The organism is Streptomyces durhamensis, from assembly GCF_000725475.1.
Lineage (GTDB): Bacteria > Actinomycetota > Actinomycetes > Streptomycetales > Streptomycetaceae > Streptomyces > Streptomyces filipinensis.
The window spans coordinates 1-55,276 of sequence record NZ_JNXR01000007.1 but is presented as its reverse complement, the minus strand read 5'-3'; the positions used below and the strand labels follow the sequence as shown (position 1 = coordinate 55,276).

Genomic DNA, 55,276 nt, shown 5'->3' with positions numbered 1-55,276 from the left:
CACACCAGCAGGTCGAACTCGGTGGGCGTGAGGTGGACGTCCTCGGACTTCACCCGCACCCGGCGCTGCGCGTGGTCGATCTCCAGCTCGCCGAGGCGCAGGATGCCGCTGCGGGGCGTCGCGGCGGCCAGCGCCGCCCGCTCCACCCGCCGCAGCAGCACGTGCACCCGCGCGGCCAGCTCCCGCATCGAGAACGGCTTGGTCATGTAGTCGTCCGCGCCGACCCCGAGACCGACCAGCATGTCCGTCTCGTCGTCCCGCGCGGTCAGCATCAGCACCGGCACCGGCCGCTGCGCCTGCACCCGCCGGCAGACCTCGAGGCCGTCGAAGCCCGGCAGCATGATGTCGAGGATCAGCAGATCGGGCTGCCAGGCCTCGGCCGTGTCGACGGCGGCCGGGCCGTCCGACGCGGTTTGCACGAGAAATCCCTCGGCGCGGAGCCGGGCCGCGATGGCGTCGACGATCGTGGGGTCGTCCTCGACGACCAGGACCCGGCGCTGTGCGCCCGGGGTGGTCGTCGCCGCGCCGCTCTGGGAGGTGTGTGTCTGCTCCATCGCCCGCCCCTGCTTGTTGCTTTCCGGAACCCGTGGGGTGATCCCATGTCTGCGCTTGACGCTTGAATGATCCGCGTCAGGGCAGCACATTACGGGGATCCACCATGCTGTCGCTATCCAGGTCGGACGCCGAGGTGCACGGCGTCCGGAACGCCCCGGGCAACGGGCACCTCTTCGGTACGCACCTGCCGGAACCCGGCATTCCGCATGGTTCCTTCAAATTCCGGAGAGGGCTCGGCGGACCACACGGCGAGCACCCCGCCGGGATTCAACACCCTTGTGCAGGCGGCGAGTCCGGCCGGCGCGTAGAGACCGTGGTTGTCGTCCGTGACGGTCCAGCCGGGTCCGTTGTCGATGTCCAGACAGAGCGCGTCAAACGTGTCGGAAGTCTCATTGACGAACGCCACGAGGTCGTCCCGCACGATCTCGGTGCGCGGATCGCCGAGCGCACTGGCGGAGATCTCCGCCAGCGGCCCGCCCCGGTGCCAGTCGATGACGGCGGGTTCCCGCTCCACGACGGTGATCCGCCCCCACCGGGAGTCCGCCGCCGCATGTGCGAGTGAGAAGCCCACGCCCAGCCCGCCGATCAGCACCTTCGGCTCCGGCCGCCCGTCCAGCGCGTCGTACGCGGCGTCCACCAGCAGCCGCTCCGAACGGCCGTCCGAGGTGTCCATCAGGAAACAGCCGTTGGCGATGATCTGCAGCAGCGTCCCGTGCCGGCGCAGCGCCACCTCGCCGTACGGGCCGTCGCGCCGGTCGAGGACCACGGGGGAGTCGTGCACGGCAGCAGTCATGCCCCCCATCCTGCTCGAACGCGGCTTGTCGTTCACGGGAATTGCGGATGACGCGCGCGCTGTCGACACCGGGCCGGGGCGGACGCATCCGGTACGTGAGAGGTTGCTGTGAATCCGCTCTTGCGTGGCGTCGGTCATAGACAGCGGCCCGCGCAACACGAAAGGTGGGGCGCGACGGAAGGAGCGCCACACCGTGGAACCCATCGCGACGGGCCCTGCGTCGGCCGCGGCCGCGGCCCTGCCGGGCGCGCCCCTTCCCGACGGCGCCGCCGTCGCGACGCCCGCCCTCGCGGACCTGCTGGACGGCATGCCCCGCCAGCGGCACGCCACGGTCCCCGCCTGCGACCCCGCCCCCGTGCCTGTGCCCGCCGCGGTCGGCGCCCCGACGCGCCCGGCCGTGCGGTTCCCACGGGTGTGGCGCCTGCTGCCCACGCCCGCCGGCACCCCGTTCACCTTCGCCTACGGCGCCCTCCTGGCCCTCACCTCGGTGATCGCGGCGCTGGCCGACCCGGGCCTGGTGCACGCCCTCTACCAGGACTCCAGCACGGACGTCGCCCACCTGGTGCGCACCCCTGTCCTGGTGCTGCTGGGGAGCGCGCTGTGGATCGCGGGCGGCGTCCTGTCGCCGTACGCGCTGGCGTTCGTGCTGGTGCTCACCGCGCTCGAACGGCGCATAGGCGGCGCGCGGGCGGCCTGTGTCTTCCTGGCCGGTCATGTCCTGGCCACCCTCGCCACCGAGGTCCCCGTGGGCCTGGCCGTCCTGGTCGGCCACCTCCCCGCCACCTCGCTGCACCGGCTCGACTACGGCATCAGCTTCGGTGTCGCCGCCAGCACCGGCGCCCTCGCCGGCCTGCTGCGCCCCTGGCTGCGCTGGCCGCTTCTGGCGCTCGCGACCACCGTCCTCGTCGACGACCTGATCGCCTTCCAGGACCCGATGACGAACTGGGGCCATCTGATCGCCCTGTCGATCGGTGTGGCGAGCTGGCCCCTGTTGCGCCGCTGGAACCAGCCGGCCTGAGGACGCCGAGCGCGCCCGGGCGGGTGATCGCTCACAGCGAACACACACGGGGAACACCCGTCTCCTCCCCGCAGTTGAGTCGGCATAGCTCAACTTGACTGCCGAAGGGGAGATCATGGCTACTGAGTCCACGGCGTTCACGCTCGTCCTGCCCGTGCTGCCGCTCGATGACGAGGTCGTGCTGCCCGGCATGGTGGTCCCGCTGGACCTGAGCGACTCCGAGGTGCGGGCCGCGGTGGAGGCCGCCCAGGCCGCCGCCCGGTCCACGCCCGGAAAGCCCAAGGTGCTGCTGGTCCCGCGCGTCGACGGCACGTACGCGAAGACCGGTGTGCTGGGCACGGTCGAGCAGGTCGGCCGGCTGGCCGACGGTGACCCGGGGGCTCTGATCCGCGGCCGTAGCCGGGTGCGGATCGGCGCCGGCACCACCGGTCCCGGCGCCGCCCTGTGGGTCGAGGGCGCCCGCATCGACGAGACCGTCCCCGACCCGCTGCCCGGTCAGGTCGCGGACCTGGTCAAGGAATACAAGGCACTGGCCACCACCTGGCTGAAGAAGCGCGGTGCCTGGCAGGTCGTGGACCGCGTCCAGGCCATCGACGACGTCTCCGCGCTCGCCGACAACTCCGGCTACTCGCCGTTCCTCACCACAGACCAGAAGGTCGAACTGCTGGAGACCGCCGACCCGGTGGCCCGGCTCAGGCTCGCCGCACAGCAGCTCCGCGACCATCTCGCCGAGCAGGAAGTGGCCGAGACCATCGCCAAGGACGTCCAGGAGGGCGTCGACAAGCAGCAGCGCGAGTTCCTGCTGCGCCGTCAGCTGGAGGCCGTCCGCAAGGAACTGCGCGAGCTGAACGGCGGGGACTCCAAGGACTCGGCCGAGGAGTCCGACGACTACCGCGCCCGCGTCGAGGCCGCCGACCTGCCGGAGAAGGTCCGCGAGGCCGCGCTCAAGGAGGTCGACAAGCTGGAGCGGTCCAGCGACCAGTCCCCCGAGGGCTCCTGGATCCGCACCTGGCTGGACACCGTCCTGGAGCTGCCCTGGAACGAGCGGACCGAGGACGCCTACGACATCCAGGGCGCCAAGGCGGTCCTCGACGCCGAGCACGCCGGCCTGGAGGACGTGAAGGAGCGCATCACCGAGTACCTGGCCGTGCGCAAGCGGCGCGGCGAGCGCGGCCTGGGCGTCATCGGCGGGCGGCGCGGCGGTGCCGTGCTGGCCCTGGTAGGCCCGCCCGGCGTCGGAAAGACCAGCTTGGGGCAGAGTGTCGCGCATGCGATGGGCCGCGAGTTCGTCCGCGTCGCCCTCGGCGGCGTCCGCGACGAGGCCGAGATCCGCGGTCACCGCCGTACGTACGTCGGCGCGCTGCCCGGCCGGATCGTGCGTGCGATCAAGGAGGCCGGGTCCATGAACCCGGTGGTCCTGCTGGACGAGATCGACAAGGTGGGCTCCGACTTCCGCGGCGACCCGGCCGCGGCCCTGCTCGAAGTCCTGGACCCGGCGCAGAACCACACCTTCCGCGACCACTACCTGGAGGTCGAACTCGACCTGTCGGACGTGGTCTTCCTGGCCACCGCCAACGTCCTGGAGGCCATCCCGGAGGCGCTCGCCGACCGTATGGAGATCGTCCGCCTGGACGGCTACACCGAGGACGAGAAGGTCGTCATCGCCCGCGACCACCTGCTCCCGCGCCAGCTGGAGCGGGCGGGACTGAGCGAGGACGAGGTCGCCCTGGAGGAGAGCGCCCTGCGCAAGCTGGCCGGCGAGTACACCCGCGAGGCGGGCGTCCGCACCTTGGAGCGGTCCATCGCACGGCTGCTCCGCAAGATCGCGGCCCAGCACGAACTCGGCCGGCGGGAGCTGCCGTTCACCGTGACGGACGGCGACCTGCGCGCACTGATCGGACGCCCGCACCACGTGCCCGAGTCCGCCCAGGACCCGGCCGAGCGCCGTACGTCCGTGCCCGGCGTGGCGACCGGTCTCGCGGTCACCGGGGCCGGCGGTGACGTCCTCTTCGTGGAGGCGTCCCTGGCCGACCCGGAGACGGGAGCCGCGGGCCTGACCCTGACCGGTCAGCTCGGTGACGTGATGAAGGAGTCGGCGCAGATCGCGCTGAGCTTCCTGCGCAGCCACGGTGCCGAACTGGGGCTCGCGGTGGGCGACCTGAAGGACCGGGGGGTGCACATCCACTTCCCGGCGGGCGCGGTCCCGAAGGACGGCCCGAGCGCGGGCATCACGATGACCACGGCCCTCGCCTCGCTGCTCTCCGGCCGGCTGGTCCGCACGGACGTGGCGATGACCGGCGAGGTCTCGCTGACCGGGCGTGTGCTGCCCATCGGGGGCGTGAAGCAGAAGCTGCTCGCCGCACAGCGTGCCGGGGTGACCACCGTGATCATCCCCAAGCGCAACGAACCCGACCTGGACGACGTCCCGGCCGAGGTGCTGGACAAGCTCGACGTCCACACCGTGACCGACGTCCGCCAAGTCCTTCAGCTGGCGCTCGCGCCCGCCACGGACGGCGCGGTGCCCACGGTTCCGGTAGCGGCGTGACGGACGCTGCCGGATGAGCGAGGGCCCGGGTCCCGTGAGGGAGGCCCGGGCCTTCGCATGCGCTCACACGGGGGTCTGTCGGTAGAATTCAGGCGTGAGTTGGCCGCCCAGAAGCCCCTCCGGGCTGATCGGGGCCGAGATCGCGGGATACCGCGTGGAACGCGAGCTCGGCCGCGGCGGCATGGCCGTCGTCTACCGCGCCAAGGACCTGCGCCTCGGCCGGACGGTCGCCCTCAAACTGCTCGCCCCGGAGTACACGCGCAACGACGCCTTCCGCCGCCGGTTCGCCCAGGAGTCCCGGGTCGCCGCCGCCATCGACCACCCCAACATCGTCCCCGTCTTCGAAGCCGGCGAGACCGACGGGATCCTCTACATCGCCATGTGCTTCGTCGCCGGCCAGGACCTGCGTGCCCTGCTCGACCGGGAGGGCCCGCTGCCGGCCGCGACCGCGCTGCGCATCGCCGCCCAGCTGGCGTCCGCGCTCGACGCCGCCCACGCGCGCGACCTGGTGCACCGGGACGTCAAACCCGGCAACGTCCTGGTCGCCAAGGGTGTCGACAGTGACCACCCCGAGCACGTCTACCTCACCGACTTCGGGCTGGCGAAGAAGTCGCTGTCGCTCACCGGGTTCACCACCGCCGGCGAGTTCGTCGGCACCCTCGACTACGTGGCACCCGAGCGCGTCGCCGGGCGCCCGGTGGACGGCAGGTCCGACCTGTACAGCCTGGCCTGCGTGGTCCACGAGATGCTCGCCGGCACCCCGCCCTTCCGGCGGGACGACCACCTCGAACTGTTGTGGGCCCACCAGTACGACCCGCCGCCGGCGCTCAGCAAGGAGCGGCCGGACATCCCGGCGGCCGCCGACGAGGTCCTGCGGTGCGCCCTGGCCAAGGCCCCGGGCGACCGCCACGGCTCCTGCCTGGAGTTCGTGGCGGCCCTGCGCACCGCCGCCGGCGACCCGGACGCGGCACCGCGCCGCCGTACGCCGACCCAGGTGGACCGCGTTCCGCCACCGGCACCGCCGCCCTGGGCCGGGCCGGTCCTCTCCTGACGCCCGCCCGACGCCGCCGCCGCTTACGCGGGCTCTACCCAACGCCTGTGTCCCCGTCAAGTCCCGAGTCCTCGGAACATGACCCGTATTTCCCGTTCCGGCCTACTGGAAGTGCGCCGGAAAACACCCGGCCAATCCACTCGGGAAATACACACAGCAAGGGGAGAAAGCTCATGACTCGCAAGGTTCACACCCACGACGAAATCCGCCCGAAGCGCCGGGGCCTCCGTCTCGCGACCCTCGCCGCCTCGGCCGCGCTGGTCACCGGAGGGGTCCTGCTGCCCGTGTCCGGCGCGATGGCGGCCCCGATGCCCACCTCGACCGCGGCCTTCGTCCAGGGCGGAGGCGCCGGTGGTGCCGGGGGTGACGGCGGCTCCGGGCTGGTCGGCGGCGGTGGCGGCGCCGGTGGCTCCGGCGGCGGCAGCGTCCTCGGTACCGGCGGTGACGGTGGCGCCGGCGGCAAGGGCGGCGACGGCGTCCTCTCCGGTGGCGGCGGCGGTGGCGGCGGTGGCGGCGGCGGGAAGGGCGGCAACAGCGTCTTCCAGGGCGGCAACGGAGGCAAGGGCGGCAAGGGCGGCGTCGGCGGGCTCTTCGGCGGCGCCGGCGGGTCCGGCGGGGCCGGCGGGATCAGCCTCTTCTGACCGTCACTTCCGCTGACCGTCCACGGGGTGGAGGCCGCGAGTGCCTCCACCCCTCCCCGAACCCCCCTTCCGCGATCCCTCACCGGCACTCCTGACCCCGAAACGGAGCCCCCCATGTCCAGCAGCACCTGGCGGCGTCCCTTCGTCCTCGCGGCGGCCTCCGTGGCGCTCGTCACCACCACCGCGTGCGCCGCCCAAGCAGCCACCCACATCGCCCCGGCCACCGGCAGCCACGCGGCCGCCCCGGCCGACCGGTCCGCGCACTGCGGAGAGGGCGGCGAAGGCGGCAAGGGCGGTGCGCCCGGGCAGCCGGGTGAGCCCGGAGAGCCCGGCAAGCCCGGCTGTGCGCCGTTCCACGGCCTGAGCGACCTGCCCGGCAAACCGAAGTCGAAGCTCTCCCGGGTGGAGAAGGCACGCATCGCGCTGGCGGTGCTGACCGGCCGGGTGACCGAGGCCGACGCGGCCAAGAAGTACAAGGTCCCGGAGAAGGAAATCAGCAAGTGGGAGCGGAATCTCCTGGACGGCGAGTGGCTCGAATTCCTCCGAGTGGATTCCTGAGGAAAGCCATGCGCAAGCACTCCTGGAAATTCGGTCTCGGTCTCGCCGTCTCCACCTTCGTGATCGCCGGAGGTGCGATGGCACCGGCCGCGACGGCCGCCACCGGCCCCGTCGGCGGCGGAGCGGGCAGCGGCCGTCCCGGCCTCGGCAGCGTCCATGTCGGCAACGGCAGCGTCCGCATCGGCGACTCGATCTGCGCGGGCAACTGCAACGGCACGGTCAACGGCGGCAGCGGCTCGGGCGGCGGCATCTGCGCCGGGCTCTGCAACGGCAGCGCCAACGGCGGCAGCGGCACCCCCGGCGTGCCGGGCCGCAGCGGCGGCAACGGGGGGAACGGCGGCATCTGCGTCGGCGTCTGCGCCGGCAGCGCCAACGGCGGCAGCGGCGGGAACGGCGGCGACGCGGCGGGCACGGGCGACGGCGGCGACGGCGGCCGGGGCGGCGACGGCGGGATCTGCCTCGGCGTGGGCTGCGAGACCAGCGGTCAGGGCGGCCGCGGGGGCAACGGTGGCAGTGGCTGACTCAGCCGGTGGTCCCGGCCACCGACTGCTCCGCCCACACCGTCTTGCCGACCCGGTCGTGCCGGGTGCCCCAGCGGTCGGCCAGCTGGGCGACCAGCAGCAGACCCCGGCCACCCTCGTCGAAGATACGGGCGCGCCGCATGTGCGGGGTGGTGCCGCTGGAGTCGTACACCTCGCAGATCAGGGTCGAGTCCTGGTGGATCAGCCGGAGCTGGACGGGCGGCCGGCCGTACCGCATGGCGTTGGTGACCAGCTCGCTGACCATCAGCTCGGTGGGGAAGGCCGCCTCGTCCAGGCCCCACGCGGACAGCTGGTCGCAGGCCAGGTGGCGGGCCCGGGAGACGTCCGTGAGGTCGTTCGCCAGCTCCCAGGCGGCGACCCGGTCCCCGTGCAGGACCCGGGTGCGGGCGACGAGCAGGGCGATGTCGTCGTCGGGACGGTGGCTCAGCAGCTCGGTGAGCACGTGGTCGCAGACGGAGTCCAGCGTGGCCGCGGGCCGGCCGAGCGCGGCGAACATCTTGTCCAGCGCCTCGTCGATGTCGTGCTCGCGGGCCTCGAAGAGCCCGTTGGTGTAGAGCGCGAGGAGACTGCCCTCGGGCAGTTCGGTCTCGACGGCCTCGAAGGGCAGCCCGCCGAGCCCGAGCGGGGGCCCCGCGGGCACGTCGAGGAAGCGCACGGCGCCGTCCGGCATGACCACGGCGGGCGGCGGATGGCCCGCCCGGGCCAGGGTGCACCGGCGCGAGACCGGGTCGTACACCGCGTACAGACAGGTGGTGCCGATGCCGCCGGCGGTCTCGGCGGCCGGGTCCGCGCTGCCCTCGTCGGCGGCGAGCCGCAGGACCAGGTCGTCGAGGTGGGTGAGGAGTTCGTCGGCCGGCAGATCGACGTCGGCCAGGGTGCGTACGGCGGTACGCAGCCGGCCCATGGTGGCCGAGGCGCGGATGCCGTGGCCGACCACGTCCCCCACGACGAGTGCCACCCGCGCCCCGGACAGCGGGATCACGTCGAACCAGTCGCCGCCCACGCCGGCCCGGGTCGCGGCGGGCAGATAGCGGGTGGCGATCTCCAGGGCCGCCTGCGCGGGCAGTGTGTGCGGGAGCAGGCTCTGCTGCAGGGCCATGGTGGTGGTGCGGGCCCGGGAACAGGCGCGGGCCTGCCGGATGCCGGCGGACGCCCGGGCCGTGAACTCCTGGGCCAGCCGCAGCTCCTCCGGGCCGAACGCGCCGCGGCCGGGGCGCCGGGCGAAGAGCGCCACGCCGAGCATGCTGCCCTGGGCGAGCAGCGGTACCACCAGCAGTGAACGTGCTCCGGACGCGCGCAGCCACGCCGCACCCGGGTCCGCCGCCGCCCACTCGGCGACGACCGGGTCGGTCGTGTCGTACAGCAGCGGCCGGCTCGCCGCGAGGCACTGGGCGGGAGGGGAGTCCACCGGGCAGACGACCGCCTCGCCGACGCCGGCGCCGTACGCGGGTCCGTAGCCGTCCGGGACGGCGCGCAGTGCGGCGCGGCGCAGCATCACCGGGCCGGGCCGGCCGGGCTCCTCGTCCACCTCCCGGGGCGTGTCGAACAGGTCGACCGCCATGACGTCCGCGAGCCGGGGAACCGTGACCTCGCCGAGTTCCTGGGCGGCACGGGCCTGGTCCGCCCCCGGGCCGACGGGCGAGCCGCTCTCGGCCGAGGGGCGCGCCGCGGCGGCGGTGTCCTGGCCGGGTGCCTGCGTGGACAGGCAGACGGCGCGCACCCGGCCGCCGGCGTCCTTCAGCGGAGTGAGCACGGCGGCCGCGCCCAGCTCCGTGCCGAGCCCGGTCCTGGCCTCCTGCGGCCGACCCGACTCCAGCGCCAGCCGCATCGCCCCGTCGGCCTCCTCGCTCGCGGCGCCCGGCACGATGTGCGGCAGGCTCAGGCCGCGCATCGCCGCCTCGGGCAGGGCGAGGGCGTGTTCCATCCGGCGGTTGGCGCGTACGAGCCGCAGGTCGGCGTCGAAGATCGCCAGCGGGAAGGGGGACTGCAGGAACGTCCACTCCTCCAGCGGTTCGCCCCGGGGCGGCTGGCTGCGCACCGTGACGGCGCTGACCACGAGCCAGTCGGTGACCCCGGTGTCCGAGGTCCGGCGGTGCGCGAGCACGCGCAGCTCCAGCAGCCGGCCGTCGCGGTGGCGCAGCGGGACGGTGCCGTTCCAGCGTTCGCGGCCGGCCAGAACGCGGCGCGCCGCCGAGCCGTCGGCGGCGAGCAGTGCGATGGCGGGCCGTCCGACGACGGCCGGGGCGTCGTAGCCGAGCAGCCGCCGTGCGCCTTCGCTCCAGCTCGTGAGGATGCCCAGCTCATCGATGGTGGCCGTGGCCGTGTACGTCGACTGTCGCTCCATCGCCGCTCATCTCGCCTAGCTCGGCAGGCTCTCCCTGACCAGCATGATCCCGGCCGGCGGAGAGCACCAACGCAGGGAAAGCGACCCCTGTCCGGTCGGACAGGGGTGCCCGGCACAGGTCGACCGCCGGCCGTCGGCCAGGGCCTGCACACGGTGGGTGGAGCTAGCCGTTGGCCAGGGCCTGTATGCGGTCCAGCGCGCCGTTGAACTTGTCGTGGTCGCCGACGGTCGGGCCGGAGGAGGTGTACTGCCACATCGTGTAGTACGACCAGCCGGCCGGCAGCGTCCCCGGGTCCGAGGCGTAGCGGGCGATCCACAGCGGGTTGTTCGCGGCGAAGCCGCCGTAGTCGCCGGTGCACTGGGTCCACCAGCTGGTGGCCGTGTAGATCACGGGGTAGCGGCTGGTGAGCGAGTGGTAGGTGGTGACGAAGTCGGCGATCCAGCTGACCATCTGGCTCGCGGTCTTGCCGTAGCAGGCGGCGCCGTAGGGGTTCCATTCGATGTCGAGCGCGCCCGGCAGGGTCTTGCCGTCCCGGGACCAGCCGCCGCCGTGGCCGACGAAGTAGTTCGCCTGGGTGGCGCCGCTGGTGGTGTCCGGGGTGGCGAAGTGGTAGGAGCCGCGGATCATGCCCACGTTGTACGAGCCGTTGTACTGCTGGGCGAAGTACGGGTTGGTGTAGTACGTGCCCTCCGTCGCCTTGGTGTACGCCCAGCGCACCCCGCTGCCCCACAGCGTCGACCAGGCGACGTTGCCCTGGTGGGCGGAGACGTCGACGCCCTCGGTCTGGGTGACGTCAGCCGAGGTGGGGGTGCCGTCGCGGCCGTCGTGGGCGAGGACGCCCATACCCATGTGGGCGGAGCCGCGGCTGGGGGTGGTCGCGGCGTGGGCGGAGGTGAGGGGGAGGGTGAGGGAGAGCGCCGCGAGCAGGGCCGTGACGAGGACGGCGAGCGGGCGCGGGCGGATCGAGCGGGCGGGGCGGTCGGAGCCGGGTCTGCGCACGGGCATGACGTGCCTCCGGGAGGTGGGGTGGGGGGAACGTGGGGGTGACCGTGAACCGGGTGCGGCACTGGCGTGGGCATGCCATTGATTGCCTGATAAAGAAGCTACGCACGTAGATGTCGGCGTGGGAAGGGGGTCCGGGGGCCGCCGTTGGTCTACGCCTGCGAAATACTTACGGAGCTGCGGCAATGACGACTTTTGGCAGAAACTTTCAGGACCGGGAAACCGAGCAGGGGTGCTGACGTGCACGAGGACGGAAACGGCGACGCTCATCGCGGCGCCCACGACATGACGCCCAGTGGCGCAGACCAGGAATTCCTGGCGTTGGAGCGGGAGTTGACCGTGCTGCTGCGGCGGGCGCGGGCCAACCAGGGCGAGATGGCCCGCGAGGTCCATCCCGATCTGGAGTCCTCCGCGTACGGCCTGCTCATCCGCCTGGACGAGTGCGGCGGCCAGCGGGCCACGGAGCTCGCCGCCTACATCGGCGTCGGCAAGGCCACCATGTCCCGCCAGCTGCGCGCCCTGGAGGAGCTGGGCCTGATCGTCCGCGAGCCCGACCCCGCCGACGGCCGCGCCTGGCTCGTCACCCTCACCGACGAGGGGCGCGGCCGGGTCGGCAAGGTCCGCGAGGCGCGCCGCGCCCGGTACGTCCGCCAGCTCGCCCACTGGGACCGGCGAGAGGTCTCGGAACTGGCCCGGCTGCTGCACCAGCTGAACGGCGTCATGGAGAAGTAGGGGCGTCCGGCGCGGGCCTCACAGTTCCACGTACACCACCGTCGCGTCGTCGTGCGTCTTGCTCCGCCCCAGGAAGGCCCGCTCCTCCCGGTCCGCCGTCTCCAGCTCCCGCACCCGGTCCACCAGCGACCGGGCGCCCTCCTTCGCGACCACGTCGAACAGCGCCGGCCAGTCGCCCTCGCGGAACTTCTCCGTCCAACGGGTCGCGCCGTCCGTGAGCGCGGCCAGGGCCCGGACCTCGCGGCGGGGCAGCGTGCCGGTAACCGCGCGCACCGCCACCGACGGGTCGGCGGCGGCCGTGAAGAAGCCGCCCTCCTTGTTGCGCAGGGTGGCGTCCACCAGGGCGTCGTCGGCGAGCCGGGAGCGCGGGATCCGGGCCAGCCGGTCGTCCAGGACCGGGGTGACCGTCCCGTCGGGACCGTGCAGCAGCAGTGCCGAGTCCGACAGCACCAGGTACTCGACCGTGTCGGCGGACCAGCGGGCCAGGGCGACGGTCGCCTGCGGGGTTCGCGGGTGAGAAAGCTCACAGGTGTCCGCGTGGGCCTCGGCGGTGCGGCCGATCGCCCGCGAGAGAACCTCCGGCAGCGTCAGATCTCTGCCCGAAAGGGAAAGTTCGGTCAGCGCGCCGCCGAGTCGCGCGGTGAACCAGGGAACGGAATGCAGACACCCCGCCGGCCCTCTCGGTGGAGTCACCCCGTCCAGGACGATCACGCAACCTCCCTGTCCGGAGGCGGGTAGTCCGACACCGGCGAAGTCCTCGTTGGGGCGGTTCGCGTCGCCGGGTTCCGAAACGAGATCAGTTCGCATCCAGCCAGTCTGCACGAGCCCTTCACAGCGTCCGCCAAAGGCTGGCAAGCGGCGCCGAATTGGCACGACCCCGCAGGTCAGGCGCCTGTTTTGGGCGGGAATGAGTGGCTCCGGGAAGGCGTGGCGGCGAATACTGCCAAAGCCTGCGGCGCGCGTCCAACCGGCGTGCCGCAGGAGGGTCCCGCACGCGCCACAGGAACTTGCCCGTCAACTCCCCTCCGATGTTCACTCCTTCGGGTGGCGGGTCAGGTGATGCGCGGCCACTGCCCACCGGCGCTGGGAGGGTCGGGAACCGTACGAACCGGGTGTACGCACCACCTGGCACCGAGATGACGGGGCGCCACCCGGTGCCCTGGCTGGACGAGTTCAGGATTGCGAGCACCGGTGCAGATGAAGCGGCCTCGGCGCACAGGCAGGCAGACGGCCCCCACGGGGACCGCCGAGCAGACCCCCGTGGGCACCGGCCGACCCACCCATGTGCGCACCCGGCTCATCGTCGCCGTCGCCGTGGTGGCCGCCGCCGTCGCGGGAGCCGGCGCGCCCTCCCTGCTCACCGCCTCCGAGGACGTCAACGACTCCCAGGACCTGGTGACGCTGGCCGCCCGTACCCAGGACGCCCTCGCCCTGGCGAACTCCCTCGCCGACGAGCGCGACGAGGTCACCTCCTACATCGCGGCGGGCCGCGCCAAGTCCAAGGCCCCGTCCGAGGACCGCAGCACGCGTGTCGACCGGCAGGTCGAGGACCTGCGCGCCGACCCGGACCTCCCGCCCGGCCTGCGCACCGACCTCTACGGCATCTCCGTCACCCGGCGCGCCGCCCTCACGGGGAAGACCACCGCGCTCCAGACCCACCAGGCCTACTCGGCCACCATCACCGCGCTGCACCGGCTCGCCGAGCAGCTGGCCGAGCAGTCACCCCCGCGGGCCGGCTCCGGCGCCCACGCGCTCGCCGAACTGGACACCGCGGTCCAGCAGTCCGCCGCCGCCCGCGGCCTGCTGCTGGCCGCGCTGAACGTGCCGTCCACCACGCGCACGGTGATCAATCCCGTCACCGGCCTGCCCACCACGGCCTCCACCACCTCCGCGGCCGACCGGAAGCAGCGCGACCAACTGACCGCCGCCGCCCAGCAGGCCCGCCTGCGCGCCGACGCGGCCCTCGCCGACTTCCGCGCGACCGCCCCCAAGGCGGCCGTCGACTCCTACGACTCCACCGTCACCGGCTCCGAGGTCAACTCGGCGGAGAAGTACCTGAGCACGCTCACCGACCAGCCGACGCTGGCCGACAGCGAGCTGACCACCAGCACCAAGAAGCTGGACGCGGCCCTGTCCGCCCGCGCCGACCTCATGCGCGGCGTGGAATCGGCCCTCTACGACCACCGCACCAAGGACCTGGCGCACCTGCGGGACGACGACGTCACGGCCCTGGAGATCCGTGTCGCCGTCCTCGGCGCGCTGCTGCTGGTCGCGATCGGCATCGCCACGGCCATGGCCCGCACCCTGACCCGCCCCCTGTCGGTGCTGCGCCGGGGCTCGGCCCGCCTCGCGGAATCCGACGACCCGGCCAGCCAGGAACCGATCGCCTTCACCGGCCGCAACGACGAGTTCGCCCAGGTCGTCCGCGCTGTCAACGCCCTGCACGCGCACGCCGCCGCGCTGCACGAGCGGGTGGCCACGCTTGAGACCGACCGCAAGCACCTGGTCGGCCAGCGCCAGAAGATGGCCGACGCCCGTGAGGAACTGCGCGCCGAACTCGCCGAGGCCGCGGCCGGGCTCCAGCGGCTGCGCACCAGCATCGGCGGCACGTTCGTGAACCTCTCGCTGCGGACCCTGGGCCTGGTCGAACGCCAGCTCGCGGTCATCGAGGGCCTGGAGGACCGCGAACAGGACCCGGAGCGGCTGGCCACCCTCTTCAAGCTCGACCACTTCGCCACGGTCATGCGCCGCCACAGCGAGAACCTCCTGGTCCTCGCCGGCGCCGAGCACGTCCAGCAGCACCACGGCCCGGTTCCGCTGGTCGACGTGGTCCGGGCGGGCGTCAGCGAGATCGAGCGCTACGAACGCGTCCGCATCGCGGCCCTCCCGCCGCACGCCCACGTGGCGGGCTTCGCCGCCGACGACCTCTCCCACCTCCTGGCCGAGCTGATGGAGAACGCCACGTCGTCCTCGCCGCCGGAGCTGCCGGTGGAGACCTCCGGCTGGCTGCTGGAGAGCGGCGAGGTGATGCTCTCCGTCCAGGACGAGGGCATCGGCATGGCGGCGGACCGCCTGAGCCGGCTCAACGCCCGCCTGGCCGAATTCGACCCCGAGTCGCCGTACGACCAGGAGGGCGAGGACGGTCTCGGCCTCGGCCTGTACGTCGTCGCCCGCCTCGCCCAGCGCCACGGGGTGCGCGTACGGCTGCGCGAGCAGAAGCAGGGCGGCATCGCGGCGGTCGTGGTCCTGCCCGCCACGCTCCTCGTCGAGGCCCCGCCGACGGCCCCGTCCACGCACCCGGACGGCACCGGCACCTTCTCCCTGCCCGGCGCCGCCGCCGAGGCCAACTCCAACGTTCTCCCCGGCCGCCCGAAGGACCAGGACCCCCTGGTCGCCCTGGCCGAACAAACCCTCCGCACCACACCCGCCCCCGTCACTCCGGCAGAGGGCACCGGGCCTGCCTCGGACGGGTCCGAGGGCACGGAGTCGGTCTCAGACGGTTCGGCCGAGGGGCGCGTCCCTGCCTCCGGCGGACCGTCGGAGGGGGCCGCCCTTGCGTCCGGCGGGTTGTCGGAGGGGGGCGGCTCTGTCTCCGGCGGTTCGGCCGGGGACGCTGGGTCTGTCTCGGGTGGTTCGGCCGAGGGGGCCGCCCTTGCGTCCGGCGGGTTGTCGGAGGGGGCTGGCCTTGCGTCCGGCGGGTTGTCGGATGGGGGCGGTCCTGTCTCCGGCGGTTCGGCCGGGGACGCTGGGTCTGTCTCGGGTGGTTCGGCCGAGGGTGCTGGTTCTGCCGGCGGTGGTTTCGCCGAGGGCGCCGGGTCTGCCTCCGTCGGATCGGCGCAGGACGGTGCTCCTGCCTCCGGCGGGGCGCCGGAGGGGGATGCCCCTGCCTTCGGGGAGTCCGCGGAAGCGGGTCCCGCCTCTTTCCGCGGGGACGCGGAGCAGGCGGTTCACGAGCAGGCCGACCCGGGCGCACAGAGCACGGAGACCCGCCCGAAGGCCCCGGCGGAGACGTACGCCGAGACGACGATGGAACTGCTGCTCCCGGACCTCACGGCGGAGCCGACGGCCGGCCGGGCGGACGCGCCGCAGGCCCTGCCCGCGGATCCGTCGGCCGCCGACGGCGGACGCGCCCCGCAGGGGCCACCCGCGGCCGACGACGAGAGCCGCACGGGTGGTGCGGGTGGGAACGGGAATCCCGCCGAAGGCGAAGCCGAGGCGGTCACCGCCAAGGGCCTCCCCAAACGCACCCCCAAGATCACCGTACCGACCCAGGCCCCGCGCCACCGCACCGGCAGCGTCGACGCCGAAGCCCTCCGCAGGAGGCTCGGCGGCTTCCGCAGCGGCGCCCAGGCCGGCTACCAAGCCGTAGAAGCAGAAATCGCACACGCCGAAGAAGCCACGGGGGGCACAGCCGAGGAGGCAAGCAGTTGACCGCGCCCAGTACGTACGGACTGAGCAGTGAAGCCCGCAACCTGCACTGGCTGCTGACCAACCTGGTCGAGGAGGTCCCCGGCATCCAGTCGGTCGCCGTGGTCTCGTCCGACGGCCTGCTGCTCCTCTCGTCCGATCCCGGGCACGCCGAGCAGTCCCGTCAGGCCCGCCCGGCGAAGGGCCCCCGCGGCTCCTCCGCCGACCTCGCCACCATCGTCTCCGGCATCGGCAGCCTCACCGTCGGCGCCGCGAAGCTGATGGCGTTCGGCGGGGTCAGGCACACCATGGTCGCGATGGACGAGGGCAGCCTGTTCGTGATGTCGATCAGCGACGGCTCACTGCTCGGCGTGCACGGCAGCGCCGAGTGCGACATGAGCGTGGTGGCGTACCACATGGCGCTGTTCGTCGGCCGTGCCGGCCACGTCCTCACCCCGGAACTCCGTTCGGAGCTGCGGCAGTCACTGGAGTCCCCGTCGACCGGGAGCGCCCGATGAGCGGCACAGCGAAACTCCCCGTGCGCGGCGCCGACCGCAAACCCGCCCGCGTCCGTCCCTACTCGCTCACCGGCGGCCGTACCCGCTTCGGCCACGTCCTCCTCGTGGAGACGTTCGTGGCGGCGCTGGAGGCCCCCGAGGAGCGCAGGGAACTGACCGGGAACGCCGCCCGCGCCATCGGCGGCGGGGAAGGCGCGCTCGCCACCCGGGTCATGCCGGAGATGCGGGCCATCGTCGAACTGTGCCGCCGTATGCGCACGGTGGCCGAGATCGCCGCGCTGCTGAGCATGCCGCTCGGCGTGGTCCGCGTGCTCCTGAGCGACCTCGCGGACCAGGGAAAGATCCGTGTGTACGGCACCGGAACCGGTCATGGCACCGGCCGCCCGGACCGCGCTCTGCTGGAAAGGGTGCTGAGTGGACTCCGCCGTCTCTGACGCCATCGGCGTCACCCCCCTCGTCACCGAGCCCGACGAGGACCTGAAGTCCTGGCAGACGGACCGCACCCGGGCCCCCATCGCCACGAAGATCGTGGTGGCCGGGGGCTTCGGCGTCGGCAAGACGACGCTGGTCACCTCCGTCTCAGAGATCACGCCGCTGCAGACCGAGGCGCTGATGACCGAGGCCAGCGAGGAGACCGACGACCTCGCCGCCACGCCCGGCAAGCTGACCACCACCGTGGCCATGGACTTCGGCCGCATCACGCTCGACGACGACCTGGTGCTCTACCTGTTCGGCACGCCGGGCCAGCAGCGGTTCTGGTTCATGTGGGACGACCTGGTGCGTGGCGCGATCGGCGCGGTCGTCCTGGCCGACACCCGACGGCTGAAGGACTGTTTCCCGGCGCTCGACTACTTCGAGAGCTGCGGCCTGCCGTACGTCGTCGCGGTCAACCACTTCGACGGCAGCGAGCTGTTCGAACCGGAGGACGTCCGGGAGGCGCTGACGATCCCCCCGCACATCCCTGTCATGATCATGGATGCGCGGCGTCGAATTTCGGCCATCGAGACACTCTTGGTCCTGGTCGGCCACGCGCTGGACGAAACCCCCGAGTAGTCCCTGTTAGGAGCCCTCACCCGATGCGGAAGATACTCGTCGTCGGAGCCGGTCAGTCCGGTCTCCAGCTCGCCCTCGGCCTTCAGTCGCACGGCTACGAGGTCACCCTGATGTCGAACCGGACCGCGGACGAGATCCGCACCGGCCGGGTCATGTCGACGCAGTGCATGTTCCACACGGCACTGCAGCACGAGCGCGATCTCCAGCTGAACTTCTGGGAGTCCCAGGCCCCGAAGATCGAGGGGCTCGGCGTCTCGGTCGCGGCCCCCGGCTCGCACGACCCGGGCCCCACGCAGCGGGCCGTCGACTGGGTGGGCACGCTGGACGGGTACGCGCAGTCGGTCGACCAGCGGGTGAAGATGGCCGGCTGGATGGAGACCTTCGCACAGCGCGGCGGCCAGCTGGTCATCCACGGCGCGGCGGTCGGCGACCTCGACTACTTCTCCCGCACCTACGACCTCGTCCTGGTCTCGGCCGGCAAGGGCGAGCTGGTGTCGATGTTCGCCCGCGACCCGGAGCGCTCCCCGTACAGCGAGCCACAGCGGGCGCTCGCGGTGGCCTACGTCCACGGACTCGGCCCGCGCCCCGAACACCCCGACTTCCACGCCGTCCGCTGCAACCTCGTCCCCGGCGTCGGCGAGCTGTTCGTCATGCCGACGCTCACCACCTCCGGACCGGCCGACATCCTGTTCTGGGAGGGCATACCCGGCGGCCCGCTCGACGTCTTCAACGGCGTCAAGGACCCCGCGGAGCACCTCTCCCTGACCCTGGAACTCATGGAGAAGTTCACGCCCTGGGAGTACGCGCGGGCCACGAAGGCCGAACTGACCGACGCCGGCGGAACGCTGGCCGGCCGCTACGCCCCGACCGTCCGCAACCCCGTCGGCCGGCTGCCCGGCGGCGGGCTCGTGCTGGGCGTGGCCGACGTGGTCGTCGCCAACGACCCGATCACCGGGCAGGGCTCCAACTCCGCCGCCAAGTGTGCGGCCGCGTACCTCGCCTCGATCCTGGAGCACGGTGACAAGCCGTTCGACGAGGAGTGGATGCGGGCCACGTTCGACCGGTACTGGGCCACGGCGCAGCACGTCACCAAGTGGACCAACGCGATGCTGGCGCCGCCGCCGGAGCACATCCTGAACCTCATCGGCGCCGCCGGCCAGCTGCAGCCGGCCGCCGACCGCTTCGCCAACGCCTTCAACGACCCGGCCGACTTCGAGAACTTCTTCTACGACCCCGAGAAGACGTCCGCCTACCTGGCCTCGCTGGGCTGAGGGGCGTCCGGGCGTACGGCTCCGAGCACCGGATAGGACGCCATCGGGGCGACCTCGATGCGCTCTCCCGGGCGCGGAGCCTGTACGACGCGACCGTCGCCCACGTACATCGCCACGTGGGTCGCCTCGGGGAAGTACACGACCAGGTCCCCGGGGCGCAGGTCGCGCAGCGGGACCCGGGTGAGCCGGCGCCACTGTTCCTGGCTGGTGCGGGGGATCGGGGTGCCCGCGTGGGACCAGGCCTGTGAGGTCAGGCCCGAGCAGTCGTAGGCCGAAGGCCCCTGCGCGCCCCACCGGTACGGCTTGCCGAGCTGGGCCATGGCGTAGCGGACCGCGCGGTCGCCCTCGGGGGAGGCGGGGCGGTCCTCGGGCAGGGCGCCGCCGGTGCTGAGCCGCTGCTGGGCCTCGCTGACGCCCTGCTGCTCCAGGCCGGCGATCGCGGCCAGCTGGGCCGGGGTGAGGGCGGCCAGCAGGCGTTCCACTTCGCCCAGCCTGGCCCGGACGTCGTCGTGCTGCCGCTGCTGCCGCCCGGCGAGGGCGAGCTGGGTGTCGAGGGCCTTGCGGGCCGCCCGGGCCAGGACGTCCTTGCGGTGTTCCGCAGCGGTCAGCCGGGTCACCGTGCGGGCCCGCTCGCGCGCCAGCTCGCCGATGACATGGCCCTCGTCCAGCGCGTGCTGCGGATCGCGGGCGAGGAGCAGGCGCACATACGGGCCGAGGCCGCCGGTGCTCTGGTACTGCTGCCGGGCCAGCCGGCCGGCGTCGGCCCGGCTGTCCTGCAGGGCGAGCCGGGCGCGGGACAGTTCGCCGTCGAGCCGGGACACCTCGGCGCGCTGCCGTCTCAGCTTCTCCGTGGTCGCGTCGTAGGTCTCGGTGGCCTGCTCGGCCTGCCGGTACAGCTGCTGAAGGTCGGTCAACAGAGCGGAGACGGACCGCTGTTGCGGATCCGGCGCGGCCAGGGCGGGTGCGGGCGTGAGGACGGCCTGGGCCGCCATCGTCGCCGTACAGGCCAGGCGCAGCAGCCTTCCTGACACGTCTTCACCTCCGGTGCCGGTGAGGGCGGGCTCTCCGCCGCTCGTCGCACCGGGATCATCACGTGATAATCAGACGTGTCCGCGCGGGCCGCGCCCCGAACGTGCGCGGTTCGGCGCAAGCCTGTCACCCGTTCGCGTCGTCCGGCTTGCCGGGCGGCGCGCCCTGTGGCCTGGACCAGGGCCACCGGAGCCGGCCGCCGGAGGTGTCGCCCGGGGCGAACTCGTACTTCCACCCCTGGATCAGCCCCAGCCGCCTGCTGTGGCCGCGCGGCACGCGGTGGTAGACGAGCACCGTGGGCGGGCCGCCGTCGGGGTCCGGGACGGGGATGCGGTACGTCTTCGGGGGGTGCCCGGTGGCGCCGACCAGGACCGGCAGTACCCGCCCGTCCATGGGGCCGCCCTCGAAGGGGGTGTCCTGACTCTTCACCGCTTCAGTCTCGGTCATTCCCGGCGAGCGTGCCGACGACGGCGGCCGTCTGCGGGTCCCGGCCCGCGGTGACCGTGAGCATGGCCACGAACTGCTCCACCAGCCAGTCGCGCAGCTCCGCGACCGGGGGCTGCTTGTCCTCGTCCAGCCAGATCAGGGAGGCCGCCTCCACCGCCGTGATCCACGTCCGGACGGTCATGCGCAGCCGGGGGCCGGGGTCGGCGACGCCGAGGTGGCCGTGGATGTGCTCGGCGGCGGCCCGGCGCACCCCGTCGACGGTCGCCGTGGTCCGCGAGGTCTCCACCACGCTGCCGCCCTGGAGCAGCGCGCTGAAGCCGGTGTCGTGCTCGTCGACGAAGGCCAGATAGCGGTCCAGGGCGCGGGACAGGCGGGGGAGCAGCGGGCCCTCGTGGGGCTCGTCGAAGCACAGCTGCAGCTCCTCGGCGGCGGAGCGCAGCGCGGCCTCGTACAGCTGCTGCTTGCCGCCGGGGAAGTACCGGTAGACGAGCGGGCGGGAGACTTTGGCCGCCTCGGCCACGTCGTCCAGGGACACGTCCTCCGGTGCCCGGTGGGCGAACAGCGACAGCGCGGCGGTGAGCAGCTGGCTGCGGCGCTCCTCGACGCTCAGGCGGCGGTAGGCGGGGGTGGCGGCCGGGGTCATGAACCGCAGCCTAATCGCCGCGGGCGCGCGGGGCGTGGGCGGCCGCGGGTGGTCGTGGGTCACTCGCGCGGCGCCGCGCGCCCCTGGCCGGCGTCCTCGGCCTACGCCAGGAGGCCCGACGACCTCCACAGCCGCCGTCCGACTCCCCTGAGCACCCCGATGTCGTCCAGGAAGTCCGTCAGCCGCTTCGCTCCCGTCTGCATGACCTCCCGCCGGTGACCGCTCGCCTTCACCTGTGCCATCGCCTCGCGCCTGTCGAGCCCGACGTTCGTGTACACCCCGGGATTCACGAACGCGACCGAGAACACCCGCGCGAACTCACCGGACGTGACGCGCGTGAACTCCTGCGACCACTTCGGCGCCGTCACCATCTGGCGGCGCAGCTCCTCGCGGGCGTAGCGCACATGCCGTGCCTCCTCGACCACGTGGATGCGCGTGACGCCCCGGATCAGCGGCTGCACCCGCTCGTCCGGGAACGTCAGGCGCTGCATCCAGTCCAGGACCTCCTCGCCGAGCAGTGTCGCCGTGAAGGAACCGGGGGTCGTCGAGATGGTCTTGAACAGCCGGCCGAGGCTCTGGTGGGCCCGGCTGACCGGGTACCACGGTGTCCCGCCGTGCGCGATCAGCCGGGCGAACATCTTCGAGTGCCGGCACTCGTCCTCGATCTCGGTGAGCGCGTAGCGCACGTGCGCGCTCGTCGCCGCCTTGTCGTAGATGTGCCGGACCAGCAGCTGCATCAGGATCATCTCGAACCAGATGCCGAGCGAGGCCAGCGCCGCCGCCTCGTGCCGGGAGAGCAGGATCCGCTGCTCCTCGCTCATCCGCTTCCACATCGGGGTGTCGTACAGCGACACCAGCTCCGGCGGCCAGAACCACTTGCCCTCCTCGAAGGGCGCGTCCCAGTCCAGCTCCTCGTCCGGGTCGAAGGAGTGCTTGGCGGAGGAGACGAGCAGCCGCTCGGCCACCTGCTCCCGGTCCTTGAGCAGGCCGAGCGCGTCGCGCAGTCCGTCCAGCGCGTCGGCTTCCGTCAGGGTCGTCATGGCTCCCTCACCTCGTTACCCGGGGGTACGTCGTCCACCTCTTATGAGACTGCTTGTCAGCAAGGTCGTCAATCCCTGGCGCATGACTTGTTGACTTCGCGTCTACGTGTGAGCCTGCGGGGTATGCCGACCCATGACCTGTACGCCGACGAGCCCGGGCCCTCCCCCTGGCAGGTGCCCGCGAGCGGCGCCGCCCGCTTCAGCTGGGAGTACGACGACGGCCGTGACCGGCTGCTCGCCCTGTACCAGAAGGGCAAGGACAAGCAGTGGGACGGCCTGCAGCGCATCGACTGGGACCTGGAGGTCGACCCGTACGACGCGCTCGGCACCCCCGAGGAGGCGATGTCCCTCTACGGCACCCGGTACTGGGACAAGCTGACCGACAAGGACAAGGGGGAGCTGCGGCGGCACTACGCCTCCTGGCAGTTCAGCCAGTTCCTGCACGGTGAGCAGGGCGCGATGATCTGCGCCGCGCGGATCGTGGAGTCGGTGCCGGACCTGGACGCCAAGTTCTACTCCGCCACCCAGACCATGGACGAGGCCCGGCACGCCGAGATCTACGGGCGTTTCCTGCACGAGAAGATCGGCCTCCTCTACCCGATCAACGACAACCTCCAGTCCCTGCTCGGCGACACCCTGCGCGACAGCCGCTGGGACATGCCCTACCTGGGGATGCAGGTGCTCATCGAGGGCCTGGCGCTGGCCGCGTTCGGGATGATCCGGGACACCACGAACAAGCCGCTGCCCAAGCAGATACTGACCTACGTCATGCAGGACGAGGCCCGGCACGTGGCCTTCGGCCGGCTGGCCCTCAGGGACTACTACAAGCAGCTCACCGACGCCGAACTGCGCGAGCGCGAGGACTTCGTCATCGAGGGCTGCTATCTGATGCGGGACCGGCTCCGGGGCGTCGAGGTCCTGGAGAACTTCGGCATCCCCAAGGCCGAGGCGGAGGCGCTGAGCGAGCGCTCCGAGTTCCTCCAGCTGTTCCGCAGGCTGCTGTTCAGCCGGATCGTGCCCTGCGTCAAGGACATCGGCCTGTGGGGCAAGCGGCTGCAGCAGGCCTACGTCGACATGGGAGTCTTCGAGATGGGGGACTCCAGCCTGGACCTGCTGATGGCCCAGGACGAGGAGTTGGCCGAGCAGCTGGACGCGGAGCGCTTCGCCGCGGAGGAGCACGAGCGGATCGCGGAGGTGCGGGACGCCATCGAGGCGGGCGCGGCGGAGAGCTGACGCGGCCGGGGGCGTGCACGGCGGAGGGCTGACGCGGCCGGCGGGGCCCAGGGCTCGGGCGGCTGCCGGAGCGTTCATCCGGGTGCAGTAGCGTGCGGGCGTGTCCACGCCTCCGCCACCGCAGCAGCCGTACCCCAGCGGCCCCCAGCAGCCGCCGTACCCGTACGGCCAGCAGCCCCCGCCGGCCGGCCCGGGCCCGTACGGCGGAGCTCCCCAGGCCGCTCCCGGCCCTTACGGCGGAGCTCCGCAGGCCGCTCCCGGCCCGTACGGCGCGCCGTACCCGCCGCAGCAGCCGTACCCGCCCCAGGCCTACCCCCAGCAGCCGTACCCCGCCTGGGGTGTCCCGCCCATGGTCCCGCCGCCGAGGAGGCGGCGGGTCGGGCTGGTGCTCGGGATCGTGGGCGGTGTGGTCACGGTGGTCGTCGTGGGGCTGGTGCTGCTCGGTGCGGTGGTCGAGAGCGGCTTCCCCGACGCGAAGAACAGGCTCACGCTGCCCGGGACGCTGCTCGGCGGGAAGTACCGGCTCGCCCAGGACCTCTCCGGCACCGAGGGCAAGAAGATCGAGGACGAGGCCGACGGGGCCTGGGACGCCAAGGACCTCCACGGCGTGGTCGGCTCCTACCACGCGGACGGCGACGTGACCAAGGGCACCCTGGTCGTCTCGGGCATGTACGGCCGGTTCAAGAACACCGACACGGCCCGCGAGAACATGATGAGGGGCGCCGCCGAGGGCGCCGCCGCCACGGTCGCCGTCCCCGCCAAGGACTTCGAGCTGAGCGGCGTGACGATCAGCTGCGAGGTGGTGACCCAGGAACAGATGAGCACGAAGTTCACCGTGCCCATCTGCGCGTGGGCCGACGGCAACACGGGCGCCACGGTCGCGACCGTGAACACACCGCTCGCGTCCCAGCGCCCGTCGGACATCGACCTGGAGGCCGCCGCGAGGAACACCCTCACGATCCGTTCCGAGGCGGTCAAGCCGATCGGCTGACCCTCACTGGCCCAGAACGGCCCGCATCACGTCCCGGGCGATCGGCGCCGCGTCCCCGCCACCGCTGATCTCGCCCCGGTCCGCCGAGGCGTCCTCCACCACCACCGCGACCGCCACCTGCGGCTCCAGGGAGTTCTCGGTCTGCGCCCAGGAGACGAACCAGGCGTACGGCACACCGGCGTTGCCGACCCCGTGCTGCGCGGTACCCGTCTTGCCGCCGACCAGGGCACCGGGGATGGCCGCCTGGGTGCCGGTGCCCTCCCGGACCACATCGGTCATCAGCTCCTTCAGCCGCGCGGCCGTCGACGGCTTCATCACCTGCCGCACCGGATGCGTCCCGCTCCCGGCGACCGTCTCACCGCTGTGCCGGGTCGTCCGCTCCACCAGGTACGGCGACCGCAGCTGCCCGCCGCTCGCGACCGCCGAGGCCACCATCGCCATCTGCAGCGGGGTGGCCCGCGTGTTGTACTGCCCGATCGAGGACAGCGCCAGCTGCGCCTTGTCCACATGCGTGTCGAAGGTGCTGGGCGCGACGGAGAAGGGGATGCGCAGCCCGGCGTCGTTGAACCCGAACGCGCCCGCCGTGGCCACCATGCCCTTCACCCCGACGTCCACGCCGAGCTTGGCGAACACCGTGTTGCAGGACCACTCGAAGGCCGACCGCAGCGAGGCGTCCCGGCAGTCGTCGGCCTCGTTGGTCAGCCGGGTCGTGGTGCCGGGCAGCCGGTAGGGGTCGGGGGAGTCGGTGCGTGCGTCCAGGTCGGTCGCCACCCCCGCGTCCAGCGCCGCCGCCGCCGTCACCACCTTGAACGTCGACCCCGGCGGATACGTCTGCCGCACCGCCCGGTTGAGCATCGGCTTCTCCGGGTCGTGATTGAGCCGCGCCCAGGCCGAGGCCACCGCCTCCCCGTTGCCGGACAGCTCCCCGGGGTCGTACGACGGACTCGACACCAGCGCCAGGATCCGGCCCGTGGCCGGCTCGATCGCGGCCACCGCGCCCTTGCGCCCGGCCAGCGCCCGGTACGCCGCCTCCTGCGCGCCCCGGTGCAGCGTCGTGACGACGTTCCCGGCCGGGACCGGCCCGCGCGTCACGTCGTTCCACACCGGCAGCGGCGACAGCATCGGATCGGTACCGGAGAGCACCCCGTCCCCGGCGTGCTCCAGGAAGGTGGTGCCGTACGACTGCGAGGCGAAGCCGGTCACCGGGGCGTACAACGGGCCGTTCTTGTAGGAGCGTTCGTAGCGCAGCTGCTCCCCGGTGTCCACGGAGCCGGTGACCGGCTCGTCGCCGACCAGGATGTCCCCGCGCGGCTGGCCGTAACGGGCGATCGTGGCACGGCGGTTGGCGGGATTGCCGTCGTACAGACCCGACTGCACGACCTGTACGCGGGCCGCGTTGACCAGCAGGGCGGCCAGCAGCAGCGTGCAGAACGCGCAGGCGTGCCGGATGTACCTCGCCATCGGCCGCTCGCCCTCGTGGAAGCCGCCGTACTCGCTCACAGGGCCTCCCGGCCGTCGTACTGGCTGCGCGCCGAGTCGCTCACCCGGATCAGCAGTGCCACGATCGCCCAGTTGGTGACCACCGAGGAGCCGCCCTGGGCGAGGAACGGCATGGCCATACCGGTCAGCGGGATCAGCCCGGTGACCCCGCCCGCGATCACGAACACCTGCAGCGCCAGGATCGAGGCGAGCCCGACCGCGAGGAGCCGGCCGAAGGGCTCCCGCAGGGCCCGGCCCGCCCGGTAGCCGCGCTCCACCAGCAGGGCGTACAGCAGGATGACCGCCGCGAGCCCGGCGAGCCCCAGTTCCTCGCCGGCCGTGGCCAGGATGAAGTCCGACTTCGTGGCGAAGCCGATGAGGATCGAGTGCCCGAGGCCGAGCCCGGTGCCGAAGACCCCGCCGGCGGCGAAGGCGAACAGCGACTGGGAGAGCTGGTTCGGGCCCTGGCCGGCCTCGATGGTGGCGAAGGGATGCAGCCAGTCCTCGATCCGCTGGTTCACATGCGGCTCAAGACGCCCCACGGCGACGGCCCCCAGCACGGCGAGCAGCAGCCCCACCGCGATCCAGCCCGTGCGCCCCGTGGCGACGTACAGCAGCACCACGAACAGCCCGAAGAACAGCAGCGAGGTGCCCAGGTCCCGCTCCAGGACCAGCACCCCGACGCTCAGCAGCCAGATCGTCACGATCGGCCCGAGCACCCGCCCGGTCGGGAACTGCAGCCGCCACAGCCGGCGGCCGGTGTAGGCGAGCGCGCTGCGGTTGGCCGCCAGGTAGGCGGCGAAGAACACCGCGAGCAGCACCTTCGCGAACTCGCCGGGCTGGATGGAGAATCCGGCGATCCGGATCCAGATACGGGCGCCGTTGACCGCCGGGAACAGGATGGGCAGCGCCAGCAGCCCGAGCGCGGCGACCACGCACACGTACGCGTACCGCTGGAGCACCCGGTGGTCGCGCAGCACCAGCACGACGGCGATGAACAGCCCGACCCCGAGCGTGGACCACACCAGCTGGGCCGGAGCCGCCTGGTCGGCCGGGGTCTCCCGGTCCAGCCGGTAGATCAGGACCAGCCCCAGCCCGTTGAGCAGCACCCCGATCGGCAGGAAGAGCGGGTCGGCGTACGGCGCCCGGATGCGCACCGCGAGATGCGCGCACAGCGCGAGCACCGCGAGCCCGGCGCCGTAACCGGCGGCGCCCGGCGGAACGGTGCCGGTTCGCGCGAGACCCACCGCGCAGTAGCCGTACACCGACAGCAGCACGGCCAGCAGGATCAGGGCGAGTTCGATGCCACGGCGCCGGGGGAGGCGTACGGCGGGTGCGGGAGTGGGCGCCGCCGCCACGGTGGTTCCGGCCTTGGTCATGCCCGGAACCTACCCAAATGGGGCGTCCTGTGCTCGGTGCGCCCCGCAACGCGCCCGAGATCCCGAGCTCTCTACCGGCCCTCGGCCACCGGCAGGATCAGCGTGGCGACCGCGCCCCCGTCCACGGCGTTGCCGAAGACCAGCTTCGCCCCCAGGACCTCCGCCTGCCCCAACGCGATGGTCAGCCCCAGCCCGTGCCCGGTCGCCCCGCCCTCGGTGCGGAACCGCTGCGGCCCGTGCGCCACCAGGTACTCCGGATACCCCGCCCCGTGATCACGTACGGTCACCACCGCCCCGTTCACCGTCACCACCACCGGCGGTGCCGCGTGCCGGTGGGCGTTGGCCACCAGGTTCCCCAGCACCCGCTCCAGCCGCCGCCGATCGGTCTCCACCCGCGCGTCGGTCAGGACCCGCACCTCCGTGTCGGTGCCCGAGGCCCGTACCACCCGCCGGGCCAGCGCCCCCAGTTCCTCGGTGTCCACCTCCAGCTTCTCCCGGCCGGTGTCCAGCCGGGAGATCTCCAGCAGGTCCTCGGTGAGCGTGCGCAGCGCGGCCACCCGGTCCCGCACCAGCTCGGTGGGCCGGCCCGGCGGCAGCAGCTCCGCCGCCGCGTGCAGCCCGGTCAGCGGCGTACGCAGCTCGTGCGCCACGTCCGCGGTGAAGCGCTGCTCGCTCAGCAGCTTGCTCTGCAGACTCGACGCCATGGAGTCCAGGGCCGCCGCCACCGAGGCCACCTCGTCCTGCGGACGGGACGGGTCCTTCGTGCGGGGGTCGCCGACGCGCGCGTCGAGGTCGCCCGCGCTGATCCGCCGGGCCACCCGGGCGGTGGCGTGCAGCCGCCGGGTCACCCGGGTCACCGCGAACACGCCGACCAGGACCGTCGCCCCGATCGCGAGCCCCGACGACCACACGATCGAGTTGTCGAGGCCGGCGATGGTGCGGGCCTGCTGCGAGTAGTCGACCGCCACGGCGAGTGCCCGGTGCCCGGCCACCGGGCCCGCCGCCCACATGGTCGGCCGCCCGTCGTGCGCGGAGACCATCGTGCCCCGCCCCCCGGCCACCGCCAGCTTCCGCAGCGGCGCCGGCAGTCCCGCGGGGTCGACCCCGGCGTTCGGCAGCAGCGCGTCCCCGGCCTCGTACGCCTGGGTGGCGTCCGCGAGCTTGGACAGGGCCAGGCCGCGGGCCTGGCCGACGGTCTGGTTCGTCACCGAGACGTGCACCAGCACGCCGAGCAGCGCGGCCAGCGCACAGCTCATCACCGTGATGAACGCGGCCGCCTTCACGGCGAGCGCCCCGGCCCACTGGGGCAGCGCGAGCCTCACCGCGGGCTCGCCGAGGGCGAGGCGGACGGCGAGGGCGAGGGCTTCTTGGCGTGCCGGCCGTCACCGGTGTGCAGGTACTCGTCGCGGGAGAACGCCATCGCGCGCTGCCCCGGATCCCACACCCAGGTGGTGCGGTACTCGTAGCCGGAGATGTCGGCCGGCGAGCGCTCGATCAGCGAACGGCCGGCCAGCTCCACGCCGAGGATCGCGTCGTTGTCGGCCAGCACCTGCACCAGCCTGTGCTTCTCGACGGTGTAGACCCGCACGGCCGTCTGGTTGGTCGGGTAGAGCCGGAAGCCGAGCGTCATGTCGTCCCGGCCGTCACCCGTGAGGTCCCGGTAGTACGGCTTCAGCAGCGGGCAGCGGGCCCGGTCGCCACCCGCCCGGCAGTCCCCGAGCCGGTCCACCGTCCCGTGGTACGCCCCCTTCGACCCGTAGTCGTCCGGATGCGCCTCGACCTCGGCCTCGACCACGTCCACCGGGTCCACCTTGCGGATGTCGTCGCCGGGGACCGTGATCCCCTTGACGACCGCCCGGGTCGCCACGTCGTAGGGGTAGGCCGGGCTGGACGCCGGGCGCAGGTCCGGCCAGAGCTTGGCGGGGCTGACGGCGGTCGGGGTGGCGCCCGCGCCCCGCAGCCCGCCGGTGTCGCCGCAGGCCGTCGCCGTCGCCGAGAGCAGGGCGACGGCGACCGCGGTGACGGCGGTGCGCGCTGGACGGCGGGCTGACACGATGCTCCTGGGACGTCGGGGTCGGTCGGGGCCCCGTACACCTTATGTGTAGACGAGGAAATCCGTATTAAGTCCTTTTTGCACCCGTCGGAGTGGTGCTGGAAGAGAGGCTACTCGGCCAGTTCCTCCAGCAGTCGCACCGTCCACAGGCCCGCACGCAGGTACTCCACGAACAGCTCGTTGTGCAGCGCCCACGCCGAGCGCCGGGCGCGGATCAGCTGGATCACCTCGTCCGGCGAGGCATGCCCCCGCTGGAGAAGCGCGTGCGCGACGACCAGACCCGACCGGTTGTACCCGTGGTAACAGCGGACGAGCACCCTGCGCCCGGCGTCCTGGGCCTCGTTCGCCGCCCGGGCCAGCCGGATCACCCCGGCGAGCTGCGTCCCGTCCAGCGGGCCGTCCGGAATCGGCCACACATGGTGCTCGACCTCCGGATCGGGGCCGTACCCCGGCAGCCGCAGCAGCGTCTGCACCACATCGAACTCGTCCCGTACGACCGCAAGCTCCGGCCGCCCCGCACGGCCCCGGAACTCGTGCCCGCCCATCCACAGACCAGGCACGATCTCGTTCCACGGGCTCTCCGGAGCCGGTACGTCGGGCTGCTTTCCGCGGATCCGCAACGGCGCCTCCCCAACTCCCCCTCGCGGGGCCGCCCTCCACGGTAACCGGTCTTGCCCCAGGAGCACCCCGCCTGTTCCCATGGTCAAGGGGTGATGGCGCATGAGCGCACTGCGCGTGGTGCCGGCCTATCGGCACGGGCAAGAACGGCTGTACGTCTGCCGCCCGGACGGATCCAGCGTCGCCTGGTACGACCGGGACACCGGCCGGGTCAATCTGCTCGGCGAGGACAGCAGGGACGACGTACTCGAAGCCCTGAAACCGTTCCTGACCGGCCCGGTGACCGTGGGTCCGCCCCCGGTCCCCACCCCCGCGGAACTGGCCCGGCTGACCCTGCACCCGGACGACGACCTGGCCCCCAACCGCCCCGGCGAGGCCCTGCTCGTCGCCCTCGACCGCGACCCCGGCCCCGCGCACCGGCTGCGCCCCGACCCGCGCCGCCGCGCCCTGACCGCCGAGGAGACCGTGGGCAGCGCCCTGGACGCCCTGGAGGGCGCCGGCTGGCACGCCCTGCACTCCCTCCCCCTCCCCGGTGGCGACCGCATCCACCACCTGCTGCTCGGCCCCGGCGGCCTGTTCGCCGTACACGCCCTGTACGCCCGCAAGGCCCGGGTCCTGGTCGCCGACCCCATGGTCACCGTGGGCCGCCGCGAGGCCGAACCGCTGCTGCGCCGGCTGCGGGCCGCCGCCGACCGGGCCTCCCACGCCCTGACCGCCGAGGTGCGCCCGGTGCTGGCCCTGGCGGGCCCGGCCGAGCTGACCGTGACCGCCCCGCCCCGGGCGGTACGCATCCTCCAGGACACCGAGCTGGCGGGCCTGGCCCGGCTGGGCGGGGTGCTGAAACCGGCGGACGTGGAGGCGCTGCACGCGATGGCCAGGGACCGGAACACATGGGGGAGGGTGTAGGCCCCAGGAGGGGTCTCCGGGTCAGGGCAGGGCGGTCGCCGCGCCCGGTTCCAGCAGCGGGGCCAGCAGGTCGCCCAGATCCTGCAGGCGCGGGGCGATGTCGTTCGCCCGGAACTCCAGCTGGGCGGGGGTCCGGCAGTCGGCGACCTCCTCCCACGTCACCGGTGCCGAGACCAGCGGAGCCCGGCGGGCGCGCACCGTGTACGGCGTGGCCGTGGTCTTGCGGGCCGCGTTCTGGCTCCAGTCGACGAACACCTTCCCCGGCCGAAGACTCTTGGTCATCCGGTGCACCACCAGCCGCGGCATCGCCCGCTCGGCCTCCACGGCGAGCGCCTTGGCGTACTCACTCGTCCGTTCGGACGAACCCCCGCGCACCGCCGCCAGCAGATGCAGCCCCTTCGACCCGGCCGTCTTCGGATACGCCTCGATGCCGTCCGCCGCGAGCCGCTCGCGCAGCCACAGGGCCACCTCGCAGCAGTGGACGACGGTCGCGGGAGCGCCCGGGTCGAGATCGAAAACCAGCCGGTCGGCCTCGTTGGGGGTCTGCACCAGCCACTGGTGGGTGTGGAACTCGGTGACCAGGTTCGCCGCCCAGACCAGCGTCGGCAGATCCTGCACCACCACCATCCGGGCCGGACCGTCCGCCGACGAACGCGGCACCTCGGCCGTCGTGACCCACTCGGGCGTGCCCGGCGGCACGTTCTTGGTGAAGAACAGCTGACCCTCCGGGCCGTCCGGAAAGCGCAGGAAGGACACGGCCCGGTCGCGCAGATGCGGCAGCAGCACGTCGGCGCTGGTCGCGTAGTAGTGCACCAGCTCCGCCTTGGTGAAGCCGCTCTCCGGATACAGCACCTTCTGCAGGTTGCTGAGCGCGACCCGCCGCCCCTCCACCTCTGTGATAGGCGTCATAAGATGACAATCCCAGAAAAAGCGGTGGAATCGGTGCAACCGGGGTTCGGGCAGTCCCGGCAGTCCCGGCAGTCCCGGCAGTTCTGCCAGTTCCGTCAGTTCCATCAGTTCCGTCATTCCCGGCGGTCCCGGTTTCCGAGGAAGGGTGCGGCACGTGCGATCCATCTGGAACGGCGCCATCTCCTTCGGCCTCGTCAGCATCCCGATCAAGCTGGTGAACGCCACGGAGAGCCACGCGATCTCCTTCCGCCAGATCCACACCGAGGACAACGGGCGCATCCGCTACCGCAAGGTGTGCGAACTGGAGGAACGCGAGGTCACCCAGGCGGAGATCGGCAAGGCCTACGAGGACGCGGACGGCACGATCATCCCGATCACCGACGAGGACCTGTCCCACCTGCCCATCCCCACGGCCCGCACCATCGAGATCGTCGCCTTCGTCCCGGCCGAGCGGATCGACCCGCTCCAGATGGACGCGGCGTACTACCTCGCGGCCAGCGGCGCCCCGGCGGCCAAGCCGTACGTCCTCCTGCGCGAGGCCCTCCAACGCAGCAACAAGGTCGCCATCGCCAAGTACGCGCTGCGCGGCCGCGAACGCCTCGGCATGCTGCGGGTGGTCGGCGACGCGATCGCCATGCACGGCCTGCTGTGGCCGGACGAGGTCCGCGCACCCGAGGGCCTCGCCCCGGACGTCTCCGTCACCATCCGCGACAAGGAGCTGGACCTGGCCGACGCCCTGATGGACACCCTCGGCGAGGTCGACCTGGAGGACCTGCACGACGAGTACCGCGAGGCGCTGGAGGAGGTCATCGCCGCGAAGGCCTCCGGCGAAGCCCCGCCCGAGGCCCCGGCCCCGGCCGCCGGCGGCAAGGTGCTGGACCTGATGGCGGCCCTGGAGAACAGCGTGCGGGCGGCCCGCGAATCCCGCGGCGCGCCGCCCTCCGAGGCGCAGGCCGAGGTCACGTCCCTGCCGCCGCGCAGGTCGGCACCGAAGGAGACCGGGGGCAAGAAGTCGACGTCCACGGCCAGGAAGACGGCCGCCGCGAAGAAGACGGCACCGGCGCGGAAGTCCACGTCCAAGGCGGCCGAGGGGGCGAAGAAGACGGCGGCTTCGAAGAGGGCGGAGACGGCGGCTTCGAAGAGGGCGGCGAAGAATTCCGAGAGCACGGCGAAGCAGGCGTCGCCGAAGAAGACGACGTCCCGCAGGAGAACGGCCTGAGAGCGAGGCCGGAGCACGGACCGCGGAACGGGCCGGCCGGCCGATCGTCCGGCACCTGGGCGGCCGTCGGGTTCCTGGGCGGTGCCGGGGGCGAGGGCGGCGCCCGAGAAGTAGACGGCGTAGGTCAGAACCTCGTCGGAGGTACCGGTGTCCGCCTTGGCGCGCACCGGGGTGGCCGCCAGGTACGGGTCGTGGCTCTTGGTCATCCGCATCCCGGCGTGCGTCACCGGGACGGGGGCCGTCGGCGCGGCGGACCTGCTCACCGCGGCGCCGGGCGACGCCGGGGCAGCGGTCCGCGCGGGCGCGGGAGACGCCGAGGGGCTGGGCGCCGCAGCCGATGCGGCGGCGCTCGCCTTCTCTTAGAGGCCCGGGCGGCGGTCGGGGAGCCGGTCGCCGACGGCGCGGCGGACGCCGTCATGACGGTGGAGGTCTTGGTGAAGCCGACAGCGGGCGCGGCCGTGTACCACGTGTGCTTCGGAGACTGCTGCATTGGCGGCACCGATGTCACCGGGTCGGAGGAGCGCGCCCCGGCCTGCCGAGCCGGACACCCCAGACAAATGTGACTATCACCCCAAGGTGACGTAGCGACTCCAGGCCGTCACCACAGCCGCCAGGAGGCCCCGATGAACCTCTCCCTGAAATGTCTGCTCGGCGCTGCCGCGGCGGTGGCCACGGGCGCCACGGCCCTGCTCGGCACCGGCGCCGGCACCGCCGGCGCCGCGGACCGCGCGCACTGCGACCGCGCCGAACGACCGGTGTGGACCGACGATCCCAGCCGCAACGTGACCGGCCACCACTGCACCATCCCGACCGACAAACGCCGCTGGTACATCATCGAGATCGACACCCTGGTACAGCCCCACCACACGACGGACTACCTGAACGGAACGGTCGACCGTACGGAGACCACGCACCACAGGACCATCAGATGCCTGGGCTACACCTCCGACCACGACACGGTGAACTGGTTCGGCTGCGTACCCGACTGACAGCCGGCACCTCAGCGGCACCGGAGTGAACTCTGAGCCAAGACAGATGTGCACTCAGCGCTGAGGACATTCCGTCCGTAGCCCGAGATCCTTTCCCGTGAAGGTTCGACCTGCCTTCGTGAACCGGATCAAACAAGGGGGATTTCGCGTGCGCGTGGCTCGGAACAGACTCATGGGTGTGGCATCAGCCGCAGTGACAAGCGTCGGGATCGCAAGTTCGCCTGCTTTCGCGGGCGTCAACACTCCTCACTCGTACGGGTACGGGGCGTGCAGCCGGACCTCGGAGGGCTGGTTCGTCGCGAATGGGGACTCGTTCTACCTGAGGGACGTCTGCGCCGACTTTTCCGCGGCCCTCGAAGTCGACGTCGCGCCACTGAAGGGCGATGAGGGGTATGACTTCATAATCTGGAACCACGGCGGCCGCGGAACCACCCAGTTCGAAAACAGCCACAATTTCCCCGAGGGCCGAAAAATCTGTGTCAAGGCCGGCGTCGGCCACCCCGAACGCGGAGGGGAAATGGGAGGGTACGGCAAGTGGGAATGCGGTGAGACCTGATCTGAGCGACCGATCCCCGGACGTGACCGATCCAGGGTGACCCGGACGCCGGCGAACAGCAGCGGCGGGCGGAGAGTCCGAAGGCGGACCGTGGGGCGTCGAAGCCCATGGCCCGCCTTCGGCGGCTCAAAGCCTCACCGCCATCGGGGCTCACTCGGTCAGGAACTTCCTGAGGGTGAACCCCAGGGTGGCCAGACCGATGAAGGTGGCACCCCCTGCCCCGAGCGAGGCGTACGCGGGTGCTCCCGCCGACCAGAAAGCGGCCGCGCTCAGCATGGCGACGACGAGCGCACCGAGCATGATGACCGCAGCCCAGAGGCCCCGGAGCGATGAGTCGTGGCTGGACAACCTGTATCAATCCCCTCATCAGTGGAAATCGCGGCAGCATCCCGGCGGGCCGCTCGACGATCTCCTGCTTGGCTGAGGCGATGCTGGCAGGCAGAAAACAGCAGGTCAAAATGGGTGAATGTTGTTTGTGAAGGACACGTCTGACGGAACTGACGGAGCGATCTTCCTTTGTGCTGCAGAGCTTCACGCTCCTGCTGTAGTCTCTCGACTGCCGTGACGGAATCCATAGAAACTCCTCTCACCCCCGTGTACCCCTGTAAGTCCCCTATCCCGGGCTCTCCTGCAGGAAGGTAAAAGACGTGGCGCTCGAACGTCAGTCCGAGGCGCTCGGCTACCTGCGGGGGGCGGCGGACAAAGCGAAGAGGCGGGGGCACATCCCGTTCCCGCCGGCGTTCGTCATAGCGTCCGAGGACGACGACGCGCCTCCGCCGCTCGCGCGGCTCATCCAGGGCGGGCGCGGGGGCATGGTGCGCCTCCGGCTTTACCTGTGCATCACCATGATGGCCACGAAAGAGCCCTTCGACCTGCGGAGACCGCCGGGTCCGAACGGCTGGGCGCAGATGCTCGCACTCGACCCGAAGACGGGACCCAGGCGCGTTGCCAGCAACTTGAAGTGGCTGGAGGAGAACAAGTTCATCGACCTCCAGCCGCAGTGGGGGCGGCCCTCGGCGATCACGCTGCTGAGTGCCACCGGTGATGGAGGGGTCTACACGCAGCCGAGGGACGAGGGCCGCTACGTCGGCATGCCGGTCGAGTTCTGGACGCGCGGCTGGCTCCTCCAGCTGTCGCCGACGGCGACGGCCCTCCTGTTCGCCCTCAGGGAAGCCCTGGGAGGCCAGTCGGAGCCGCGATACATCCACACGGCGAAGCGCCAGCGATACGGCCTGTCCTCGGACACGTGGACCAAGGGCCGCAAGGAGCTCGAGGCGCAGGGCCTGTTGACCGTCAAGCGCGAGCCGCAGGGTGACTTCTACGACTTCACACGGCTGAGGAACGCCTACCAACTCACCTTGGAACGGCTGGACGATTCACCTTCCTGGCCGTGACGGGCCGACGACTGCCTCTCGCAGACCTGTCGCGACCGGTGCGAAACAACGAGAAAGTGCGGGAGTCAGTGAGACTGACTCCCGCACTCTTCTGTCCGCATCCGCCTTGGTCAGCGCCTGATTTCTGCTGTTCCTGGGCGAGTGCCCCCGGCAGGATTCGAACCTGCGCACACGGCTCCGGAGGGCCCGTGCGGTTGATGCATCGCACCTGGTCACAGCGTGCAAGCGCTGTAACGGGCGCGCATCTGTCCACGAATGGGCCACAAACGCCAGGCTCGCCAGCCTAAAGTGATCTCCGTGACTGACGAGCCTGTGAGCACTGCTCAAACCTACGTGCTGCGCACGGACGTTGTGCGTTGGGCCATCGACGCTCTGACTAAGCAGAGGATCCACCCATTCTTCCTGGCCTACTTGCACCTACACAGCTTGACCCCTGACGAAGACAACCCCACGCCGGTGGCGCCCTTGTGGAAAGCCTTTGGCCGCAGATACCTGTCCATGCCGGGCGGTCCGGTCAATAAGCCGTATTATCGCCCATTCTTCAATGAAGTGAGCAAACCTGGGCGGTATTGGATGAACCAGAACCTTGCTGGCAGTTGGGCCCCGGGTTCACTTCGAGATGTGCCACTGACGGTGGTTGACATATCGAGCGAAGGCGCCTTTACCCTTAAAAGGGAAAGCGGCAAGCTGGCGCTTGAGAACCTGCTTTACGGTGCCCCTATACCTGTCCTGGCTCTCAGTGTATTCATGCTACGCAATTTTGGATTCAAATCTGATAACGGAATGCCCGTTGGACGTGATGTCGAGGCGCTCTTTCTGCTGGACTTCAAATTCCGCCACGCAAGCGACGGGACTCCGGTGGGGGATGCGGCCAGCATCTTTACGACGCGCCATCCAACATTGCCAGTGTCTGACATCTTCGTAGCCCACAACAAGTAGAGCGAGAGGTCGACCAATCGTGTCAGTGACGATGAGCCACGGTCCGGTGCGAGAGCTAACGGCAGATCAGCTCGGAATAGGGGTGGAAGCGGCAACTGCTTCCCATGCTTCAAATCGACCGGATGAGCCGGAAATCAAGCTTGATGATCCGCTGGTTGTTGAGGCCTTGTGGTTGCTGGAGAGATTCGGTGGCGTTATCTACACTGGTCCGCCTGGTACTGGGAAGAGCTGGCAAGCAAGTAAGGTGGCTAACGCTGTCACCAACGGCGACATGACCCGAGTCAGGTACGTACAGTTTCACCCGTCCTATCAATACGAAGATTTCATGCAGGGATTCAGGCCGCTCAAGGACGGAAGTGGATTCAAGCTGGAGGACGGCCACTTCGTTGAGATGTGCGATAAGGCCTGTAGGGATCCGGGCAATAGCTATGTCCTTGTCATTGACGAGCTGAGTCGCGGCGATGCGGCGAGGGTTTTTGGTGAGGCCCTTACGTACCTAGAAAAATCGAAGCGTGGCCTCCCATTTAGATTGGCGTCCGGGGACGAAAAAAGGATCCCTGACAATTTGCTGATCTTGGCCACGATGAATCCTCTCGACCGAGGCGTCGATGAGGTTGATGCGGCCTTCGGCCGTAGATTCGCCCAAGTTGCCGTCGAGCCTAACCGGGACACGCTGCAAGAGTTTATGGAGGAGAACGGGCTTGCGGCACCGCTGGCTGATGGATTGCTCCGTTTCTTCGACTGGGTCAACAAGCGGGCACTTACTACGCCCCAAGCTGCAGTAGGACATGTCTTCTTCCGGGATGTAAGTGACGAAGCTTCACTGCGCGCTGTCTGGGAATACCAACTCCGTTTCCATCTGAAGAAAGCCTTTTCGCTCGAAGAACAGGAATATCGCGAAGTGCAGGGGCATTGGCAAGCCATTTTTTCGAACCAGCGAACGGAGGTCCGGAGGTCGGAGGCCCTTTCGGTCGGTGAAGAAGTAGATGCGGAATCCGCATGACCGCACACTCACCATTGCCGCGGATAATTCCCTGCTCTGAACAAGGTCAGATCGACCTTCCCCTTAGTGAACTCATGGACGGATCTGGCACTCTTCTGCTCAATCCCGAGATCAGCAAGAGGGATTTTTTGACCATTGCATTGCGCGGCGGAAAGCTTCGCTTGCAAGCGCGTGGTTTTATTGGCCTCATACCACTCAATGAGCGACTGGCAATCTTTGTCGAACCACGGGTTCCAGTGTCGAACCTTACGCGTATGGCAGAAATTTCGGGTTCTAACCGACTTCCTTTGCCAGTGATTCGCGCATACGAAACAGGCGATGCCAAGGAAGGGCTGCTGCGAGACCTCTATGCCGCCGCACTCGTACACCATATTGAAAAAGTGGTCGAGAGGGGGCTTCTTCGGGAGTATCGAAGGGTCGAAGAGGAGTCCAGCTTCCCTGCCGGCGGGCTGCTGGTGAATCAAACCGTGCGTACGCAGGCGCGCGGCGTGAAGCACAGGGCCTGGTCCAGCCGCTACGAGCGGACGGCTGACAATGCGGCGAACCGGTGCCTTAAGTATGCTCTATGGCGGATCGCTCGTCAGGGCAATGAATCTGCGGCTCACGGAAAGCAGATTCGACGGCAGCTGAATAGCCTTTATTCCTCATTCGACGGTGTCCTATTGGATCACTCGCTGGCCTTCTTGAACGATGAAATGGTCACCGGGCGACAAGGATTGCCACCTGTTCGTGCGTACTATCGCGACGCTTTGGATGTAGCCAGGGCAGCGCTTCTGCAGAGGAAGATTTTCTTGGATCGCTCCGCTACCGGAGTGCAGCTGCCGTCGATCGTTTTCGATATGAATGAATTGTTTGAAAGATATGTTAGAAGAACACTGGAGATGCGTGCGGCCAGCGCCGGCTGGGCGGAGAGCGTGGTCGATGGAAACAACACGTCTAGGCGTCTTCTATTTACGAAGAACCGAGCCGTGGGGGCACATTTCGATCAACTGCAATACAGTGACGCTTTCGCCACCCCGGATATAGTCGTCCTTCGGGAGAACGGGGATGACGTTGCCTGTGTGATGGATGTAAAAAACAAACTCGTCAAGCGCCGCTCGGATCGGGATGGGGAAGATCAGGTCATCACGTACGCGCTTCGCTACGCGACCGACCGGGTAGTCCTTGTTCATCCCGCTCAAGAAAACCAGAAGTCGGGAATGTATAAGGTGGGGGACGTTGGAGAAGTGAGTTTGTTTCAGTACCGCATGAACTTGGCTGCAGATGACCCGGAAGTAGAGGAAAGGAACTTCGGAGACGCTGTCGCCAAGCTCATCGCATCATGAATTTACGCTAGTCCTTGATCGGAACCGGATTGAGGTCGACGCCGATAACACTGCGCCTCATGTCGTGGGCGGCATTCAGCGTTGTACCGGTCCCGAGGAATGGATCCAGCACTGTGCCATGGGTCCAACTGTCGTGACCGCAGTCGGTCCAGGCCACCGTCCGCTTCGGGGCAAAGGTGAACTCACGGAAGTAGCCTCCCAGTGCCGCCTTCGCCTCCGCCGCCAGCTGGCGTACGTGTTCGGCATTACGACCGGTTCCAGTCTGCACATGGAGTGCTTTGCCAGCGTCAGAGATACCGGTGGCCTGAATCGCGGCGATGTGTGCTGCCGTAAGCTGCTTTTCGCGGGCAAGCTCCATGGCACGCTTGGCTTGAGGGCGCGACGCGTCGAGTTCAGCGGTCTTCTCCACGACCCTCTCACGGGGGCGCCCACATTCAGTGCAGACTACGAGAGGGCAGGCCAGGGTGACTGCTCGCTGCACGATCTCGCTGGGGAACGGCGCCAGATGGCGAGCCATGTTGCGCTCAAGATCGATGTCCCAGATATCGCCGGGGTTGTCCAGACCCCAGTCGACCTTGGAAATGGGGCTCTCTTCGTCCCAGAGTGAGCTGCCTTCCTCGTAGGGAACGTTACGAAAGTCCCACACGTCTCCCGGATTGGCGGTGCTGCCCGTTCGTCCGTACGCGCGTGCGTATGCGAAGAGGTCGTAGTAGTAGGAGCGCTGCGGGGTCAGGTGGATGATGTACTCATGCCGGCTAGCCAAGCGCGTCTGTACGGGGTCGGGCATGCCACGGGTCTTTGCCCAGATGATGCGATTGCGGATGAGCCAGCCGGCGTCTGCAGCTGCGGCTTCAATCCGCCCTGGAATTCCCGCGAGTGACTGGTTCTTCCAGGTATCGCCCACGTTCAGGAACACGGAACCAGTAGGCCGTAGGACGCGCCGCCACTCAGTGAGGCAATCCATCATCGCCGCCACGTAGCCCGCAGGGTCGGGTTCCTGGCCGATTTGACCAACGACCTTGTAGTCGCGCTTCTGCCAGTACGGCGGAGACGTGACGACAAGATCAACCGTGTTGTCTTCCAATGGGATGGACCTGGCGTCGCCTTGGATCACTCGCCGCTCGGGCGATCCTGGCGCCTCGGGGTCGGCGACGGCTGGCCGTGCGCCCAGGGTGCCTACTGGGTCCACGGCGGGAGGTTCGACCTCAAACAGTGCCTCACTGCTCGCGGTTCGGCTGGTCCGCGGCAGCACGACTCGAGGAGCCGTGCGCGTGGCGTCCCCGTCCGTAGCGGAGGCGTCCTGAGAGGCCATGCGGGCACCCTTCCTTGCTTCTACCTAGATCCCGACTCGAGAGGATACCAAGCGGTGCGGACACCGGTTGGTGTCGTGCCTGGGCCTCGTCCGCGTTGCCGTCGTGCCTTCCACAGGTATTGCCTCAAATCAGGCGCACCGCCCCGGTCTTTGTGATGAATGCGTACTCATCGACTTCCCGCTGCGTCATCGCAATGAGGTGAAACGGTGGGTCGAAGTCCTCCCAGGAGTGCTTATTGCGCAGCGTCACCACGGTGGCACGCTCCTCGTAAACCAGGAGGATGTCAATATCTGTGGGGTCTTCCGACCGTAGAGCGGAGCCGAATAGCCACACTTGCAAGGAAGTTAGGCGATGTGCCGCCTCTATAAAAAGGGCCAAGTGAGGCCAGCGGTTCAGGTCCACTCGGTTCCGAGACAATCCAGGAAATCGAAAAAACGGACGATAGGGATGCCCGTTTGAGTTGCAGCCGACATCGAATCCGTCGAGAAGCCCCCGCAATTTGGATTCGTTACAACGATTAGGTCGGGTGCTATCGTCCGGTAACTAGCAAGGATGTCATATAGCTGCTCTGCCGTGAATTCATAATTGTTGGTTGTCACAATTGTCAGCGGTCGGAGGTTTTTGCGGCGGATTTCGTAAGCGTGACGGCCCTTCCGTTTCACGGACTCCACGGCCTTATTGTAGATAAGCCGGTTCCGCTCATACTTTTCTTGACTGTCAACGTGCTGGGTGATGTCCTCGTCGTGCTGCAAGGCGTCGAGGAGTTCACCGAATCCGGTCACGCAGACGCCAAGGTCTTCAGCGCGCTCGTAGGCAGCATGTGTGATACGTGTCGGAACCACGACTACAAAGCCTGTTCCAGGCACGTCCTCCACGGCCGTATCCAAATCATCTGCGTCGAAAGCCTGGCCTGTGCCCAGGCCGACGCATAGGACACGTGCGTCCGGGCGCGAGTCGCGACTGATCTGCAATTGGTGCTTGGGTAGGACTCGCGAGGAGTAGCCCTTTTCGATCAACTTTCCCTGAACCCAGCCGCGAACATCATTCATGCCTGGTTGTCACCTTCCTGTCCAAGAACACATCACTGATGACCTCGGGGAACCGTTCTGTGCCTGTCGTGAAGTCATCGAAAAGGTGCCTGTTCTCGAACTGCTCGACATGTAGTCTGTACGTCGCCAGCGTCCGCATTTCCTCAGGAGTCAAAAGGTGTCTGTTCGCATCCAGCAACTGAAGAATTCTGCGATTGTTAGGGACGATGGTTGACCGTGCATGTCGCTTCCAAAGGGCTGGATCGCCGTGCCGGTAAGGGTCGCCTGCTGGACCGTACTTGCTGTGGATTACGGCGTTAGAGTCAAGCAGACGTTGAATTTCGGCTCGAGCTTCGATGCGACTCGCAAATTCAGGGGTGGCGATGGCTCCCTGGATCTCACTGACTCGCTTGCGCTTCCAGTCATGCAAAATCTCGGTGGGGTAAGACTCAGGGGCCTTATCGATGGTGGTATGGCAGTTGGCGCACAACAGGATCAAATTTTTGTGATGCGCCCGGTCCTCACGGGAGACTACTGCAAATGGCACCCCGCGAGGGCCATCAGGGGAGGCGGGTATGACGTGCGCGAGTTCGCCGAAATCGACGTCGAGGTCATCGGGGAACAGGTATTGTCGACACCTTGGGTTACCGCAATAGCCGCCGGAGTCTCCCCAGAGACGCCGGCGGCTGTGTACATCAGGGCTGACCCTGCAGGAAGTTTCCCCCACAGCCTCATCCACCTCGATCTGGTCACCAGGAGCCGCAACAGCCTACGTGTGCATCATGCCTGACCCAGCCGCGTCTTCGAAGGCCCTAGTCACGATCAGGTGTGGCTAGGAACGGTGTTGCCTGTCATGGTCGTGTAGCCCACGAGTTGTCGACAAGGTCGGTGGAGCGATTTTGGGCTGGAGCTGCTTTGGCGCGAGTGATCATGGCCCCGTAAGCTTCCGGCGCGTCGGGCAGTCTGTGGACCTGCCCGGTAAAGCACGACGTTGGGGCCATGATCAGGCCCGGCCGGCGCCCGGGCCGCGCGCGGGGAGCGGAGCGAGCCGCCTTGATGATGTAGGGAAACTCCCACCGCACGACTGAGCCGACAACTGATCGTCACTGTCGGCGGTCAGGCTTGACGGCTACGCTGTTGGGTCGGCCGACACAACACGACGGGAGCGTGCTTAGAGGGATGGGACCGAAGTCGGAGCGGGTCTACCGCACGATTCGTGAGTGGATCGAAACGGGCAAGTACCTGCCAGGCACGAAGCTTCCTTCTGAGCGCACCCTGACTGAAGAGCTCAGCATCGGCCGTACGGCACTGCGCCAAGTACTCGCACGCCTGGTCGCCGAACATGTCATCGAGGTGCATGGTCGCAGCTCGTACCGTGTCCCTGATCGCTCGGTCACTGTCGAGGCTCCCAGCGATCTGGAACCCTGGCAAATCCACGGTGAGCGGACCCTGTACGACAACCCGTGGGTGAAGCTGTCGCTGGTAGATGTCGAGCCGCCGGGCGTCGAGCGGTTTGAACATCACGTCGTGCGTCTTCATCACGTGGCCATCGCTGCCGTCCTCGACGACCAGGACCGAGTCCTCATGCTCTGGCGCTACCGCTTCGTGCCTGAGTCGTTCGGCTGGGAGCTTCCCGGCGGGATCGTGGATCAGGGTGAAGACGCTGCCCAGACCGCCCTTCGTGAGGTCGAAGAAGAGACCGGCTGGCGTCCTGACTCGCTCGAACACGTCGTGACCTATCAGCCCATGGTGGGCATGGTCGACTCGCCTCACGAGATCTTCGTAGGGCGTGGTGCCAAGCACATTGGCGACCCGACAGATGCTGAAGAAGCCGGTCACGTGGCGTGGGTGCCGCTCGCGGACATTCCGGGGCTGATGGAACGTGGCGAACTGATGGGATCAGGAACGCTCGTCGCGCTCCTTCATGTCCTCGCCTCGCGTGTCGTCGGCCCGTCGCCTACAACCGCTGCGTGAGCTGTTCGATGCGTCGTCGGTGCCGAACTGATCCGGTCCGGCTGGCGAGCAATCGAGCCTCCCGAAGGTGCGCATGGGCCTGGTCATACTCGCCTCGTGCGAGGTGTGCTTGGGCGAGGTCGCACCGCAGGCCGGCTGTCGCTCTCACGAACGTCGGGTCTACGGAGTCGAGGGCGACGTACAGGCCGTCCACGTCGTCGTCGTCTCCTAGCTGGGCCAATACGTTGCCGCGCCATCGAGCTAAGTGTCCTTCGTTCAGAAAGATGCTCAGCATGTCCGGGTCCCGTGCTTCTTCCCCTGGTGGCAAGAGGCGGGCGGCGTTGTCCAACGCTCGGCGGCAGTCGTCGGGCATCCCGGCCTTGGCGCAGATCTCGGCCTCCGCCGCGTAGAGCCAGGCTTGCAACCGGGGCGACATCACCGCTCCGCCTACACGCTGAGCGTCGCGTACAAGCTCGACGGCCATCGTCGGCCGGCCGGCGTCGCACAGCACGTACGCCTGCTCAGCTGTGGCGTGCGCGAGATACATCGGCTCATCGGCTTCTTTAGCTGCGCGTTTCCCTAACTCGTAGCTCCTCCATGCACGTTCGACTGCACCGGCATCGAGGGCCTGCCACGCTGCTAGCGTCGCTGCTCCGGCTAGTGCACGCGCAACAGGGCGCCGCGTCTCTGGGAGCACAGCAAAGGTGAGTGCGTCTTCCAGTGTCGCCAAGTGTCCGGTCATCTGATCAATCAGGCTCGCCGCACCCATCTGCCGGTCGACGGTCCGCAACAGCTCGGTCTGATCCATGAACGTCTTGACCATGGTCAGGCTGACGCTCCGCGACGCATCTATCCGAGCAACGAGATCGTCATAGCCGTCAGTCTGGGTGGCTTCCCGCGGTGCTGGGGGCCTTCCGTGAAGCTCGTCATCGGTGACGCCGAACAGGGCCCGGAGGATCTTCGAGTACCGCTCGCTGATCGGCCGTTTGCCGTTCTCCCACTCCGAGACGTAGACGCGCAGGCTTGCCGTCGACGCGATCGTGAGCATGTGCTGGCGGGCGAAGTTCTCGATCTCACGAATCAGCCTCTCTTGCGACCATTCGCGCGCTGTCCGTATCGCTCGGAGCCCACCAGTCACGTGCACCACCCTGCATGTGGTTCCTGATCCCTAACAGCAGCATGCCTCACGTTGGCGCAGGTCGGGAGGGGTTAACCCAAACCTTAACTGTGTCCTCGTGAACCTCTGTTGGCTACCGAAGAGTTGAGCTGCCGAGTTCCCTAGAAGTGTCGCCGAACGGTGAGTTGAAGAAGCCAGACGACGACGCCGCTTGACATCTGGTGCGCACCAGATGCAATCTACTGGTGCGCACCAGATGGGAACGTAACTGCCCAAGGCCGTAAGCCATTTGGGTCCAACCAAAGCACAGGAGCGGCGACCCACCGCCAAGCAAGTACGCCGCTCCCGTCCCTCGAAGGGAACTCCATCATGCGACAGATCCCCGTCGACACCACCGCCGCCACTGTGATGGTTGCTCAGCCCCCGCAGAAGAAGGTCCGTGACCGCCGCACCGGTGAGATCGCCACCGACGCCGAGACCGGCGCCGAGCTGATGACCGTGGACGTGATGTTCGCGCTCAACGGTGAGGTCGAGATCCTGACCGTGACCGTCCCCGAGCCGGGCATCACCGGTGAGCTGATGATGGGTACCCCCGTCGGGCTGACCGGTCTGATCGCTCGGCCGTGGGAGAACGAGTTCAACGGCCAGAAGCGGCACGGCATCGCGTTCCGCGCGGTCGCCGTCACCTCGCTGGCCGTCGGCGCCTCGCAGCCGAAGGCGGCCTGATCATGACCTGGTTAACGGTCGCCCTGGTGCTGGTCGTCGCCGCTGCGGGTCTCCTGCGGTGGCGGCGCCCCGCCTGGTACTGGCTCACCTTCGGCGTGACCCTGGCGAGTCTCCGGGTCCTGGTCCGGTACGCGTCCGTCATGGACGCCTGCGGGCTGACGGTCCCGCCCTCGCGCTGGCGCCTCGCCCTGGCTCGGGCCACCAACCGACCGGTCTCCGGTCCCCGCGCCCCGCGCATCCTGCGCCTGCGACCGACCCGGACCGGCCTTGTGCTGCGGCTCAAGCTCCGTCCTGGTCAAGACGCGTTCGACGTGGCGGCCTCGTGTGACCGGCTGCGGCACTCGTTCGCCATGTACGGCGTGACCTCACGGGAACTGCGCTCCAGCGTCGTGGAAGTGCGGATGACCGGCTACGACGTGCTCAAGCGGGTGCAGATGCCGACCAAGACCGACACCCGCCCGATGCGGGTCCCGGTCGCCCTCCGGGAAGACGGCGCGGTCCACTACCGCGACTACCGCGCGGTCCCGCACGCGCTGACGCTCGGCGCCACGGAGTCCGGCAAGTCCGTCTATCAACGCAACCTCGTCGCCGCGCTCGCCCCGCACCGGGTCGCCCTGGTGGGCATCGACTGCAAACAGGGTGTGGAGCTGTTCCCGCTGGCCCGCCGGTTCTCCGCGCTGGCCGACAACCAGGACACCGCCGCCGAACTCCTCGACGCCCTGGTGTCCCACATGCAGGACGTCTACCAGGTCATCCGCGCCGAACAGCGCATCACCGCTGACGTGCCGGATGCCGAGATAGCCGCCGACATCTGGGACCTTCCCGAAGACCTCCGCCCGGTGCCGATCGTGGTCCTGGTCGACGAGGTCGCCGAACTCGCCGTGTTCGCCAACAAGGAGGAAGAGAAACGCCGGGACCGCATCATCACGGCACTCGCCCGGCTCGCCCAGCTCGGCCGCGCCGCCGGCATCTACCTGGAGATCTGCGGGCAGCGCTTCGGCTCCGAGCTCGGTAAGGGCATCACCATGCTCCGCGCTCAGCTCACCGGCCGCACCGCGCACCGCGTCAACGACGAGTCCTCGGCGAACATGGCCTTCGGCGACATCGCCCCGGACGCCGTCCTGGCCGCGATCCAGATCCCCACTGACATGCCCGGCGTCGCCATCACCGGCGACTCGACCGGCGGCTGGGCCCGTATCCGCGCCCCGCACACCTCCCTGCGCCAGGCCGCGAACACCTGCAACCGGCACGCCGACATCACCCCGGACCTGCCTGCCCTGGCTCCCTTCCGGCCGGCGCTCGCCATCCCGACGCCGGTTGAAGCCCCGGCCGTCGAGTCCATCCCGGCCACGGCCTGACCCCTCCCGCTCCACGGTCGGCGCGACCGCATTGCGCCACGTCTCTACCCGAGCCATGCCCGAAGAAGGGAGATCGCCCGCCATGTGCCCCGACTGCGAGGACTTCACCCGCACCGTGGTGATGCTCGGCGACCTGGCCCTGTACGCCGACAGGATCGGCGCTGACCAGGACTTCATCGACACCGTCGGCTCGTGCCTGGCGGCGTCGCTGCCCGAGCCGCCGCCCGGCACCTTCCCGCCCGGCTACGACCCGAACGAGGGCCCCGAGTACCCCGGCGAGGGGTGGTGACGGTGCCGACCGCGAAGAAGCCCGCCGCCCGCCGCAAGCCCCGGCCGAAGCAGTGCCCCGACTGCAACGGCACCGGCGAGATCACCGAAACCGTCCGGGTCGGCACCCGCAAGGGCCGCGCCACCGACGACCGCCAGACCGGACTGTGCCTGACCTGCTGGGGATCCGGCGAAGCCTCGACCGACTGAACCCCTGCCGGGGCTGGGCGGCCGGACCTCGATCCCCGCCCCGCCCCTGGCCCAACCCGCAAAGGGAGGTGAACATGACCCGCTCGATCCGCCCGGACGCCGTCCTCGTACAGGCCGTGATCGCCGGCGCCCTGTCCTTCGCCCACCTTCACGACCTCGCCGCCGCTGCCGGCCAGTCCGGCTGGAAGGCATGGGCCTACCCGATCTCGGTTGACCTGCTCCTGGTCGCCGCCTGGCGTCGGCTACGCAACAGCGGCCCGTCCCGGCTGGCCTGGTGCTGGTTCCTGATCGCGCTGTTCGCCTCGCTCGGCGCCAACGTCGCCACCGCCGGCTTCCTCGACCTAGCCAACCCGCCCGCGCTGCTCCGCCTCGGCATCGCCGGATGGCCCGCGCTCGCCTTCCTCGGCGGCACCCTGCTCGCCCACTCGGCTGGCGACCCGGCACCCGTAACGGCGGCTCCTGCACCGGTCACCGAGCCGGATCCCGAGCCCGACGCCGAACCGGAGCCCGCTCCGGAGCCGGTCGCCGCCGCCGCCGACACCCCGGCGCTACCCGCCGTCGACCCGGCTCCCGCTCCCGCTCCGGCTCCTGAGGTGGCGGTCCCGGCTCCGCTGGTTGCTCACGCGCGCAAGGTCGCCGCCGACCACGAGGCCCGTACCGGCTCCCCGATCGACACCGACACCCTGCGCGCCCGCCTCGGCGTCCCCGCGCCCATGGCCGACGCCATCGCCGCCCAACTCGCCTGACAGACAAGGAGTTCAGCAATGACCATGCGCGACTTCTTCCACTCCGTGATGCAGATCGGCCCGGTCCAGATCGGCACCCACCGCGACCGCCACGGCCAGACCAAGCACGCCGCCGTGTGCACCTCCGACGACTGCGGCTGGTCCGCCGACTACTCCAGCCAGTCCGCCGCCCAGCTCGCCGCCCGCACCCACCGCTGCCGCGTCCGCTAGGAGGCACCGCCATGCAGGTTCCCCTCTGGTTCGCGCTGCTCGTCGTCGGCTACCTCGGCGTCAAGCTCATCCGCCCGCCGGCCTGGCTCATCGCCGTGCTCCTGCTCGGCGGCTTCCTCCTCGCCGACAGCGTCCTCGCTCCCGCCATCAACGGCCTGATCAAGTAACCCCCCGCGGAAGGGAATCCCACCATGCTCCGCCCGAAGATCCCGACCATGCCCACCCCGACCGGGCACGTCACCCCGCCCGCCGTGGTCGAGCCGACCGCCATCGTTCCCGGCGTCCAGACGCCGCCGGTCGCCCCGACGGCCCCGGCGCCGTCCCGCCCGGTGGTGCAACTCACCCCCGGCACCGTGCTCGCCCTCGTCGGCGGCGGCACCGCCGTCGTCCTGGTCGTCGGCGCCGTCCTCGTCTCCATGCTCCTGGCGGTCGCCATCACCGGCGTCTCGGTCGCCGTGGTCGCCGTCGTCCTGCGCTCGCTGCTCGCCGCCGAGACCAAGCGGCGCTGACCGGCCCCCGGAGCGGCCTCAACCGCCAAGTTTCCGCCGCTCCGGGCGCCTTCCCTTCCCGATCCACGGACCAGAAAGGCACGGCCCATCATGCCCCAGAGCAACCCGAACCTGCCGATCTGCCGCGACTGCGACGGCTTCGCCTCCGTCGCCATCGATACCGGCACCCGCCACCCCGATGGCACCCGGGTCACCCTCCGCGTCGACTGCCCGACCTGCAAGGGCACCGGCCACACCCGCCCCGCCGCCCTAGTCCGCGCCGGGAGGTGACCCCATGAAGAGCCTGACCACCTCGGCGCACATCGAGCCGGACACCCGTTTCCGCGTCACCCCCTTCGCCGACCGGGCCAACCCCTTCGTCAGCCTGCGCATCGAGGGCGACTCCATCGAAATCGCGCTGATCTCCTCCGCCGGAACCTCTACGGCCCTGCGCAACCTGGCCGCCGGAGCGATCGAAGCCGCCGGCGCCCTGGACGCCATCACCACCGACGCGCCGGAGGCGGCCGCGTGACCGACACCGCGACCTTCGCGGGCCTGGACCCGATCACCCTGGGGGACCTCCTCCGGGTGGCCGGGCTCCCCGGCTTCGACCGCTGGCAGGACCAGATCAAGCGCACCGGCGGCTGCGCCGACCCCATCCACCTGCGCGGCTGGGTGGTCCACAAGGACAAGATCACCGGGGAGACCCTGCACCGCTACAGCACCGAGAACGAGCCCGGCGGACGGCTCCGTGTGGCCTGCGGCAACCGCCGGGCCTCCCGCTGCCCCGCCTGTGCCTGGACCTACGCCGGTGACACCTACCACCTGATCCGCGCCGGACTCGCCGGCGACCCGGACAAGGACATCCCCGGCACCGTCCGCGACCACCCCCGGGTGTTCGCCACCTTCACCGCGCCTTCCTTCGGCCCGGTCCACAACCGGCCCGACCGTGGCGCCTGCCGCTGCGGCACCCGCCACCCTGCCGATGACTCTGCCCTTGGTACGGCGCTCGATCCGGCTACGTACGACTACGCCGGCGCCGTGCTTTTCAACAACCACGCCAGTGAGCTGTGGATGCGCACCATCAACCGGCTCCGCCGCGAGATCGCCAAACGGGCCGGGCTGACACAGCGCGAACTCGCCGAGACCTGCCGACTGTCCTACGGCAAGGTCGCCGAGTTCCAAAGGCGCGGCGCCATCCACTTCCATGCCGTGATCCGACTCGATGGTTCCGACGGAGCCGACTCCGCTCCGCCGTCCTGGGCCACCACCGACCTGCTCACCGACGCCATCCGTGCCGCCGCCGCGCACCCCTACAGCAGCGCCAGCGTCCCCGCCGCCGGCGACCAACCCGCCCGCACCTTCCAGTGGGGCCGACAGCTCGACGTGCGACCGATCAAGGCGTTCGGCGACGGCTCCGACCTCACTGAGCAGGCGGTCGCCTCCTACGTGGCCAAGTACGCCACCAAGGCGGCCGAGAACACCGGCACCCTCGACCGGCGCATCGGGGAACTCTCCGAACTCGACCGCCACGGCGTCCCCGACCACGCACGGCGCCTGATCATCGCGTGCCGGGACCTGGATGAGCTGTACCCGGACCGGCGCCTGTGGGCCTGGGCTCACATGCTCGGCTTCCGCGGGCACTTCTCGTCAAAGTCCCGGCGTTACTCGACCACGCTCGGCGCTCTCCGCCAGGCACGCGCCGACTACCGGGCCGCGCAGGAACATGCCGCCTTCGATCTGGCCGACCACGAGCCGGACACCGTCCTCGTCCTTGCCGCCTGGCAGTACGTCGGCCATGGCCACACTCCGGGCGAATCAGCGCTCGCCGCCACCATCGCGCGGGATCTCCAGCTCAACCGCCAAACCGCCCGCGAAGAACTCTCGGCCCTGGAAGGAGCCCTGACATGAAAGACGAGCTGATGACCGTCCGCCAGATCCTCGATGAGCTCGGGGGAGTTTCCCGGCGGACGTTCTACCGGTGGCGTGAGCTGGGGCAGGGGCCGGCCGCTTTCAAGCTTCCCAATGGGGAGCTGCGGGTTTGGCGGAGCGACTTCCGGACCTGGCTGCGGCAGTTGGAGGCCGCCGCGTGAAGTCGCTCGACGTGAAGGTCTGGGGCGTCCGTAAGCGGGACACCAAAACACCGTCCTACGGGGTCCGCTGGTCAGTGGCCGGCAATGTCTTCTCCGAGTCTTTCCGAACTAAGGCGCTCGCTGACCACTACCGCTCGAAGCTCATGCGTGCGATGCGGGACGGCGAGGAGTTCGACACGGAGACGGGTCTTCCGGCTTCGATGGAGGAGACGAAGTCGGCTGTATCTTGGTACGACTTCGCCCTCAGGTACCTTGCGATGAAGTGGCCCCATGCCGCGCCCAATACGCGCGACGGCATCAACGAATCTCTTACCAGCGTGACCATGGAACTTCTCCTAGAGCGGGCAGGGCGGCCGTCCGACGAGGAGATCCGTAAAGCCCTACGCAACTGGGCCTTCGTGCTGCCAGGGCCCGAAGACCGGGAGGTTCCAGATAACGTTCGGAACGTTCTGCACTGGGTGGCCAAGGCCTGCCGGCCGCTTGCGGATCTCGGCGAACCGGCAACGGCCCGTGCGGTGCTCGACGGGCTGAAGCTGAAGCTCGACGGCACCGCGGCAGCCGCCGAGACTGTGCGGCGGAAGCGACGGACTCTCGTCAACGCTGCTAACTACGCGGTCGACCTGGGGGAGCTTCGCGAGAATCCGATCACCGCGGTTCGCTGGCAGAAGCCCAAGATCTCGAACCAGGTCGATCCGCGCGTTGTCGCCAACCCGGAGCAGGCACGCAACCTCCTGGCGGCGGTGTCCTACGTGGGCGGCTACCGGCGTGCGCGCGGCCGGCGTCTCGTCGGACTGTTCGCAGCGATGTACTTCGGCGGCCTTCGTCCCGCTGAGGCGGTCGGCCTGGTCGAGACGGACCTCGCCCTTCCCGAGCAAGGCTGGGGATCGGCGCTGCTTCACAGGACTCGGCCTTCGGTCGGTAAGCAGTGGACCGATTCGGGGGAGACCCATGACGACCGCGGACTCAAGAATCGGCCGACCGAGGACGTTCGGCGCGTGCCCATCCCGCCGCAGCTCGTCACCGTGCTGCGCGATCACCTGGCCACGTTCGGCACAGCGGAAGATGGGCGGCTCTTCTTCAGCGAGAAGGGTTCGGTTGTCCCGTCCTCGACCTACTACCGCGTGTGGCAGGAGGCTCGTCTCCTGGCACTTCCGCCGGCCGTCGCGGCCTCACCGCTCGCGAGTAGGCCGTACGACCTTCGGCACTCGGCGCTGTCGACGTGGCTCAATGCGGGTGTGGATCCCACTGAGGTTGCCGAGCGCGCTGGTAACAGCGTTGAGGTCCTGCTGACCCGGTACGCGAAGTGCCTCGACGGACGGCAGGACGTCGGCAACCGGCGCATCGAGGACCTGCTCCGCGAGTACGAGTAAGACAACCTGCACCCACACTGAGGCCTCAGGCACGGCGCCTGGGGCCTCCCTCATTTTCTGCCCTACCTGCGTCGATGCTTCGTTCGGAAAGAGCGAGCTGAGCCGCGCTGCTTGCCCTGCGGTCTTGTGGCCGCGTCTCGCTTGCTGCTGGCATGTTGGCAACGTCAATGCGGGAGCACAGGGGGCCTTGTGGAGCTGCACGTCACGCGCTGGAAGCGGTACGGGCATGACCGTCTGTACGCCAACCTGCCTGATGGCACCGCGGTCGGTTGGGCGGACGTCACGACAGGGGACATCACGGTCTTGCGGGCCGAGCATCGCGACGACGTGATCGCCGTGCTCACGAAGCACTTACAGAACCTCACCGAGCCTGTCCCGTCAGGCAGGGCGCGGGAGAGTCAGGCGCGTCCGGTGCTGCCGCCTCTCACGCCAGCCGACGACCTGGCCGCCAACCCTCCTGGGCAGTCCTTGCGGGACCTGCTTGACGAATCAGGCCCGGGGCTGATGGAGCGAGTTGTCTCACGGCTTCTGCGGCGGCCCTCAGAATGGGACCGCTGGAGGAAGGGATTGGCGGGGGAGCGGCGAGTGGGAGCCGAGCTGAACCGCTTAGGGCGCCAAGGCTGGCGCGCCCTGCACTCCATCCCCTTGGCTAACAAAGTGGATATCGATCACTTATTGATCGGGCCCGGTGGAGTGTTCAACATCAATACAAAGCATCACGACAAGAGGGCCGTATGGGTCGGGGACGATTCCGTGAAAGTCGATCACGGGAAACCGGCACCCTATGCACGCAAGAGCCGGGCGGAGGCCAAGCGGGTCACCCGAGTGCTTGAGCGCTATTGCGACTTCCCCATACGGGTGGAGCCGGTGCTCGTCTTCGTCGGTGTCACCGAGCTGAAGGTGGTCGCTACACAACTCGATGTCCGGGTGTACCAAGAGCGTCAGGTATCTGCCCTCGCTCCGCTCTCAGGCGTTCTCACGGCCGACCAGGTGGAGCAGGTGTACAGCGTTGCTCGGCATCGTCAGGCGTGGGCCCAGGCCTGAGTTGGTGGCCGGGGTGAGGTGCCGGCAGCGCTCCTGGTCGGCCGTCGGCCGCCCCTGTTGCGTGACGACTCCGTGCCGGGCGGGGGCGCCTGGTGTCGATGCGGGCTTCGCCGTTTCCTGGACCTCACCTGCGGCGATACTTCAAGATCCCGTCCACTCCTCGTCCACAGACCCCGGCATACGGCCGCTTCGGGCGGCATACGCCTGCACATACGCGAAGACCCCGGCCTCAGCGTTTCCGCTGGTGACGGGGTCTTTGGGCGCCTCATGCTGGGTGCCCCCGGCAGGATTCGAACCTGCGCACACGGCTCCGGAGGCCGTTGCTCTATCCCCTGAGCTACGGGGGCGTGTCGGCTGCGGAGCTGCTCGCTCGCGGCGACGGGTAGAACACTAGCAGGTCCGGAGGGGTGATCAGGAATCCGTTTCCTGAGGTGGGGTGGGCGGGTCACCTGTAGGGGGTGGAAGTGGGGAAAACCCGGACGCCGTGGCCGGTCCGGACCTACTCTCGACTTGTGCCAGGCGCCTCGGGTCGGGTGCTTGTTGTGGACGACAACAAGGTCATCCGGCAGCTGATCAGGGTCAACCTCGAACTGGAAGGGCTCGAGGTCGTGACCGCGGCCGATGGTGCCGAGTGTCTGGACGTGGTGCACCAGGTGCGGCCCGACGTCGTGACGCTCGACGTCGTCATGCCCAGGCTGGACGGACTGCGCACCGCGGCCCGGCTGCGCGCCGATCCCCGTACCCACCATCTGCCCGTCGCCATCATCAGCGCCTGCACGCAGTACGAGGTCGACACCGGTCTCGACGCCGGCGTGGACGCCTTCCTCGCCAAGCCCTTCGAGCCCGCCGAACTGGTACGGCTCGTCAAGCACCTCATCGAGCGCGGGAGCGGCGGAGAGGGGCGCGGAGGAGGCGGAGGACACCGGGGTGGGGGCGGTGACGGCGACAGCGACGGGGACGGCGAAGGGGGAGACGACGGCGTCGCCGACGGTCTCCCTGATGGGGTCGCCGACGGCGTGCCGGGTGGGATCTCCTACGGCGGCTAGGGGCGGCGCCGAAGGAAGTCGAGGGCGAGTTCCTTGCCCCTCTCCACCGATCGAGACCTCCCACCCCGTCCCACACTGAGAACCACCTCCCCTCCCCACCCCCACCCTCCCCTACGCTTGTCCCGTGACCCCCGTCGAGCTGTCCCGCACCGTGCTGCGCGCGGTGCGTCGTGCTGTCGACGACGGGGAGCTGAAGGTGGCCGTGCCCGAGCGGGTGGTGGTGACCGAACCGGGGCCCGGAGGGTGCGGGGACTTCGCCACCAACGTCGCCCTGCAGCTCGCCCGCCCGGCCGGGCAGCCGCCGCTGCGGGTCGCCGAGATCCTGCGGTCCCGCCTCGCCGGCGCCGAGGGCATCCGGGACGTCGTCGTCACCGGGCCCGGCTTCCTCAACATCAGCCTCGACGCGCAGGCCGACCCCGTCACCGGGCTCGTCCGGGAGATCCGGGCCCGTGGCGCGGAGTACGGCCACGGTGACGCCCTTGCCGGGCAGGTCGTCGCGCTGCGGGTGCCGTACGAGGTGCGGGCCGAGGTCGTCGCCGACGCCGTCGTACGGATCGTCGCCACGCAGGGCGGCCGGGCCACCGTCGAGCACGGGGAGCCTGCCAACCTGCGGCCCGTGCCGGCCCCCGAGGACCCCGCCCCGCTCGGCCCCGACGCCGCCCAGTGGGCCCTCCTCCACCCGGCCCCGCACGACCGGCCCCGGATCACCGCCGATCACCTGATCCAGCGGGAGGGCAATCCGCTGTTCCGGGTGCGGTACGCCCACGCCCGCGTCCGCTCCCTCAGCCGCAACGCCGCCCGCCTCGGCTTCACCGCCGAACCCGGCCCCGTGGGCGCCGTGGGTGCCAGGGAGTCTGGTCTTGGGATCGCCGCCGAACCCGGTTCCGTGGACGCCGCCGAGCCCGGTTCCGTGGACGGCGTCGAGTCCGGTCGCATGAGCGCCGTGCGGCCTGGCCGCGTGGGTGCCGGGGGTGCCATGGGGGCCGGGGGCGCCGGGGGTGCTGGGGAGTCTGGCCCTGGGGGTGCCGTGGAGTCTGGTCTCGGGATCGCCGCCGAGTCCGGCCCCGCGGGCGCCGCGGAGCACGGTCCCGTGGCCGCCACCGAACCCGCCCCCGACCCCACCC

Annotated in this window: 61 protein-coding genes and 1 tRNA gene (1 of these 62 cut by a window edge); 41 read left to right on the top strand and 21 right to left on the bottom strand. The window is 69.9% G+C overall.

What is annotated here, in order from left to right; all coding sequences use genetic code 11:
* On the bottom strand, nt 1-554 hold the 5' portion of the coding sequence (locus IO33_RS0111310) for a response regulator transcription factor (protein ID WP_031163266.1). It extends 187 nt beyond the left edge of the window; the window shows 554 of its 741 coding nt (coding positions 1-554); its start codon is at nt 552-554; its stop codon lies beyond the left edge, outside the window.
* Nucleotides 555-667: 113 nt separating this feature from the next.
* Nucleotides 668-1,357 (bottom strand): spermine/spermidine synthase domain-containing protein, encoded by a 690-nt coding sequence (locus tag IO33_RS0111305; protein ID WP_425347961.1) that lies wholly within the window; start codon nt 1,355-1,357, stop codon nt 668-670.
* Between the two features lie 184 nt (nt 1,358-1,541).
* Between IO33_RS0111305 and IO33_RS0111300 the strand changes: the two genes are divergently transcribed.
* The 6 genes from IO33_RS0111300 to IO33_RS45870 all read left to right on the top strand — a co-directional run bounded on the left by IO33_RS0111300 (nt 1,542) and on the right by IO33_RS45870 (nt 7,682).
* Nucleotides 1,542-2,366: a rhomboid-like protein gene (locus IO33_RS0111300; protein ID WP_031163262.1), complete on the top strand. Its 825-nt coding sequence runs from the start codon at nt 1,542-1,544 to the stop codon at nt 2,364-2,366.
* 115 nt (nt 2,367-2,481) lie between these two features.
* The gene (lon, locus tag IO33_RS0111295; RefSeq protein WP_031163260.1) at nt 2,482-4,911 is read left to right on the top strand and encodes an endopeptidase La; all 2,430 of its coding nucleotides are present in this window, start codon (nt 2,482-2,484) and stop codon (nt 4,909-4,911) included.
* Between the two features lie 94 nt (nt 4,912-5,005).
* Entirely contained in the window at nt 5,006-5,962 is a 957-nt protein-coding gene (locus IO33_RS0111290) for a serine/threonine-protein kinase (RefSeq protein WP_031163258.1), read from the top strand.
* Nucleotides 5,963-6,135: 173 nt separating this feature from the next.
* Nucleotides 6,136-6,603: a hypothetical protein gene (locus IO33_RS51680; protein ID WP_209438844.1), complete on the top strand. Its 468-nt coding sequence runs from the start codon at nt 6,136-6,138 to the stop codon at nt 6,601-6,603.
* 114 nt (nt 6,604-6,717) lie between these two features.
* Entirely contained in the window at nt 6,718-7,161 is a 444-nt protein-coding gene (locus IO33_RS0111280; protein WP_031163254.1) for a hypothetical protein, read from the top strand.
* Between the two features lie 8 nt (nt 7,162-7,169).
* Nucleotides 7,170-7,682 (top strand): hypothetical protein, encoded by a 513-nt coding sequence (locus IO33_RS45870; RefSeq protein ID WP_031163252.1) that lies wholly within the window; start codon nt 7,170-7,172, stop codon nt 7,680-7,682.
* Between the two features lies 1 nt (nt 7,683).
* Here the strand turns inward: IO33_RS45870 and IO33_RS0111270 are convergent, their stop codons facing one another.
* Complete coding sequence (locus IO33_RS0111270) at nt 7,684-10,047, bottom strand: ATP-binding SpoIIE family protein phosphatase (RefSeq protein WP_031163250.1); 2,364 nt, start codon at nt 10,045-10,047, stop codon at nt 7,684-7,686.
* Nucleotides 10,048-10,210: 163 nt separating this feature from the next.
* Nucleotides 10,211-11,053, bottom strand: a complete 843-nt coding sequence (locus IO33_RS0111265) for a lysozyme (RefSeq protein WP_031163248.1) — start codon at nt 11,051-11,053, stop codon at nt 10,211-10,213.
* Nucleotides 11,054-11,290: 237 nt separating this feature from the next.
* Between IO33_RS0111265 and IO33_RS0111260 the strand changes: the two genes are divergently transcribed.
* Entirely contained in the window at nt 11,291-11,782 is a 492-nt protein-coding gene (locus IO33_RS0111260) for a MarR family winged helix-turn-helix transcriptional regulator (protein ID WP_031163246.1), read from the top strand.
* An 18-nt stretch (nt 11,783-11,800) separates the two neighbouring features.
* On the opposite strand, the gene IO33_RS0111255 is transcribed toward IO33_RS0111260, so the two are convergent.
* A complete protein-coding gene (locus IO33_RS0111255; protein ID WP_031163244.1) occupies nt 11,801-12,589 on the bottom strand; it encodes a protein phosphatase 2C domain-containing protein in 789 nt (262 codons plus the stop codon).
* Nucleotides 12,590-12,973: 384 nt separating this feature from the next.
* Between IO33_RS0111255 and IO33_RS44050 the strand changes: the two genes are divergently transcribed.
* Genes IO33_RS44050 through IO33_RS0111225 form a run of 5 tightly spaced genes read left to right on the top strand, consistent with a single transcriptional unit; the run spans nt 12,974 to nt 19,031 of the window.
* A complete protein-coding gene (locus IO33_RS44050) occupies nt 12,974-16,213 on the top strand; it encodes a sensor histidine kinase (protein ID WP_031163242.1) in 3,240 nt (1,079 codons plus the stop codon).
* Entirely contained in the window at nt 16,210-16,707 is a 498-nt protein-coding gene (locus tag IO33_RS0111240) for a roadblock/LC7 domain-containing protein (protein ID WP_031163240.1), read from the top strand. The genes IO33_RS44050 and IO33_RS0111240 overlap by 4 nt, the downstream gene beginning before the upstream one ends.
* Nucleotides 16,704-17,141 carry a DUF742 domain-containing protein gene (locus IO33_RS0111235; protein ID WP_031163238.1) on the top strand — a complete coding sequence of 146 codons (438 nt, stop codon included), beginning with the start codon at nt 16,704-16,706 and terminating at the stop codon, nt 17,139-17,141. The genes IO33_RS0111240 and IO33_RS0111235 overlap by 4 nt, the downstream gene beginning before the upstream one ends.
* Nucleotides 17,122-17,760, top strand: a complete 639-nt coding sequence (locus tag IO33_RS0111230) for a GTP-binding protein (RefSeq protein WP_031163236.1) — start codon at nt 17,122-17,124, stop codon at nt 17,758-17,760. The genes IO33_RS0111235 and IO33_RS0111230 overlap by 20 nt, the downstream gene beginning before the upstream one ends.
* A 23-nt stretch (nt 17,761-17,783) precedes the next feature.
* Nucleotides 17,784-19,031 carry a styrene monooxygenase/indole monooxygenase family protein gene (locus IO33_RS0111225; protein WP_031163234.1) on the top strand — a complete coding sequence of 416 codons (1,248 nt, stop codon included), beginning with the start codon at nt 17,784-17,786 and terminating at the stop codon, nt 19,029-19,031.
* Here the strand turns inward: IO33_RS0111225 and IO33_RS0111220 are convergent.
* The 4 genes from IO33_RS0111220 to IO33_RS0111205 all read right to left on the bottom strand — a co-directional run bounded on the left by IO33_RS0111220 (nt 19,010) and on the right by IO33_RS0111205 (nt 22,190).
* Complete coding sequence (locus IO33_RS0111220) at nt 19,010-20,062, bottom strand: C40 family peptidase (protein WP_031163232.1); 1,053 nt, start codon at nt 20,060-20,062, stop codon at nt 19,010-19,012. The two genes, IO33_RS0111225 and IO33_RS0111220, sit on opposite strands and share 22 nt — an antisense overlap.
* 124 nt (nt 20,063-20,186) lie before the next feature.
* On the bottom strand, nt 20,187-20,507 hold the full coding sequence (locus IO33_RS0111215; protein WP_209438843.1) for a hypothetical protein: 321 nt from the start codon (nt 20,505-20,507) through the stop codon (nt 20,187-20,189).
* Nucleotides 20,494-21,150, bottom strand: a complete 657-nt coding sequence (locus IO33_RS0111210) for a TetR/AcrR family transcriptional regulator (RefSeq protein WP_031163222.1) — start codon at nt 21,148-21,150, stop codon at nt 20,494-20,496. Before IO33_RS0111210 ends, IO33_RS0111215 begins: the two co-directional genes overlap by 14 nt.
* Before the next feature lie 101 nt (nt 21,151-21,251).
* Entirely contained in the window at nt 21,252-22,190 is a 939-nt protein-coding gene (locus IO33_RS0111205) for an AurF N-oxygenase family protein (protein ID WP_031163220.1), read from the bottom strand.
* 123 nt (nt 22,191-22,313) lie between these two features.
* On the opposite strand from IO33_RS0111205, the gene IO33_RS0111200 reads away from it, so the two are divergent.
* Nucleotides 22,314-23,423 (top strand): ferritin-like domain-containing protein, encoded by a 1,110-nt coding sequence (locus IO33_RS0111200; RefSeq protein WP_031163218.1) that lies wholly within the window; start codon nt 22,314-22,316, stop codon nt 23,421-23,423.
* 100 nt (nt 23,424-23,523) lie between these two features.
* Nucleotides 23,524-24,414 carry a hypothetical protein gene (locus tag IO33_RS0111195; RefSeq protein ID WP_051926613.1) on the top strand — a complete coding sequence of 297 codons (891 nt, stop codon included), beginning with the start codon at nt 23,524-23,526 and terminating at the stop codon, nt 24,412-24,414.
* 3 nt (nt 24,415-24,417) lie between these two features.
* On the opposite strand, the gene IO33_RS0111190 is transcribed toward IO33_RS0111195, so the two are convergent.
* The 5 genes from IO33_RS0111190 to IO33_RS0111170 form a co-directional block, all read right to left on the bottom strand.
* Nucleotides 24,418-25,875, bottom strand: a complete 1,458-nt coding sequence (locus IO33_RS0111190; protein WP_031163207.1) for a penicillin-binding transpeptidase domain-containing protein — start codon at nt 25,873-25,875, stop codon at nt 24,418-24,420.
* Nucleotides 25,876-25,910: 35 nt separating this feature from the next.
* Nucleotides 25,911-27,272 carry an FtsW/RodA/SpoVE family cell cycle protein gene (locus IO33_RS0111185; RefSeq protein ID WP_031163205.1) on the bottom strand — a complete coding sequence of 454 codons (1,362 nt, stop codon included), beginning with the start codon at nt 27,270-27,272 and terminating at the stop codon, nt 25,911-25,913.
* A gap of 71 nt (nt 27,273-27,343) precedes the next feature.
* Complete coding sequence (locus IO33_RS0111180; protein WP_031163203.1) at nt 27,344-28,594, bottom strand: sensor histidine kinase; 1,251 nt, start codon at nt 28,592-28,594, stop codon at nt 27,344-27,346.
* Nucleotides 28,591-29,325 (bottom strand): hypothetical protein, encoded by a 735-nt coding sequence (locus tag IO33_RS0111175; RefSeq protein WP_031163201.1) that lies wholly within the window; start codon nt 29,323-29,325, stop codon nt 28,591-28,593. The genes IO33_RS0111180 and IO33_RS0111175 overlap by 4 nt, the downstream gene beginning before the upstream one ends.
* Before the next feature lie 110 nt (nt 29,326-29,435).
* The gene (locus IO33_RS0111170) at nt 29,436-29,945 is read right to left on the bottom strand and encodes a protein-tyrosine phosphatase family protein (protein WP_031163200.1); all 510 of its coding nucleotides are present in this window, start codon (nt 29,943-29,945) and stop codon (nt 29,436-29,438) included.
* Between the two features lie 100 nt (nt 29,946-30,045).
* Between IO33_RS0111170 and IO33_RS0111165 the strand changes: the two genes are divergently transcribed.
* Nucleotides 30,046-30,849 (top strand): nuclease-related domain-containing protein, encoded by an 804-nt coding sequence (locus IO33_RS0111165; protein ID WP_031163197.1) that lies wholly within the window; start codon nt 30,046-30,048, stop codon nt 30,847-30,849.
* A gap of 21 nt (nt 30,850-30,870) precedes the next feature.
* Here the strand turns inward: IO33_RS0111165 and ligD are convergent, their stop codons facing one another.
* On the bottom strand, nt 30,871-31,758 hold the full coding sequence (ligD, locus tag IO33_RS0111160; protein ID WP_031163196.1) for a non-homologous end-joining DNA ligase: 888 nt from the start codon (nt 31,756-31,758) through the stop codon (nt 30,871-30,873).
* Nucleotides 31,759-31,912: 154 nt separating this feature from the next.
* On the opposite strand from ligD, the gene ku reads away from it, so the two are divergent.
* From ku to IO33_RS50340, 4 genes are all read left to right on the top strand, one after another.
* On the top strand, nt 31,913-32,977 hold the full coding sequence (ku, locus tag IO33_RS0111155) for a non-homologous end joining protein Ku (RefSeq protein WP_037685303.1): 1,065 nt from the start codon (nt 31,913-31,915) through the stop codon (nt 32,975-32,977).
* A 147-nt stretch (nt 32,978-33,124) separates the two neighbouring features.
* On the top strand, nt 33,125-33,340 hold the full coding sequence (locus IO33_RS0111150; protein ID WP_031163194.1) for a hypothetical protein: 216 nt from the start codon (nt 33,125-33,127) through the stop codon (nt 33,338-33,340).
* A gap of 260 nt (nt 33,341-33,600) precedes the next feature.
* On the top strand, nt 33,601-33,966 hold the full coding sequence (locus tag IO33_RS0111145) for a hypothetical protein (protein ID WP_031163193.1): 366 nt from the start codon (nt 33,601-33,603) through the stop codon (nt 33,964-33,966).
* A gap of 178 nt (nt 33,967-34,144) precedes the next feature.
* Nucleotides 34,145-34,522 (top strand): hypothetical protein, encoded by a 378-nt coding sequence (locus IO33_RS50340; protein ID WP_157857830.1) that lies wholly within the window; start codon nt 34,145-34,147, stop codon nt 34,520-34,522.
* A gap of 150 nt (nt 34,523-34,672) precedes the next feature.
* Here IO33_RS50340 and IO33_RS0111140 read toward each other — a convergent pair whose 3' ends face one another.
* Entirely contained in the window at nt 34,673-34,822 is a 150-nt protein-coding gene (locus tag IO33_RS0111140) for a hypothetical protein (protein WP_157857829.1), read from the bottom strand.
* 347 nt (nt 34,823-35,169) lie between these two features.
* Between IO33_RS0111140 and IO33_RS0111135 the strand changes: the two genes are divergently transcribed.
* The 4 genes from IO33_RS0111135 to IO33_RS47160 all read left to right on the top strand — a co-directional run bounded on the left by IO33_RS0111135 (nt 35,170) and on the right by IO33_RS47160 (nt 39,183).
* Nucleotides 35,170-35,916, top strand: a complete 747-nt coding sequence (locus IO33_RS0111135) for a hypothetical protein (protein WP_031163190.1) — start codon at nt 35,170-35,172, stop codon at nt 35,914-35,916.
* A gap of 297 nt (nt 35,917-36,213) precedes the next feature.
* A complete protein-coding gene (locus tag IO33_RS50335) occupies nt 36,214-36,855 on the top strand; it encodes a hypothetical protein (RefSeq protein WP_157857828.1) in 642 nt (213 codons plus the stop codon).
* A gap of 19 nt (nt 36,856-36,874) precedes the next feature.
* A complete protein-coding gene (locus IO33_RS47165) occupies nt 36,875-37,858 on the top strand; it encodes an McrB family protein (protein ID WP_209438842.1) in 984 nt (327 codons plus the stop codon).
* Nucleotides 37,855-39,183 (top strand): McrC family protein, encoded by a 1,329-nt coding sequence (locus IO33_RS47160; protein WP_078963505.1) that lies wholly within the window; start codon nt 37,855-37,857, stop codon nt 39,181-39,183. The genes IO33_RS47165 and IO33_RS47160 overlap by 4 nt, the downstream gene beginning before the upstream one ends.
* A 7-nt stretch (nt 39,184-39,190) precedes the next feature.
* Here IO33_RS47160 and IO33_RS44045 read toward each other — a convergent pair whose 3' ends face one another.
* The 3 genes from IO33_RS44045 to IO33_RS50330 form a co-directional block, all read right to left on the bottom strand.
* A complete protein-coding gene (locus tag IO33_RS44045) occupies nt 39,191-40,267 on the bottom strand; it encodes a DNA-methyltransferase (RefSeq protein WP_209438841.1) in 1,077 nt (358 codons plus the stop codon).
* A gap of 352 nt (nt 40,268-40,619) precedes the next feature.
* Nucleotides 40,620-40,748 carry a hypothetical protein gene (locus IO33_RS53510; RefSeq protein WP_280921774.1) on the bottom strand — a complete coding sequence of 43 codons (129 nt, stop codon included), beginning with the start codon at nt 40,746-40,748 and terminating at the stop codon, nt 40,620-40,622.
* A gap of 140 nt (nt 40,749-40,888) precedes the next feature.
* Complete coding sequence (locus tag IO33_RS50330; protein ID WP_157857827.1) at nt 40,889-41,545, bottom strand: hypothetical protein; 657 nt, start codon at nt 41,543-41,545, stop codon at nt 40,889-40,891.
* A gap of 220 nt (nt 41,546-41,765) precedes the next feature.
* Between IO33_RS50330 and IO33_RS50325 the strand changes: the two genes are divergently transcribed.
* Both IO33_RS50325 and IO33_RS0111090 read left to right on the top strand, forming a co-directional pair.
* Nucleotides 41,766-42,314, top strand: coding sequence for a hypothetical protein (locus IO33_RS50325; RefSeq protein WP_157857826.1), 549 nt, complete (start codon nt 41,766-41,768; stop codon nt 42,312-42,314).
* A gap of 389 nt (nt 42,315-42,703) precedes the next feature.
* Entirely contained in the window at nt 42,704-43,498 is a 795-nt protein-coding gene (locus tag IO33_RS0111090; protein ID WP_078963501.1) for an NUDIX domain-containing protein, read from the top strand.
* On the opposite strand, the gene IO33_RS0111085 is transcribed toward IO33_RS0111090, so the two are convergent.
* Complete coding sequence (locus IO33_RS0111085; protein WP_037685299.1) at nt 43,482-44,615, bottom strand: helix-turn-helix domain-containing protein; 1,134 nt, start codon at nt 44,613-44,615, stop codon at nt 43,482-43,484. The genes IO33_RS0111090 and IO33_RS0111085 overlap by 17 nt on opposite strands.
* Before the next feature lie 348 nt (nt 44,616-44,963).
* Between IO33_RS0111085 and IO33_RS0111080 the strand changes: the two genes are divergently transcribed.
* From IO33_RS0111080 to IO33_RS0111015, 14 genes are all read left to right on the top strand, one after another.
* The gene (locus IO33_RS0111080) at nt 44,964-45,320 is read left to right on the top strand and encodes an SCO3933 family regulatory protein (RefSeq protein WP_031163180.1); all 357 of its coding nucleotides are present in this window, start codon (nt 44,964-44,966) and stop codon (nt 45,318-45,320) included.
* Between the two features lie 2 nt (nt 45,321-45,322).
* Nucleotides 45,323-46,678: an FtsK/SpoIIIE domain-containing protein gene (locus IO33_RS0111075; protein ID WP_031163178.1), complete on the top strand. Its 1,356-nt coding sequence runs from the start codon at nt 45,323-45,325 to the stop codon at nt 46,676-46,678.
* A gap of 82 nt (nt 46,679-46,760) precedes the next feature.
* Nucleotides 46,761-46,967 carry a hypothetical protein gene (locus IO33_RS0111070; RefSeq protein WP_031163176.1) on the top strand — a complete coding sequence of 69 codons (207 nt, stop codon included), beginning with the start codon at nt 46,761-46,763 and terminating at the stop codon, nt 46,965-46,967.
* Nucleotides 46,968-46,969: 2 nt separating this feature from the next.
* Entirely contained in the window at nt 46,970-47,155 is a 186-nt protein-coding gene (locus IO33_RS0111065) for a hypothetical protein (protein ID WP_031163173.1), read from the top strand.
* 74 nt (nt 47,156-47,229) lie between these two features.
* Entirely contained in the window at nt 47,230-47,901 is a 672-nt protein-coding gene (locus IO33_RS0111060; protein ID WP_031163171.1) for a DUF2637 domain-containing protein, read from the top strand.
* Between the two features lie 18 nt (nt 47,902-47,919).
* A complete protein-coding gene (locus IO33_RS0111055; protein ID WP_031163169.1) occupies nt 47,920-48,111 on the top strand; it encodes a mobile element transfer protein in 192 nt (63 codons plus the stop codon).
* A gap of 11 nt (nt 48,112-48,122) precedes the next feature.
* Nucleotides 48,123-48,278: a hypothetical protein gene (locus IO33_RS49295; RefSeq protein WP_103838579.1), complete on the top strand. Its 156-nt coding sequence runs from the start codon at nt 48,123-48,125 to the stop codon at nt 48,276-48,278.
* Nucleotides 48,279-48,302: 24 nt separating this feature from the next.
* Complete coding sequence (locus IO33_RS0111045; RefSeq protein ID WP_031163167.1) at nt 48,303-48,620, top strand: hypothetical protein; 318 nt, start codon at nt 48,303-48,305, stop codon at nt 48,618-48,620.
* A 90-nt stretch (nt 48,621-48,710) separates the two neighbouring features.
* Nucleotides 48,711-48,890 (top strand): hypothetical protein, encoded by a 180-nt coding sequence (locus IO33_RS0111040; protein WP_031163165.1) that lies wholly within the window; start codon nt 48,711-48,713, stop codon nt 48,888-48,890.
* A gap of 4 nt (nt 48,891-48,894) precedes the next feature.
* Entirely contained in the window at nt 48,895-49,131 is a 237-nt protein-coding gene (locus tag IO33_RS0111035) for a hypothetical protein (protein WP_031163163.1), read from the top strand.
* On the top strand, nt 49,128-50,510 hold the full coding sequence (repSA, locus tag IO33_RS0111030) for a replication initiator protein RepSA (protein WP_031163161.1): 1,383 nt from the start codon (nt 49,128-49,130) through the stop codon (nt 50,508-50,510). The genes IO33_RS0111035 and repSA overlap by 4 nt, the downstream gene beginning before the upstream one ends.
* Nucleotides 50,507-50,692, top strand: coding sequence for a helix-turn-helix transcriptional regulator (locus tag IO33_RS0111025; protein WP_031163159.1), 186 nt, complete (start codon nt 50,507-50,509; stop codon nt 50,690-50,692). The genes repSA and IO33_RS0111025 overlap by 4 nt, the downstream gene beginning before the upstream one ends.
* Nucleotides 50,689-52,062: a tyrosine-type recombinase/integrase gene (locus IO33_RS0111020; protein ID WP_031163158.1), complete on the top strand. Its 1,374-nt coding sequence runs from the start codon at nt 50,689-50,691 to the stop codon at nt 52,060-52,062. The genes IO33_RS0111025 and IO33_RS0111020 overlap by 4 nt, the downstream gene beginning before the upstream one ends.
* 189 nt (nt 52,063-52,251) lie before the next feature.
* Nucleotides 52,252-53,106 carry a nuclease-related domain-containing protein gene (locus tag IO33_RS0111015; RefSeq protein ID WP_245235760.1) on the top strand — a complete coding sequence of 285 codons (855 nt, stop codon included), beginning with the start codon at nt 52,252-52,254 and terminating at the stop codon, nt 53,104-53,106.
* A gap of 275 nt (nt 53,107-53,381) precedes the next feature.
* Here the strand turns inward: IO33_RS0111015 and IO33_RS0111010 are convergent.
* Nucleotides 53,382-53,453, bottom strand: a tRNA-Arg gene (locus IO33_RS0111010).
* Between the two features lie 117 nt (nt 53,454-53,570).
* Between IO33_RS0111010 and IO33_RS0111005 the strand changes: the two genes are divergently transcribed.
* Together IO33_RS0111005 and nrtL are read left to right on the top strand one after the other, a co-directional pair.
* The gene (locus tag IO33_RS0111005) at nt 53,571-54,152 is read left to right on the top strand and encodes a response regulator (protein ID WP_078963499.1); all 582 of its coding nucleotides are present in this window, start codon (nt 53,571-53,573) and stop codon (nt 54,150-54,152) included.
* A gap of 124 nt (nt 54,153-54,276) precedes the next feature.
* The coding region (gene nrtL, locus IO33_RS0111000) for an ArgS-related anticodon-binding protein NrtL (protein ID WP_107069282.1) at nt 54,277-55,276 on the top strand (1,000 nt) is incomplete at its 3' end.

Excerpts from the sequence above, each read along its gene's own strand:
- IO33_RS0111165 (WP_031163197.1), top strand. The coding sequence starts at position 30,046 with ATGAGCGCACTGCGCGTGGTGCCGGCCTATCGGCACGGGCAAGAACGG.
- IO33_RS50330 (WP_157857827.1), bottom strand. The coding sequence starts at position 41,545 with ATGAATGATGTTCGCGGCTGGGTTCAGGGAAAGTTGATCGAAAAGGGC.
- IO33_RS0111090 (WP_078963501.1), top strand. The coding sequence starts at position 42,704 with ATGGGACCGAAGTCGGAGCGGGTCTACCGCACGATTCGTGAGTGGATC.
- IO33_RS0111080 (WP_031163180.1), top strand. The coding sequence starts at position 44,964 with ATGCGACAGATCCCCGTCGACACCACCGCCGCCACTGTGATGGTTGCT.
- IO33_RS0111040 (WP_031163165.1), top strand. The coding sequence starts at position 48,711 with ATGCCCCAGAGCAACCCGAACCTGCCGATCTGCCGCGACTGCGACGGC.
- ligD (WP_031163196.1), bottom strand. The coding sequence starts at position 31,758 with ATGACGCCTATCACAGAGGTGGAGGGGCGGCGGGTCGCGCTCAGCAAC.
- IO33_RS0111215 (WP_209438843.1), bottom strand. The coding sequence starts at position 20,507 with ATGACCGAGACTGAAGCGGTGAAGAGTCAGGACACCCCCTTCGAGGGC.
- IO33_RS0111270 (WP_031163250.1), bottom strand. The coding sequence starts at position 10,047 with ATGGAGCGACAGTCGACGTACACGGCCACGGCCACCATCGATGAGCTG.
- IO33_RS0111145 (WP_031163193.1), top strand. The coding sequence starts at position 33,601 with ATGAACCTCTCCCTGAAATGTCTGCTCGGCGCTGCCGCGGCGGTGGCC.
- IO33_RS0111055 (WP_031163169.1), top strand. The coding sequence starts at position 47,920 with ATGACCATGCGCGACTTCTTCCACTCCGTGATGCAGATCGGCCCGGTC.
- IO33_RS0111075 (WP_031163178.1), top strand. The coding sequence starts at position 45,323 with ATGACCTGGTTAACGGTCGCCCTGGTGCTGGTCGTCGCCGCTGCGGGT.
- IO33_RS0111200 (WP_031163218.1), top strand. The coding sequence starts at position 22,314 with ATGCCGACCCATGACCTGTACGCCGACGAGCCCGGGCCCTCCCCCTGG.
- IO33_RS47160 (WP_078963505.1), top strand. The coding sequence starts at position 37,855 with ATGACCGCACACTCACCATTGCCGCGGATAATTCCCTGCTCTGAACAA.
- IO33_RS0111255 (WP_031163244.1), bottom strand. The coding sequence starts at position 12,589 with ATGCGAACTGATCTCGTTTCGGAACCCGGCGACGCGAACCGCCCCAAC.
- IO33_RS0111265 (WP_031163248.1), bottom strand. The coding sequence starts at position 11,053 with ATGCCCGTGCGCAGACCCGGCTCCGACCGCCCCGCCCGCTCGATCCGC.
- IO33_RS0111280 (WP_031163254.1), top strand. The coding sequence starts at position 6,718 with ATGTCCAGCAGCACCTGGCGGCGTCCCTTCGTCCTCGCGGCGGCCTCC.
- IO33_RS0111070 (WP_031163176.1), top strand. The coding sequence starts at position 46,761 with ATGTGCCCCGACTGCGAGGACTTCACCCGCACCGTGGTGATGCTCGGC.
- IO33_RS0111305 (WP_425347961.1), bottom strand. The coding sequence starts at position 1,357 with ATGGGGGGCATGACTGCTGCCGTGCACGACTCCCCCGTGGTCCTCGAC.
- IO33_RS50325 (WP_157857826.1), top strand. The coding sequence starts at position 41,766 with ATGTCGCTTCCAAAGGGCTGGATCGCCGTGCCGGTAAGGGTCGCCTGC.
- IO33_RS0111140 (WP_157857829.1), bottom strand. The coding sequence starts at position 34,822 with ATGCTCGGTGCGCTCGTCGTCGCCATGCTGAGCGCGGCCGCTTTCTGG.
- IO33_RS0111035 (WP_031163163.1), top strand. The coding sequence starts at position 48,895 with ATGAAGAGCCTGACCACCTCGGCGCACATCGAGCCGGACACCCGTTTC.
- IO33_RS0111025 (WP_031163159.1), top strand. The coding sequence starts at position 50,507 with ATGAAAGACGAGCTGATGACCGTCCGCCAGATCCTCGATGAGCTCGGG.
- IO33_RS0111225 (WP_031163234.1), top strand. The coding sequence starts at position 17,784 with ATGCGGAAGATACTCGTCGTCGGAGCCGGTCAGTCCGGTCTCCAGCTC.
- IO33_RS0111190 (WP_031163207.1), bottom strand. The coding sequence starts at position 25,875 with ATGGCGAGGTACATCCGGCACGCCTGCGCGTTCTGCACGCTGCTGCTG.
- IO33_RS0111205 (WP_031163220.1), bottom strand. The coding sequence starts at position 22,190 with ATGACGACCCTGACGGAAGCCGACGCGCTGGACGGACTGCGCGACGCG.
- IO33_RS49295 (WP_103838579.1), top strand. The coding sequence starts at position 48,123 with ATGCAGGTTCCCCTCTGGTTCGCGCTGCTCGTCGTCGGCTACCTCGGC.
- IO33_RS51680 (WP_209438844.1), top strand. The coding sequence starts at position 6,136 with ATGACTCGCAAGGTTCACACCCACGACGAAATCCGCCCGAAGCGCCGG.
- IO33_RS0111060 (WP_031163171.1), top strand. The coding sequence starts at position 47,230 with ATGACCCGCTCGATCCGCCCGGACGCCGTCCTCGTACAGGCCGTGATC.
- IO33_RS0111235 (WP_031163238.1), top strand. The coding sequence starts at position 16,704 with ATGAGCGGCACAGCGAAACTCCCCGTGCGCGGCGCCGACCGCAAACCC.
- IO33_RS0111045 (WP_031163167.1), top strand. The coding sequence starts at position 48,303 with ATGCTCCGCCCGAAGATCCCGACCATGCCCACCCCGACCGGGCACGTC.
- IO33_RS0111210 (WP_031163222.1), bottom strand. The coding sequence starts at position 21,150 with ATGACCCCGGCCGCCACCCCCGCCTACCGCCGCCTGAGCGTCGAGGAG.
- lon (WP_031163260.1), top strand. The coding sequence starts at position 2,482 with ATGGCTACTGAGTCCACGGCGTTCACGCTCGTCCTGCCCGTGCTGCCG.
- IO33_RS0111185 (WP_031163205.1), bottom strand. The coding sequence starts at position 27,272 with ATGACCAAGGCCGGAACCACCGTGGCGGCGGCGCCCACTCCCGCACCC.
- IO33_RS45870 (WP_031163252.1), top strand. The coding sequence starts at position 7,170 with ATGCGCAAGCACTCCTGGAAATTCGGTCTCGGTCTCGCCGTCTCCACC.